39 protein-coding genes and 2 riboswitches (2 of these 41 running past the window's edge) are annotated in these 57,671 nt (G+C 67.9%); of the genes, 16 read left to right on the top strand and 23 right to left on the bottom strand.

Going from position 1 to position 57,671, the window contains the following annotated elements; all coding sequences use genetic code 11:
* Positions 1-681, bottom strand: the 5' portion of a protein-coding gene (locus BMY69_RS04105; RefSeq protein WP_255364449.1) for a membrane-bound PQQ-dependent dehydrogenase, glucose/quinate/shikimate family. It extends 1,707 nt beyond the left edge of the window; only the first 681 of its 2,388 coding nucleotides appear in the window; its start codon is at positions 679-681; the stop codon falls past the left edge of the window.
* Positions 682-929: 248 nt separating this feature from the next.
* The gene (locus BMY69_RS04100; RefSeq protein WP_177191065.1) at positions 930-2,210 is read right to left on the bottom strand and encodes a glycosyltransferase; all 1,281 of its coding nucleotides are present in this window, start codon (positions 2,208-2,210) and stop codon (positions 930-932) included.
* A gap of 84 nt (positions 2,211-2,294) precedes the next feature.
* Positions 2,295-2,513: riboswitch (cobalamin riboswitch) on the top strand.
* Positions 2,514-2,701: 188 nt separating this feature from the next.
* Here BMY69_RS04100 and metE point away from each other — a divergent pair.
* The 3 genes from metE to BMY69_RS04085 all read left to right on the top strand — a co-directional run bounded on the left by metE (position 2,702) and on the right by BMY69_RS04085 (position 7,109).
* Positions 2,702-4,993, top strand: coding sequence for a 5-methyltetrahydropteroyltriglutamate--homocysteine S-methyltransferase (gene metE, locus BMY69_RS04095; protein ID WP_090175616.1), 2,292 nt, complete (start codon positions 2,702-2,704; stop codon positions 4,991-4,993).
* A gap of 263 nt (positions 4,994-5,256) precedes the next feature.
* The gene (metK, locus tag BMY69_RS04090) at positions 5,257-6,477 is read left to right on the top strand and encodes a methionine adenosyltransferase (RefSeq protein ID WP_090175456.1); all 1,221 of its coding nucleotides are present in this window, start codon (positions 5,257-5,259) and stop codon (positions 6,475-6,477) included.
* Between the two features lie 119 nt (positions 6,478-6,596).
* Positions 6,597-7,109, top strand: coding sequence for a DUF4142 domain-containing protein (locus BMY69_RS04085; protein WP_090175455.1), 513 nt, complete (start codon positions 6,597-6,599; stop codon positions 7,107-7,109).
* Between the two features lie 119 nt (positions 7,110-7,228).
* Here the strand turns inward: BMY69_RS04085 and BMY69_RS04080 are convergent, their stop codons facing one another.
* The 5 genes from BMY69_RS04080 to xylA all read right to left on the bottom strand — a co-directional run bounded on the left by BMY69_RS04080 (position 7,229) and on the right by xylA (position 13,899).
* The gene (locus BMY69_RS04080; protein WP_217642658.1) at positions 7,229-8,374 is read right to left on the bottom strand and encodes a sugar ABC transporter permease; all 1,146 of its coding nucleotides are present in this window, start codon (positions 8,372-8,374) and stop codon (positions 7,229-7,231) included.
* A 28-nt stretch (positions 8,375-8,402) separates the two neighbouring features.
* Positions 8,403-9,950 carry a xylose ABC transporter ATP-binding protein gene (locus BMY69_RS04075; RefSeq protein WP_090175453.1) on the bottom strand — a complete coding sequence of 516 codons (1,548 nt, stop codon included), beginning with the start codon at positions 9,948-9,950 and terminating at the stop codon, positions 8,403-8,405.
* 65 nt (positions 9,951-10,015) lie between these two features.
* A complete protein-coding gene (xylF, locus tag BMY69_RS04070; RefSeq protein ID WP_218143116.1) occupies positions 10,016-11,032 on the bottom strand; it encodes a D-xylose ABC transporter substrate-binding protein in 1,017 nt (338 codons plus the stop codon).
* Positions 11,033-11,063: 31 nt separating this feature from the next.
* Entirely contained in the window at positions 11,064-12,569 is a 1,506-nt protein-coding gene (xylB, locus tag BMY69_RS04065) for a xylulokinase (RefSeq protein ID WP_343124089.1), read from the bottom strand.
* Between the two features lie 13 nt (positions 12,570-12,582).
* Complete coding sequence (gene xylA / locus BMY69_RS04060) at positions 12,583-13,899, bottom strand: xylose isomerase (RefSeq protein WP_090175450.1); 1,317 nt, start codon at positions 13,897-13,899, stop codon at positions 12,583-12,585.
* Between the two features lie 153 nt (positions 13,900-14,052).
* Between xylA and BMY69_RS04055 the strand changes: the two genes are divergently transcribed.
* The 3 genes from BMY69_RS04055 to BMY69_RS04045 all read left to right on the top strand — a co-directional run bounded on the left by BMY69_RS04055 (position 14,053) and on the right by BMY69_RS04045 (position 18,254).
* Complete coding sequence (locus BMY69_RS04055; RefSeq protein ID WP_090056453.1) at positions 14,053-15,231, top strand: XylR family transcriptional regulator; 1,179 nt, start codon at positions 14,053-14,055, stop codon at positions 15,229-15,231.
* A 20-nt stretch (positions 15,232-15,251) separates the two neighbouring features.
* On the top strand, positions 15,252-16,292 hold the full coding sequence (locus BMY69_RS04050) for an aldose epimerase family protein (protein WP_090175449.1): 1,041 nt from the start codon (positions 15,252-15,254) through the stop codon (positions 16,290-16,292).
* Positions 16,293-16,382: 90 nt separating this feature from the next.
* Positions 16,383-18,254, top strand: a complete 1,872-nt coding sequence (locus tag BMY69_RS04045; RefSeq protein WP_090175447.1) for an ATP-binding cassette domain-containing protein — start codon at positions 16,383-16,385, stop codon at positions 18,252-18,254.
* A 224-nt stretch (positions 18,255-18,478) separates the two neighbouring features.
* Here the strand turns inward: BMY69_RS04045 and BMY69_RS04040 are convergent, their stop codons facing one another.
* Together BMY69_RS04040 and ppc are read right to left on the bottom strand one after the other, a co-directional pair.
* The gene (locus BMY69_RS04040) at positions 18,479-20,458 is read right to left on the bottom strand and encodes a methyl-accepting chemotaxis protein (protein ID WP_090175446.1); all 1,980 of its coding nucleotides are present in this window, start codon (positions 20,456-20,458) and stop codon (positions 18,479-18,481) included.
* Between the two features lie 79 nt (positions 20,459-20,537).
* Complete coding sequence (gene ppc / locus BMY69_RS04035; protein WP_090175444.1) at positions 20,538-23,243, bottom strand: phosphoenolpyruvate carboxylase; 2,706 nt, start codon at positions 23,241-23,243, stop codon at positions 20,538-20,540.
* Positions 23,244-23,338: 95 nt separating this feature from the next.
* Positions 23,339-23,420: riboswitch (S-adenosyl-L-homocysteine riboswitch) on the top strand.
* Positions 23,421-23,438: 18 nt separating this feature from the next.
* Between ppc and ahcY the strand changes: the two genes are divergently transcribed.
* From ahcY to BMY69_RS04015, 4 genes are all read left to right on the top strand, one after another.
* Positions 23,439-24,872 (top strand): adenosylhomocysteinase, encoded by a 1,434-nt coding sequence (gene ahcY, locus BMY69_RS04030; protein WP_090175442.1) that lies wholly within the window; start codon positions 23,439-23,441, stop codon positions 24,870-24,872.
* Between the two features lie 202 nt (positions 24,873-25,074).
* Complete coding sequence (gene metF, locus BMY69_RS04025) at positions 25,075-25,905, top strand: methylenetetrahydrofolate reductase [NAD(P)H] (RefSeq protein WP_090175440.1); 831 nt, start codon at positions 25,075-25,077, stop codon at positions 25,903-25,905.
* 75 nt (positions 25,906-25,980) lie between these two features.
* The gene (locus BMY69_RS04020) at positions 25,981-26,475 is read left to right on the top strand and encodes a DUF4124 domain-containing protein (RefSeq protein WP_090175438.1); all 495 of its coding nucleotides are present in this window, start codon (positions 25,981-25,983) and stop codon (positions 26,473-26,475) included.
* Positions 26,476-26,572: 97 nt separating this feature from the next.
* On the top strand, positions 26,573-27,490 hold the full coding sequence (locus BMY69_RS04015; protein ID WP_090175436.1) for a branched-chain amino acid transaminase: 918 nt from the start codon (positions 26,573-26,575) through the stop codon (positions 27,488-27,490).
* 109 nt (positions 27,491-27,599) lie between these two features.
* Here the strand turns inward: BMY69_RS04015 and BMY69_RS04010 are convergent, their stop codons facing one another.
* The 10 genes from BMY69_RS04010 to BMY69_RS03965 form a co-directional block, all read right to left on the bottom strand.
* Positions 27,600-28,475: a hypothetical protein gene (locus BMY69_RS04010; RefSeq protein WP_139206104.1), complete on the bottom strand. Its 876-nt coding sequence runs from the start codon at positions 28,473-28,475 to the stop codon at positions 27,600-27,602.
* 12 nt (positions 28,476-28,487) lie between these two features.
* Positions 28,488-29,993, bottom strand: coding sequence for an esterase-like activity of phytase family protein (locus tag BMY69_RS04005; protein ID WP_090175434.1), 1,506 nt, complete (start codon positions 29,991-29,993; stop codon positions 28,488-28,490).
* Positions 29,993-32,293: a TonB-dependent receptor gene (locus BMY69_RS04000; protein WP_090175613.1), complete on the bottom strand. Its 2,301-nt coding sequence runs from the start codon at positions 32,291-32,293 to the stop codon at positions 29,993-29,995. The genes BMY69_RS04005 and BMY69_RS04000 overlap by 1 nt, the downstream gene beginning before the upstream one ends.
* 273 nt (positions 32,294-32,566) lie before the next feature.
* Positions 32,567-33,472, bottom strand: a complete 906-nt coding sequence (locus BMY69_RS19230; RefSeq protein WP_143070378.1) for a hypothetical protein — start codon at positions 33,470-33,472, stop codon at positions 32,567-32,569.
* A gap of 19 nt (positions 33,473-33,491) precedes the next feature.
* Positions 33,492-33,695, bottom strand: a complete 204-nt coding sequence (locus tag BMY69_RS03990; protein WP_090175426.1) for a hypothetical protein — start codon at positions 33,693-33,695, stop codon at positions 33,492-33,494.
* Between the two features lie 183 nt (positions 33,696-33,878).
* The gene (locus BMY69_RS03985; RefSeq protein ID WP_090175424.1) at positions 33,879-35,162 is read right to left on the bottom strand and encodes a sensor histidine kinase; all 1,284 of its coding nucleotides are present in this window, start codon (positions 35,160-35,162) and stop codon (positions 33,879-33,881) included.
* Positions 35,146-35,832, bottom strand: a complete 687-nt coding sequence (locus tag BMY69_RS03980; protein ID WP_072322110.1) for a response regulator transcription factor — start codon at positions 35,830-35,832, stop codon at positions 35,146-35,148. The genes BMY69_RS03985 and BMY69_RS03980 overlap by 17 nt, the downstream gene beginning before the upstream one ends.
* A gap of 213 nt (positions 35,833-36,045) precedes the next feature.
* Positions 36,046-36,981 (bottom strand): 30S ribosomal protein S6--L-glutamate ligase, encoded by a 936-nt coding sequence (gene rimK / locus BMY69_RS03975; RefSeq protein ID WP_090056416.1) that lies wholly within the window; start codon positions 36,979-36,981, stop codon positions 36,046-36,048.
* Positions 36,978-37,427, bottom strand: coding sequence for an ATP-dependent zinc protease family protein (locus BMY69_RS03970; protein WP_090175422.1), 450 nt, complete (start codon positions 37,425-37,427; stop codon positions 36,978-36,980). The genes rimK and BMY69_RS03970 overlap by 4 nt, the downstream gene beginning before the upstream one ends.
* A gap of 164 nt (positions 37,428-37,591) precedes the next feature.
* Positions 37,592-38,914: an MFS transporter gene (locus tag BMY69_RS03965; RefSeq protein ID WP_090175412.1), complete on the bottom strand. Its 1,323-nt coding sequence runs from the start codon at positions 38,912-38,914 to the stop codon at positions 37,592-37,594.
* Between the two features lie 240 nt (positions 38,915-39,154).
* On the opposite strand from BMY69_RS03965, the gene katG reads away from it, so the two are divergent.
* The gene (gene katG / locus BMY69_RS03960) at positions 39,155-41,395 is read left to right on the top strand and encodes a catalase/peroxidase HPI (protein WP_090175410.1); all 2,241 of its coding nucleotides are present in this window, start codon (positions 39,155-39,157) and stop codon (positions 41,393-41,395) included.
* 108 nt (positions 41,396-41,503) lie between these two features.
* Here katG and BMY69_RS19225 read toward each other — a convergent pair whose 3' ends face one another.
* From BMY69_RS19225 to BMY69_RS03875, 3 genes are all read right to left on the bottom strand, one after another.
* A complete protein-coding gene (locus BMY69_RS19225; RefSeq protein WP_177191064.1) occupies positions 41,504-50,803 on the bottom strand; it encodes an autotransporter-associated beta strand repeat-containing protein in 9,300 nt (3,099 codons plus the stop codon).
* A gap of 270 nt (positions 50,804-51,073) precedes the next feature.
* Complete coding sequence (locus BMY69_RS03880; RefSeq protein ID WP_090056407.1) at positions 51,074-51,280, bottom strand: hypothetical protein; 207 nt, start codon at positions 51,278-51,280, stop codon at positions 51,074-51,076.
* An 11-nt stretch (positions 51,281-51,291) separates the two neighbouring features.
* Positions 51,292-52,122 (bottom strand): MlaA family lipoprotein, encoded by an 831-nt coding sequence (locus BMY69_RS03875; protein WP_090175409.1) that lies wholly within the window; start codon positions 52,120-52,122, stop codon positions 51,292-51,294.
* A gap of 166 nt (positions 52,123-52,288) precedes the next feature.
* Here BMY69_RS03875 and BMY69_RS03870 point away from each other — a divergent pair, with 166 nt between their 5' ends.
* The 4 genes from BMY69_RS03870 (at position 52,289) to cydB (ending at position 56,844) form a co-directional block, all read left to right on the top strand.
* Complete coding sequence (locus BMY69_RS03870; RefSeq protein WP_090056403.1) at positions 52,289-52,993, top strand: response regulator; 705 nt, start codon at positions 52,289-52,291, stop codon at positions 52,991-52,993.
* The gene (locus BMY69_RS03865; RefSeq protein ID WP_090175407.1) at positions 52,993-54,327 is read left to right on the top strand and encodes an ATP-binding protein; all 1,335 of its coding nucleotides are present in this window, start codon (positions 52,993-52,995) and stop codon (positions 54,325-54,327) included. The genes BMY69_RS03870 and BMY69_RS03865 overlap by 1 nt, the downstream gene beginning before the upstream one ends.
* A 79-nt stretch (positions 54,328-54,406) precedes the next feature.
* Positions 54,407-55,825, top strand: coding sequence for a cytochrome ubiquinol oxidase subunit I (locus BMY69_RS03860; protein WP_090175405.1), 1,419 nt, complete (start codon positions 54,407-54,409; stop codon positions 55,823-55,825).
* Between the two features lie 5 nt (positions 55,826-55,830).
* Positions 55,831-56,844: a cytochrome d ubiquinol oxidase subunit II gene (gene cydB / locus BMY69_RS03855; protein ID WP_090175403.1), complete on the top strand. Its 1,014-nt coding sequence runs from the start codon at positions 55,831-55,833 to the stop codon at positions 56,842-56,844.
* A gap of 116 nt (positions 56,845-56,960) precedes the next feature.
* Here the strand turns inward: cydB and BMY69_RS03850 are convergent, their stop codons facing one another.
* A complete protein-coding gene (locus BMY69_RS03850) occupies positions 56,961-57,515 on the bottom strand; it encodes a DUF308 domain-containing protein (protein ID WP_177191063.1) in 555 nt (184 codons plus the stop codon).
* A 106-nt stretch (positions 57,516-57,621) separates the two neighbouring features.
* On the opposite strand from BMY69_RS03850, the gene BMY69_RS03845 reads away from it, so the two are divergent.
* A protein-coding gene (locus BMY69_RS03845) for a TetR/AcrR family transcriptional regulator (RefSeq protein WP_090056391.1) crosses the window boundary here: on the top strand, positions 57,622-57,671 show its 5' end (the start). 544 nt of this gene lie beyond the right edge of the window; 50 of the gene's 594 nt are visible here — the first part of the coding sequence; it begins with the start codon at positions 57,622-57,624; the stop codon falls past the right edge of the window.

Raw genomic sequence — 57,671 nt, 5'->3', positions numbered from 1 at the left:
GCCCACCTTGATGGGCGTGTTCTCGAAATTGAATTCATGACCCGCGTCGGTACCGCCCTGGTCTTCGCCCGGCCGCATCGTGTCGCCGGTGCGCGCCGTCCACGCCACCTTGAGGTCCTTCACGTTCTTCGTGTCGACCTGGTCCAGCGGCGAGAAGCGGTCGCCGCGCGGCGTGCGGCCGTAAAACCGCCAGTCGCCGTCGGCGACCGACGCGTCGTGCCCACCCGCGTCGTTGCGCAAGGTGGCCTCGCCCCGCGTGCCGACGGGCTGCATGAAGCCCGCCACGCCGACGCCGAACGCGAGCACGACCGCGACGACGACCGCCGCACCCGCGCCGCGCGACGGCACCAGTTTCCGTCGTACCCACGGCATCAGGAGGTAGATACCGAGCAGCACGGGGACGAGAAGTCGAGGCTCGAGTTGCCACCCGACGAAGCCGACTTCGCCGATGGCCCACACGGTGGTGCCGAGCAGCAGCAGCGCGTAGAGCCACAGCGCCGTCGACGATCCGCGTATCAGCAACACACCCGTCGCCGCGACAGCGAGGCCGGCGATCAGGTAGTAGAAGCTACCGCCGAGTGCGACGAGCCACGCGCCGCCGAACGCGAGCGCGAGTCCGATGACGGCGATCACGGCGCCCATGATGCGCGGCGGGCGGTGTGAACGAATGATGGGTGACATGGCATATCTCCGGTGCGCGACGCGGTCGTACGCGTCGCGCCCGATGCCGCGTGGTGAACGTCCAAAGATAAGCATGGCAGGTATATCCCGCGTGTACGCGTCGCGTTCGCAGGACGACGATCTTCGGGTGCACGATCTTGCGAGGACACGCGGGCACCCACCGCCGATGCGATCGGCTACCACCCTTCGGCAGGCAGCGTGTGGGAGCCGATCGTATCGGCGATCCCGCGGCAGCGGGCACGCCTTTCTCAGCGCTCTCGCATGGCGGCCTCGATCGCATCGGCCGCCACGCGCGCACCGTCCTCGCGCTGGATCACGCGCGCGGCGTCCGCGGCACGACGCGTCACCGCATCGTCGCCCAGCACTTCGCGCAGCAATGCCGCCGCGCGATCCGCCCGATAGCGCGACGCGCGCAGCACACGCCCGACGCCGAGCCGCTCGACGCGCGCCGCGTTGTCAGGCTGGTCGAAGCCGTGGGGCACGACGAGTTGCGGGCGTCCCGCACGAAGCGCTTCCTGCGTCGTGCCCACGCCACCGTGATGCACGACCGCCGCCGCGCGCGCGAACAGCGCGCCATGCGGCGCGTATTCCTGCATGAGGACACCTTGCGGCAACGCCGCCGGAAGACGCGCGCGCATCTCGGGCGATCCGGTCAACAACACCGCGCGCCGCCGCAGCGCGACGGAGGCCTCGATGCTTTCCCGCAGGAACGACGCCCCGGCGTGCACCGCGGCCGAGCCCAGCGTGTAGACGATCGGCGCGTCGCCCGCGTCGAGGAACGCGGCGAGTTCCGGCGCGAGCCGGTCGCCGCCGGGCGCGTAACGGCACTGCCCGGTGATACGCGTTCGCGCCGGCGCATCCGGCGGGGGCTCGCCGAGCAGCGGGGAGTACATCGCGAGGACGCCGTCGCGCGCGTGCTGTCCCTGATGGAACGGATCGCCCCACGGAGAAACCGGCGGCAGTCCCAACGACACCCTGAAATCGCGTACCGGGCGCGTCCATGGCGCCGTGACGGTGCGCGCGAGGCGGCCCAGCCATCCGCCGCGCCGTGGCGAACCGCGCAGGAACGTGTCGAGCCACGCGTAACCCGTCGCAGGCGGGTCCCATGCGGAAAGGAAGACGGCCGGCGACAGCACGGCCGAGAGCCATGCGAGCCGCCCCGTCTCGCCGATGATCTGCCCGGCGAACGCCAGCGTCGTCGTGACGATCGCATCGGCCTCCGCGCAGACGGGAGCGAGCGCGGCGTAACTCGCCGCGACGTCCGCCGCGGCTAGATCGCGCACGACGAAACGCGGTCCGCGCAGGGGATGGAACGCGCGGGCCGCGAAGGCCGCCTTGTCCTCGGGTTCCGCGATCCCGCTCGCAAGCAGGAAGGCGAGTCCCGCCGCCGCGACGGCCTCCCGGTGGATCGCATGCGCGGCGACCGTGACCCGGTGCCCGCGCGCGACCAGCTCGCGCCCGACGGCCAGGAACGGAAACAGGTCGCCCTGCGACCCGACCGTGGCCATCACGATGTGTCGTCCCGCCATGCCTCGCTCCTTTGCCGACCGGGGCATTCTCGCGGCTATCGCGTGCACGGCGCGCGCGCATTGACTTGCCGGCCGTCGACGACTACCTTGCCGGCTGCCAGCGGTCTTTATCTCGATATTCGAATAGAGAGATAAAGCTAAGAGGGAAGCCGGTGCGATTCCGGCGCTGCCCCGCAGCGGTATGTGGAGACGAACCCGTCACAGGCACTGGATCGATGGCGATCCGGGAAGCGACGGGCGAGGCGACGCCCCACGGCGTCACATCCACGAGCCCGAAGACCTGCCGCCGGCCGGAGCGCATGCGTCGTCATGGACGCGTCCGTTCCGTCCGACCTGGGTGCCGTCGAAGACGGGCGCCCGGTTCGCCCGCGGGGGCGAAGGTCGACGGCCATCCCTCATGACGCGGCCCACCGGCACGCATCGCGCGCGGGTGGACGGCGGTGCGTGGGCGGCCGCCCTTCCCTCCTCTTTTCCCCGAAGAGGATCCATGCATCCCACACGTCACCTACCCCGGATTTCCCCGCATCGGCCGACGCCGCGAATTGAAGCGCGCGCTCGAAGGCCACTGGAAGGGCGAAATTTCCGCCGATGAACTGCAATCCGTGGCGCGCGAACTGCGCCTGCGGCATTGGTCGCTCGCTCGCGAGGCGGGCGCCGATAGCGTGCCGGTGAACGACTTCTCGCTCTACGACCACGTGCTCGACGCCGCCGTGACGGTCGACGCCATTCCGCCGCGCTACCGGCGGTTGCAGGAGCAGGATCCGCTGGCGGGCTACTTCGCCATGGCGCGCGGACACCAGGACGATACGTTCGACCTGCATGCGCTCGAGATGACGAAGTGGTTCGACACCAACTACCACTACATCGTGCCGGAGCTGTCCGCGGAACAGACGTTCCGCGCCCGGCCGGCCAAGGCGGTCGCCGAATTCCGCGAGGCCATGGCCGCGGGGCACGTGGCGCGCCCGGTGCTGCTGGGACCGGTCACGTTCCTTCGTTTGTCCAAGACCGTGGACGGCAGCGATCCGCTCGCCCTCCTCGACGCGCTGCTGCCCGCGTGGATCGACGTGCTTCACGCGCTGGCCGACGCCGGGGCGGACTGGGTGCAGGTCGACGAGCCCGCGCTCGTCCTCGATATCGACGAACCGACGCGCGAGGCTTACCTCCACGCGTATGCGCGCATCGCGGAACGCTCGCGCGTTCGCATCCTCCTCGCCACGTATTTCGGCGACCTCGGCGACAACGTCGACCTCGCCGCCTCGCTGCCGGTCGCGGGCATCCATGTCGACCTCGTCCGCGGTGCCGCGTCGGTCGATGCGTTGATCGACGCGTTGCCCCGCGACACCGTGCTTTCCGCCGGCATCCTCGACGGACGCAACATCTGGCTCAGCGCGCCCGAGGCTGTCCTGCCCCGCGTCGTGGCACTGCGCGATCGCCTCGGCGACGAACGTCTCTGGCTCTCGACATCGTGCTCGCTGTTGCACGTTCCGATCGATGCGTCGGAAGAGAAGCGGCTGCCCGGCGACATCGGTGCGTGGCTGTCGTTCGCGCGGCAGAAGATCAGCGAGTTGCGTCGTTACGCCGACGCCGTCGCCGGATCGGCCGGCGCGCGCGACGTGCTACACCGGCAGCAGGCGATCGTGGCGCGGCGCCTCGCGTCGCCGGACGTCGTGCGCGCCGATGTGCGTGCGCGTGTCCGTGGCCTCACGCCTCAGTTCACGCAGCGACGTTCGGCCTATGCCTTCCGCGCCGCGGTCCAGCGGGAGCGATTCGCCCTGCCCGACCTGCCGACGACGACGATCGGCTCCTTTCCGCAGACCGCCGAATTGCGCAACGCCCGCGCCGCGCACCGCGCCGGCAGGCTCGACGACGCGTCGTACGCCGAGGTGCTGCGCGACGAAGTACGTCGCGCCGTGCGCTTCCAGGAAGAAGCCGGCATCGACGTGCTCGTGCATGGCGAGCCCGAGCGCAACGACATGGTCGAATACTTCGGCGAGCAGCTGGCGGGCTTCGCGTTCACGTCGCTGGGCTGGGTGCAGAGCTACGGCTCGCGCTGCGTGAAGCCGCCGGTCATCTACGGCGATGTCGCCCGTCCCGCGCCCATGACCGTGGCGTGGTCCGCGTACGCCCAGTCGCTCACCGACCGGCCGATGAAGGGGATGCTCACGGGCCCTGTGACGATGCTGCAGTGGTCGTTCGTGCGGGACGACCTGCCGCGCGACGAGGTCTGCCGACAGATCGCCCTCGCGCTGCGCGACGAGGTGCACGACCTGGAAAAGGCGGGCATCGGCATCGTGCAGATCGACGAGCCGGCGTTGCGCGAAGGCCTGCCGCTGCGACGCGCGGCGTGGTCGGCCTACCTCGCCTGGGCGGTGGACGCTTTCCGCATCACGGCGGGCGGCGTCAGCGACGGCACGCAGGTCCACACCCATATGTGCTACTCGGAGTTCAACGACATCATCGAGGCGGTCGCCGCGATGGACGCGGACGTGATCTCGATCGAGACGAGCCGCTCGCGGATGGAGCTGCTCGAGGCCTTCACGACCTTCCGCTACCCGAACGGGATCGGCCCCGGCGTCTACGACATCCACTCCCCGCGCGTCCCGGCGGAGGCCGAAATGGCCGACCTCGTTGCCAGGGCGCTCCAGGTCCTGCGCCCCGACCAGCTCTGGATCAACCCGGACTGCGGCCTGAAGACCCGCGGCTGGCCAGAGGTCGCCGAGGCGCTGAAAGGCATGGTGACGGTGGCCCGGGCGGCAAGGGAGCGCCTGGCGGCCACGATGTAGCTTCGTACCCCTGTAGGAGCGGACCTGGCCGCGACAGCCGTTCGCGTCAGTCCCGGAGTTCGCGCGCCAGCTCCAGGACCGCGGCGAAAGACTGTCGCGGCCAGGTCCGCTCCCACGGGTCCGCTCCCACGGCGGCGCGCCCTGAACATCCATGCAACCGTCACCCCGCGGGGGTACCCTTCCCCCTGCAATCCGGACCGGGGGCGTGTATCATGGCGCGCCCCATTTATCTCTTTATCCGTAAAGAAGGATATATCCCAGCGATGAGCAACTACCTCTTCACCTCCGAGTCGGTCTCCGAAGGCCATCCGGACAAGATCGCCGACCAGATCTCGGATGCGGTCCTCGACGCGATCCTTGCCCAGGACCCGCGCGCGCGCGTGGCGTGCGAGACGCTGGTGAAGACCGGCGTCGCCATCGTCGCGGGCGAGATCACCACCAGCGCGTGGATCGACCTCGAAGCGCTCACCCGCAAGGTCATCCTCGACATCGGCTACGACAGCTCGGAAGTCGGCTTCGACGGCGAGACCTGCGGCGTGCTGAACCTCATCGGCAAGCAGTCGCCGGACATCAACCAGGGCGTCGACCGCAAGAAGCCGGAAGAACAGGGCGCGGGCGACCAGGGCCTGATGTTCGGTTACGCGACGAACGAGACCAGCGAATACATGCCGGCCGCGATCCACTACGCGCACCGCCTCGTCGAGCAGCAGACCAAGGTCCGCAAGAAGAAGAACTCGCCGCTGCCGTGGCTGCGCCCGGACGCGAAGAGCCAGGTCACCCTGCGCTACGAGAACGGCGAGGCCGTCGCCATCGACGCCGTCGTGCTCTCCACGCAGCACGATCCGGACGTCAAGCAGAAGGACCTCATCGAAGGCGTGCGCGAGCTGATCCTGAAGCCCGTGCTGCCGGCGAAGCTCCTGCACAAGGGCACGAAGTTCCACATCAACCCGACCGGCAAGTTCGTCATCGGTGGCCCGGTGGGCGACTGCGGCCTGACCGGCCGCAAGATCATCGTCGACACCTACGGCGGCTGGGCCCGTCACGGTGGTGGCGCGTTCTCGGGCAAGGATCCGTCGAAGGTCGACCGTTCGGCCGCCTACGCCGCGCGTTACGTCGCCAAGAACATCGTCGCGGCCGGCCTCGCCGACCGTTGCGAGATCCAGGTCAGCTACGCCATCGGCGTCGCCGAGCCCACCTCGATCTCCGTGACCACGTTCGGCACCGGCAAGATCTCCGACGAGAAGATCGAGAAGCTGATCCGCAAGCACTTCGACCTGCGCCCGTACGGCATCATCAAGATGCTCGACCTGGTGCACCCGATGTACCAGCCGACCGCCTCGAACGGTCACTTCGGCCGCAAGCCCTACGAGATCACCGACAAGAACGGCAACACGTTCACGGCGTTCTCGTGGGAGAAGACCGACAAGGCCGAAATCCTGCGCGATGCCGCGGGCCTCGGCGCGACGGTCGCGCGCCGGAAGTAAGCGACGCTTCAAGCCGTACGAAAGGGCGCCTCCGGGCGCCCTTTTTTGGCCTGTGGGCCTCACGGCGGTTTCATGGGCGGGGTGCGACATAAGGGCCTTCGTCACCGGAGACCCAACCCATGATCCGCATCCTGTCCACCGCCCTCCTCGCCACCGCTCTGTCGTTCGCCGCGCAGGCCCAGGACAAGGATTCCCAGGGCGGGACGGCGACCGACGCCGGATTCTACAAGAACGCCTCCGCCGCGGGCGTGACCGAGGTGGCCGCGAGCGAGATCGCGCTCAAGCAGTCCACGTCGAAGGCGGTCAAGAGCTTCGCGCAGACCATGGTCACGGACCATACGAAGGCGAACGACGAGCTGAAGGAACTGAAGTCCGGCGACAAGGGCTACTCGATCGCGCACGAGCCGACCCCGGAGGGTTCGAAGATGATCGACGCCCTGTCGCGGCTGAACGGTGCCGACTTCGACCGCGAATACCGCAAGATGATGATCGCCGACCACGAGGAGGCGGTGGCCATGTTCGAGGTCGAGATCGAGAAGGGCTCGAGCCCCGAGCTGAAGGCGTTCGCTAAGAAGACCCTGCCGACCCTGAAGCACCACCTGCAGGAAGCGAAGGCGCTGCCGCAGAAGTGAAGCGATGAGGGGATCGTGCGCTGCGATCGCCGATGCGATCGGCTCCCACCCCTTCGGTCGGCGGCCTGCTACCGGAGGGTGGGAGCCGATCGTATCGGCGATTGAAGCTTGCGGAAGAATCAGGCGTTGCGATTCGACCCGGAGAGCACGTCGACCCACACGGCCAGCACCAGGATCACGCCCTTGATGATCAGCTGCCAGGAATTGTCGACGTCCATCAGCTGCATGCCGCTGTCGAGGCTGGCCATGACCAGCGCGCCGATGAGCGCGCCGTAGACCGTGCCCGAACCGCCGCGCATCGACGTGCCGCCGATGAAGCAGGCGGAGATCGCGTCGAGCTCGGCGCCCGTGCCGGCGGACGGCGAGCCCGAACCGGTGCGGGCCACGGTGATGATGCCCGCGAACGCGCACATCAGGCCCATGATCGCGAAGACCACGAGCTTCACGCGGGCGACGTTCACGCCGGACAGGCGCGTGGCTTCCATGTTGCCGCCCACGGCGTAGATGTGGCGGCCGAAGACGGTCTGCGTCGACACGTAAGTGAACACGGCCAGCAGCGCCAGCAGGATCATCACCGGGATGGGGATGCCGTTGGCGTCGTTGAGCACGCGTACGAAGCCGAAGATGAAGGCGCCGATCGCGACGAGCCGCGCGACGTCGATCCAGGTGGCGGCCTGCTGCAATCCCAGCGACGCACGGCGCATGCGACGGCGGACCGTCAGCGCGACCATGGCGAGGAAGATGAAGGCGCCGATCCACACCGACAGGACCGGCGGAACGAAGCCCTGACCGAGCGCGATGAGGTCGTCCGGCGCGGGAGCGATCGTGGAACTGCCGGTCAGATAGAGCACGAGGCCGCGGAACGCCAGCATGCCGCCCAGGCCGACGATGAACGACGGGACGCGCATCTTCGTCACGACGAAGCCGTTCAACGCGCCGATGACCAGGCCCAGCGCGAGCACAGCGGCGATGGACGGCCAGGTGCCCCAGCCCATGTTCACGGTGAGGATGGCGACGACGCCGCCGAGCAGCCCGAGCTGCGAGCCGATCGACAGGTCGATCTCGCCGGCGATGATGATGAACACCATGCCACAGGCGAGCATGCCCGTGATCGCCATCTGCCGGAACAGGTTGGACAGGTTGCCAGGCGTCACGAAGGCCTGGTCGGTCTTGATGTGGAAGAAGAGCCAGATCAGCGCGACCGCGATGAGCAGCGCGAGGATCTTGTAGCGGACGAACAGTTGCTGGACTTTCTGGGCCTGCATGGAAGGCTTCCTGGTAACGCGAATGGGGTCAGGCGGCGTGTGCCGGCCCTTCGGCGGCATGGGAGATGGCGGCGGCGAGCACCTGCTCGGAGGTCAGGCCGACGTTCGGGAAGTTGCCGCGAAGCTTGCCCTCGCCCACCACGAGCACGCGATCGCTCACGCCGAGCACCTCGGGCATCTCGGACGAGACCATGATGATCGCGACGCCGCGTGCGGCGAGTTCGAACATCAGCTTGTAGATGTCGTACTTGGAACCGACATCCACGCCGCGCGTGGGCTCGTCGAGGATCAGCACCTTGGGCTCGGGCAGCAGCATCTTGGTCAGGACGGCCTTCTGCTGGTTGCCGCCGGACAGGCCGACGATCGCCAGTTCGGGACTCGCCGTCTTCACACGCAGCCGTTTGATCTCGGCATCGACCACCTGCATTTCCGCCTGCCGGTCGATCTGGCCGGCACGGGCGAAATGCGACAGCGTGGCGAGGGTGATGTTGTCGCCCACCCCCAGCAGCGGGACGATGCCCTGGCGCTTGCGGTCCTCGGGAACGAGCGACAGGCCCGCCTTGATCGCCTGTTCGGGGCTGCGCACCTTGACCGGCTTGCCCTCGATGACGACCTCGGCCTCATAGCGGCCCGGATAGGCGCCGAAGATCGCGGAAACGAGTTCCGTGCGACCGGCACCGACCAGTCCGGCGATGCCGACGATCTCGCCGCGGCGCACCTCGAACGAGATGTCGTCGACGCGCTTGCGGTTCGGGTTGGCCACGTCCCAGCAGGTGACATGACGGGCCTCGAAGATCACCTCGCCGATGTCGTGCTCCACCTTCGGGAACAGGTTTTCGATGTCGCGGCCGACCATCGCCGTGATGATCGAGTGCGTGGTCATCTCGCTCATCGGCTTCGTCACGATGTGCTTGCCGTCGCGGATGACGGTGACCGTGTCGCAGACGCGCGCCACCTCGTCGAGCTTGTGCGAGATGTACACGCACGCGACGCCGTCGCGCTTGAGATCCTCGATGATCGACAGCAGCGTGTCGGTCTCGGCGGAGGTCAGCGACGACGAGGGCTCGTCGAGGATGAGCAGGCGCGCGTTCTTCGCGAGCGCCTTGGCGATCTCGAAGAGCTGCTGGTAGCCGCCGCCGTAGTTCATCACCGGGGCGGCCACGTTGACGTCCTTCAGCTTCAGCCGCGCGAGCAGCGCCTCGGCCTGAGCGTACATGGCGTCGTAATCCATGACGCCGCCGAACTTGCGGATCTCGTTGCCGAGGAAGATGTTCTCCGCCACCGACAACTGCGGCACCAGCATGAGTTCCTGGTGGATGATGACGATGCCGGCCTCTTCACTGTCGCGCACGGAGTACGCCTTGAGCGGCTTGCCGTCGAACAGGATCTCGCCTTCCCAGGTGCCGTACGGGTACACGCCGGAGAGCACTTTCATCAGGGTCGACTTGCCGGCGCCGTTCTCGCCGCACAGGCCGACGCATTCGCCCGGCCGTACGGCCAGGTCGATGCCATTGAGCGCGCGCACGCCGGAGAACTCCTTGACGATCTGGCGCATCTCGAACAGGTATTCGCTCACCGCGTTCTTCCTTCTTTCACGAGCGACGCCCCGCAAAATGCGGGGCGCCGCCGGTATCGCCTGACTTACGGGCCAACCTGCGCCTGGGTGTAGAAGCCGTCCTTCACCACGAGGTCGACGTTCGCCTTGGTCAGTTCGGTCGGGGTCAGGAGGATGGTATCGACATCCTTCTTGCCGTTGTTCATCTTCGAGGTGAACTTCGGCGTGCCGCCCTTGGCCAGGTCGACCGCGAGGTTCGCGGCGTCCGTCGCGATCGCCTTGATCGGCTTGTAGACGGTCATCGTCTGCGTGCCGGCCTTGATGCGCTTGATCGCGGCGAGGTCGGCATCCTGGCCCGACACGGCGACCTTGCCGGCGAGCTTCTGGCCGTTGAGCGCCGCGATCGCGCCGCCGGCGGTGCCGTCGTTCGAGGCGACGATGCCCTGGATGTTGTTCTTGTTGGCGGTCAGCGCGTTCTCGACGATGGTCTGCGCGTTCGTCGCGAGCCACTCGTTCGTCCACTGCTGGCCCACGATCTTCACCGCGCCGCTCTTGACCAGCGGATCGAGCACCTTCATCTGGCCCTCGCGGAGGATCTTGGCGTTGTTATCGGTGGGCGCGCCGCCGAGCAGGAAGTAGTTGCCCTTGCCGCCCGTCGCGTTGACGACGCCCTGCGCCTGCATCTGGCCGACCTTGTCGTTGTCGAACGAGATGTACGCGTCGACGTCGGCGTTGAGGATAAGGCGATCGTACGAGATCACCTTGATGCCGACCTTCTTCGCCTCGGCCACCACGGTGGTGAGCGTCTTGGCGTTGAACGGCACGATGACGATGACGTCCACCTTGCGCGAGATCAGGTTCTCGATCTGCTGGATCTGCTTCTGCTCGTTGGCGTCGGCGGACTGCACCGAGACCGTCGCGCCCTTCGCTTCGGCCGCGGCCTTGAAGTAGTCGCGATCGCGCGTCCAGCGTTCGACGCGCAGGTCGTCGATGGAGAAACCGATGACGGGCTTGTCCTTGCTCGCATGCGCCTGCGGCGTCGCGAATACGCCGGCGGCGATCATCGATACGGCAAGCACCGTGTGTAGGGCCTTCTGCTTCATGCTCGTCTCCATGGGTCTATGGAATCGCCCGTCAGTGCGGGCGGAAATCGTCGCCGGGAATGGCGTCGGCGTATAGCGGTTTCAGTCGTTCGTAGGATCGGCGGAACAAAGGGTGGCGCGTTTGCAGGAAATAAGCATGACGCGCTGCATCGGGCTCGCGCGCGGCGGTGATCGCGGGCATCGGGCACACGTCGTCGAGCGACGCGCCCGGTTCGACCGCCAGGCGCGCCAGCCGGGCGGCGCCGAGCGCCGGACCGACCTCTCCGCCGCTGCGCAGCACGAGGCGCTTGCCGAGGATGTCGGCCAGCATCTGCGTCCAGTAGGCGCTGCGCGAGCCACCGCCGATCACGGTGATCTCGTCGGCGACGAGGCCCGTCGACTCCACGGCCAGGAGGCCGTCGAGCAGGCCCAGCCCCACGCCTTCGAGCGTCGCGTTGGCGAGGTCCGCGCGATCGGTGTCGGGCCCCAGGTGCGTGAACGAACCACGGACGTGGGCGTCGTTGTGCGGCGTGCGTTCGCCCGTGAGGTAGGGCAGGAACAGCGGACCGTGTTTGGCGAGTCCCCGCGCTTCCGCCTCGGCGAGCAACGCTGGGACATCGGGCAACCCCGTGAGGCGCGCCGTGAAATCGAGGCAGGTCGCGGCGTTGAGCATCACCGACATCAGGTGCCAGGTGTCGGGCAGCGCATGGCAGAAACTGTGGACGGCCTGCTCGGGACTGGCCCGGAAGCCATCGGATACCGCGAAGTACACGCCCGACGTGCCGAGCGAAAGCATGGCCTGACCGTCGCGCACGATACCGACGCCCACCGCGCCCGCGGCGTTGTCGCCACCGCCGGCGGCGACGGGCACGGTATCCATGCCCCAGCGGTCCGCCAGTTCGCGACGCAGGCGGCCGGTCGGCTGGCTCCCTTCGAACACCTCGGGCATGTGCGAACGGTCGAGGCCCGTCGCCGCCAGCATGGCGTCGCTCCACTGCCGGCGCCGCACGTCGAGCCACAACGTGCCGGCCGCGTCGGAGGCGTCCGTCGCGTACTCGCCTGTGAGGCGAAGGCGCAGGTAATCCTTGGGCAGCAGCACTTTCGCCACGCGCGCGAAGACGTCGGGCTCGTGGCGGCGGACCCACGCGAGCTTCGGCGCGGTGAAGCCGGGCATCGCGAGGTTGCCGGTGATCTCGCGGAAACCCGGCACACGCTCGAGCTCGGCGCACTCGACGTCCGAGCGGCCGTCGTTCCAGAGAATCGCCGGGCGCAGGACGTTATCGGACGCGTCGAGCAGCGTCGCGCCGTGCATCTGCCCGGACAGGCCGATCGCCGCCACGCGGCGCGCATCGACGCCCTTGAGAACATCCGCAACGGCCGATTCGGTGGCCGCCCACCATGCCGCGGGATCCTGCTCGGACCAGCGCGGATGGGGGTGCGACACCTGCAACGGGCTGGAAGCGGTGGCGCGCACCGCTCCCGCCTCGTCCATGAGGACGGCTTTCACCGATGACGTGCCCAGGTCGATGCCGAGGTACATGCGTTCCTGCGCTTCCATGTCGGGTTCCATATCAACCGTAGATATAACGGTTCACGATGTTTTCGAGCAACTCCTGCTGCCCCGACACATGCTTCGGGTGGATGTCGCGCGCGACCGCATCGTCCGAAAGCGAAGCCAGCGTGAAACCGCCATCCAGGATCTTCTTGCCGAACGCATCGTCCCATCCGGCGTAACGCTTCGCCTTGAAGTCGGCCAGCGCGTCGCGCTCGATCATCTTCGCCGCGCGCTCCAGGCTCAGCGCCAGCGCGTCGATCGCGCCGATGTGGCCGTGGAAGAGATCTTCCGCCGCATGGCTCTGGCGGCGCACCTTCGTGTCGAAGTTGAAGCCACCGGTGGTGAAGCCGCCGGCCTTCAGGATCTCGTAGGTGACGAGCGTGAGTTCCTCGACGCTGTTCGGGAACTGGTCGGTGTCCCAGCCGTTCTGCGGATCGCCGCGGTTGGCGTCGATGGAGCCGAACACGCCGAGCGCGATCGACGTGGCGACCTCGTGGTGGAATGAGTGGCCGGCGAGCGTCGCGTGGTTCGCCTCGAGGTTCGTCTTCACCTCGTTCTCGAGGCCGAACTCCTTGAGGAAGCCGTACACGGTCGCCGTGTCGTAGTCGTACTGGTGCTTGGTCGGCTCCTGCGGCTTGGGTTCGATGAGGATCGTGCCCTTGAAGCCGATCTTGTGCTTGTGCTCGATCACCATCCGGAAGAAGCGGCCCATCTGCTCGCGCTCGCGCTTCAGGTCGGTGTTGAGCAGCGTGTCGTAGCCCTCGCGGCCGCCCCACAGCACGTAGTTGGCACCACCGAGGCGATGCGTCGCTTCCATGGCGTGGCGCACCTGCGTGGCCGCGTAAGCGAACACGTCGGGCTGCGGGCTGGTGGCGGCACCCGCGGCGTAGCGCGGATTGCTGAACAGGTTGGCGGTGCCCCAGAGCAGCTTCACGCCGGTCTCGGACTGCTTGCGCTCCAGCACGTCGACCATCGCCGCGAAGTTCTCGCGGTACTCGGCCAGGCCGTTACCTTCCGGCGCGACGTCGGTGTCGTGGAAGGTGTAGAACGGGGTGCCGAGACGGGTGAAGAAATCGAACGCGGCGTCGGCCTTCTCGCGCGCCTTCGCCATCGGCTCGCCGGCCTGCTGCCACGGGCGATCGAAGGTGCCGGCGCCGAACACGTCCGAGCCCGGCCACACGAAGGTGTGCCAGTAGCAGGTCGCGAGGCGCAGGTGGTCCGCCATGGTCTTGCCGAGCACGACCTTCTTCGGATCGTAGTGGCGGAAGGCGAGCGGGTTCTCGCTGCCGGTGCCCTCGTAACGGATCGGGGCGATGCTGGAAAAGTACGACATAACAATTCCTTGACGAACGTGGGGACGAATCCCGACGATCCTGACGATCCGGGGCCTGCGCGCGCAATTGCGATTTCCGCTGGGGCGAAAAGCATTTTCAATGCCGCGCTGCGTCATGGTCGGCGGCGCCGATCCCTGCTACTTTCACCGGTCATGAAACCGCACCGCATCGCCCTGCTGTTCAACGCCAACAAGGTCTACGACCGCCAGGTGATCGCCGGCATCGGCCATTACCTGAACAGCACGCGCGTGGAATGGGACCTCTTCATGGAAGAGGATTTCCGCACCCGCATGCGCGACATCCAGCAGTTCCGTGGCGACGGCATCATCGCGGACTTCGACGATCCGGAAGCCCCCGAAGCCCTGCGCGACCTGCACATTCCGGTCGTGGCGGTCGGCGGCTCCTACCACGACCCGTCCGCGTACCCGGTCGGCATTCCGTACATCGCCACCGACAACGCCCGGCTGGTGCGGCTCGCCTACGATCACCTCATCGAGCAGGGCCTGGGCCGTTTCGCCTTCTATGGCATTCCCCCGCATCCCGGCAGCCGCTGGGCGCAGGAGCGCGAGCACGCGTTCCGCGCGATCGTCGCGGAGGAAGCCGTCGACGCCGTGGTCTACGACGGCGCGTCCACGAGCGCCGGCGGCTGGGGCGAGGCGGTCGAGGCGCTGGTCGCGTGGCTCGACGCCCTGCCCAAGCCCATCGGCATCGTCGCGGCCACCGACGCGCGCGCCCGCCAGCTGCTGCAGGCCTGCGTGATCGGCGACTTCGCCGTGCCGGAACAGATCGCGATCGTGGGCATCGACAATGACCCCATGGCGCAGCTGCTGACGCGCATCCCGCTCACCTCGGTGATCCAGGGCGCGGAAGAGATGGGTCGCACCGCCGCGCACCTCCTGCACCAGATGCTGCGTGGCGTGGACTGCTCGACCACGCGCGTGCTCGTGCCGCCCGTCGGCATGAACGTGCAGGTCTCGAGCCGCTACCAGCCGATGCGCAGCCCTCACGTGATGCGCGCCAGCCACTACATCCGCCAGTACGGATGCCTCGGCATCAAGACCGAGCAGGTGGCGGACTACGTCGGCGTCTCGCGCACGGTGCTGGAAGAGCACTTCAAGCGGGAGCTGAAGCAGACCGTCCACCAGGTGATCCTCAAGCACAAGCTCGACACCGCCTGCGACCTCATCGCGAACACCGACACGCCGTTGGCCGACGTCGCGCTGCGCTGCGGCTTCACGTCGCTGCAATACATGTATGCGGTATTCCGGCGCGAGTACGATTGCACGCCGCGCCAGTACCTCGACCTCCATCGCAAGGCGGCGGCCACCTGACCGCCTCCACGGATCGTTCCATGCCCGTTTCCACCGCCACCGCCTGGGGCCAGCTTCCCGACGGCACACCCCTGCACCGCTGGACCCTGCGCAACGCGCGCGGCGGCCAGGTCGAGATAAGCGACCTCGGCGCCACGCTGCTCTCGTGGCAATCGCCCGATCGCCATGGCCGCCTGGGCGAGGTGGTGCTCGGGCATCCCACCGCGCAGCATTATCTGGATTCCAACGCGTACATGGGCGCCGTGGTCGGGCGCTGGGCCAACCGCATCCGCGGCGGCCGGTTCCGCCTGGACGGCATCGACTACAAGGTCGACCGCAACGACGGGGGCAATCACCTGCACGGTGGCCACGACGGGTTCCATCGCCATCGCTGGGACGCCGATACCAATGGCGACGATCTGGTCCTGCGGCTGGTGTCGCCCGAGGGCGACGGCGGGTTCCCGGGCGAGGTGCGCGTGGATCTGCGCGTCCGGCTCGAGGACGACGGGACGCTGGACCTGCGCTACGAGGCGACCAGCGACGCGCCGACGCCCCTTAGCCTGACCGCGCACCCGTACTTCAACCTCAACGACCGGCGCCCCGACATCCGCGATCACGTGATCCGCATCGACGCCGACGAGTTCCTCGCGATCGACGCCGGCGCCATCCCCGTCGGCCGGCAACACGTGGCCGGCACGGCGTTCGATTTCCGTGAGCCCGCGCCGATCGGCTCGCGGCTGCACTGGCCCGACCCGCAGCTGCGCCTCGTGGGCGGCTTCGACCATTGCTACGTCCCGCGCGGTCCGGCGGGCACGCTGCGCACCGTGGCGGTCGTCACCGAGCCCTCCAGCGGCCGCCGCCTGACCATCGACACCGACCGCCCGGGCCTGCAGTTCTACAGCGGGCAGAAGCTGACCGGCCAGACGAGCCGCCATGGCGACACCTACGGGCCGTTCGCCGGATTCGCGCTCGAAGCCCAGGCGTTCCCGGACCAGGTGAACGGGCCGGACGCGGACGGCGCGATCCTGCGGCCGGGCGTGGTCTGGCGCCAGCACACGCGGTACAGGGTCGATACGCCCTGATCGCCGATACGATCGGCTCCCACCCTCCGGTCGACACGTCCCCAGGCCGGGTGGGACGCCCGCCACAGCCTCAACGGGTAGAATGGGCGGATGTCATTAATCCAATTGCTCAACGTCGACTTCAGCGTCGGCGGCCCGCTCCTGCTCGAACAGGTCGATCTTTCCCTCGATACCGGTGAGCGCGTCTGCATCGTCGGCCGCAACGGCGCCGGCAAGTCCACGCTGCTGAAGCTCATCGCGGGCGAGCTGCATCCCGACGACGGCGAGATCCGCCTGCAGGGCGGCACGCGCATCGCGCGGCTCACGCAGGAAGTGCCGCAGGACACCACGGGCAGCGTCTTCGACGTGGTGGCGGACGGCCTCGGCGAGCTCGGCCACCTGCTCGCGCGCTACCACCACCTGATCGAGCAGGGCGACATGGACGCCCTCGGCGACGTCCAGGCGAAGATCGAGGCGCAGAACGCCTGGGATCTGGATTCCCGCATCGAGCAGGTCATCGAGCGGCTGGAGCTGCCCGCGCACAGCGACTTCTCCGAGCTGTCGGGCGGCATGAAGCGTCGCGTGCTGCTCGGCCAGGCGCTGGTGCGCGATCCGAACCTGCTCCTGCTCGACGAGCCGACGAACCATCTCGACATCGAAGCCATCGCCTGGCTCGAGGGCTTCCTCAAGAGCTTCGGCGGCAGCATCGTCTTCATCACCCATGACCGCAGCTTCCTGCGATCGCTCGCGACGCGCATCGTCGAGATCGATCGTGGCCAGGTCACCAGCTGGCCCGGCGACTACGACAACTACCTGCGCCGGCGCGAGGAACGCCTGCACGCCGAAGCCCAGGCCAACGCGCACTTCGACCGCAAGCTGGCGCAGGAAGAGGTCTGGATCCGCCAGGGCATCAAGGCACGCCGCACCCGCAACGAGGGTCGCGTCCGGGCGCTGAAGGCGCTGCGTCGCGAGCGCATGGAGCGCCGCGAGCAGGCGGGCAACGCGAAGATCACGCTGGCCACCGCGCAGGCGTCGGGCCGCAAGGTGATCGACGCGAAGCACGTGACCCAGGCCTATGGCGGCCGCACGCTGCTGCGCGACTTCTCGACCACCATCATGCGCGGCGACCGCGTCGGCATCATGGGTCCGAACGGCGCCGGCAAGTCCACGCTGCTGAAGATCCTGCTCGGCGAGCTGGTGCCGCAGGAAGGCGAGGTCACGTTGGGCACGGGCCTGCAGATCGCGTATTTCGATCAGCACCGTTCCATGCTCGACGACCGCATGAACGCGCTGGACAACGTGGCCGAAGGCCGCGAGTACATCGAGCTCAACGGACAGCGCAAGCACATCATCGGATACCTGCAGGATTTCCTGTTCTCGCCCGAGCGCGCCCGAGCGCCGATCACGCGCCTCTCGGGCGGCGAGCGCAACCGTCTCCTGCTCGCGAAGCTGTTCGCGCAGCCGTCCAACCTGCTGGTGATGGACGAACCGACCAACGATCTCGACGTCGAGACGCTGGAGTTGCTGGAAGAACTGCTCAACGACTACACCGGCACGCTGCTGCTCGTCTCGCACGACCGCGACTTCATCGACAACGTCGTGACGAGCACGCTGGTGCTGGAGGGCGACGGCGAGGTCGGCGAGTACATCGGCGGCTACAGCGACTGGCTGCGACAGAAGCCCGTGGTGGCGGCGGCCCGGCAGGCGGCGAAGGCCGCCGCGCCGGCGCCCGCTCCGGCTCCCGCGCCTGCCGTGGCCGCGGCGAAGAAGAAGCTTTCGTTCAAGGAACAGCGCGAGCTGGAGCTGCTGCCCGCGAAGCTCGAAGCGCTGGAATCGGAAATCGCCCGCCGGACCGAGGCGATGAACGATCCGAAATACTTCCAGCAGGACGCCGCGGCCATCACGCGCGGCAACGACGAGCTGGCGAAGCTGCAGGCCGAACTCGATGCGGCGTTCGCGCGCTGGGAAGAGCTCGAGGGCTGAGGCGGCAGGCTTTCGTAGGAGCGCGCCCTGCGCGCGACATGTTTCGAGGCCAGGAGCCGCAGGGCCTGATCCTCTTCGCGAAAAACTGTCGCGCGCAGGGCGCGCTCCTACGGCCGGCCGTGTCGCTGCCCTGTGCGCGACATGTTTCGAGGCCAGGAGCCGCAGGGCCTGATGCTCTTCGCGAAAGACTGTCGCGCGCAGGGCGCGCTCCTACGGGTTTCGCGCTACAGGCGGAACACCTCGACCACCCGCGAGAGCTCGGCCGCCTGGTCTTCCAGGCTCTTCGCCGCGGCGGCCGCTTCTTCCACGAGCGCGGAATTCTGCTGCGTGGAATCGTCCATGCGCGACACCGCGTGGTTGATCCGGCCGATCTGTTCGGACTGCTCGCCCGACGCGCGGCTGATGTTGCCCATCAGGTCCGCGACATCGCGGATGCGGCCGATCACGATCGCCATGTTCCGTCCGGCCTCCGTCACTAGGCCGTGCCCCGCGTCGACGCGGCCGACCGATTCGCCGATGAGCGAGGCGATCTCCTTCGACGCCGACGAACTGCGCTGCGCGAGGTTGCGCACCTCTTCCGCGACGACCGCGAAGCCCTTGCCCTGCTCGCCCGCGCGCGCGGCCTCCACCGCTGCGTTCAGCGCGAGGATGTTCGTCTGGAAGGCGATGCCGTTGATGATGTCGACGACGTCGGCGATCCGCTGCGACGACGCCTGGATGCCGTTCATCGCGTCGACCGCCTCCTGCATCGCACCGGCCTCCTGCTGCACCGCCACGCTCGCGTCGGTCGCCAGCGCGCTGGCTCGCGCCGAATGGCCGGCGTTGTCGCGCACCGTGCGCGTCAGCTGATCCAGGCTGGCCGCGGTGAGCTGCAGTTCGTGCGCCTGGGCCTCGGTGCGGGTCGACAGATCGGCGTTGCCCGCAGCGATTTCGGACGTGCTGCCCGCCATGCTCGCCGCCGCCTTGCGCACGGAACGCGCGATGTCGCCGAGCCCGTCGCCGATGCCGTCGATGGAACGCATGAGCTGGCCGATCTCGTCGCGCCGCGTGGAGTCGAGCCGTGCCGTGAGGTCGCCTTCCGCGAGCCGGCGCGCCGCTTCGACGGCCTGCGCGAGCGGCCGCGTGACCCGGCGGCGAATGGCGACGAAGACGAGCACCGCCAGCACGGCGACGAGCGCGATGCTGGTCGCGGCGGCGATACCGCGCATGCGACGCACCGGCGCGTACAGCTCGTCCATGTCGGCGATGCCGGCCACCAGCCAGTGCCACGCCGGATCGGTCGCGTAGACGGCCAGGCGCTCGACGCGCGTGCCGTCCACGTCGAGGCTGTAGCGCAGTTCGCCGGTACTCCCCGACAGCATCCGGCCGAAGACCGGCTGACCCTCGGCATCGAGCACCTTCAGCGCGGCGCCCGGCACCGCGGCGGCGCCCTTGAGCGAGGGGTCCACCACGAACGTGCCGTAGCGCTTGCCCGCCGCGGCGTCGACGACGGCGTAGTAACCGTTGCGGCCGATGCGGATCCCCGCGATCTCGTCCTGCAGCGCCTTCATCTCCTTACCGATCTCCACGCCGATGAAGAACGCGCCGAGCACGTGACCCGCCTGGTCCTTGATGGGCTCGTAGCGGGTGACGAAGGGACGATCGAACAGCACCGCCGGACCGCCGTACGACGCACCGGTGAGCAGCAGCGGGAAGGCGGGATGCGCATGGTCGATCGACGTGCCGACCGCGCGCGAGCCGTCCTCCTTCTTCAGCGACGTCGTCACGCGGATGAAGTCGTTGCCGTCGCGGACGAAGAGCGTCGCGACCACGTGCGCACGCGCCGAGAATTCGTCCGTCAGGGTGAAGTCGTTGTTCAGCGGTTTCCCGTCATGCAACAGCTGCGGCACCGTATGGCCGGCCATGGTCACGCGGTGCGTGTCGTCCACCGTGAAGCGGCCGGGATAGTAGCTCTTGTAGACGTCCAGGAAACGGTCGGACTCGGCCAGCAGCGCGCCGCCGAACGTGTTCACCAGGGCGATGATGGCCCGGTTGCCGCGCGCGAGGTCTTCGCGCGCCCGCGCCTCCAGTTCCCGCGACGCCATCGTCGTGGTCGCCACCGTCAGCAGCGCGATGCCCACGGCGACGATGCCCACCACCAGCAGGTTGAGTCGCGCGCCGACGCTCATGCCGCGCCGGAGGGCGCGATCACCGTTCTCGTTCATGGAAAGCCTTCAGACCACACGGGCACGCGACGGTGCCCCGAACCGGCTATTACGGCAGGTCCGGGCCGGTCTTTAGGCCTCAGCCCGTATTCTGAAGCCCCTGTGAGACGCCGTTCACACAGGCGACCAACGCCTTGAGCAGGGCCTCGTCCTTGCCGCCCGTGGCGCGCCAGCGCCGGAGCAGGTCGACCTGAAGCAGGCTCATCGGGTCGACGTACGGGTTGCGCAGGCGGATGGAGGTCGCCAGCCGGGGGTCGCCGGCCAGCAGTTCGTCGGCCCCCTTCAGCTTCAGCACCCAGCGCACGGTGCCCTCGAATTCCGCGCGGACCATCGGGAAGAAGCGCTCGTGGAGCGGCCCGGCCAGCACCGAGAACGCCTCGGCGATGTCGATGTCGGCCTTGGCGAGCACCATCTCGACGTCGTCGAGCATCGTGGAGAAGAACGGCCAGTCCCGCGCCATCTTCACCAGGGTGTCCTCGCCGCAGTCCTTGGCGACCGCGTCCAGGGCCGAGCCCAGCCCGTACCATCCGGTGAGTACCGCACGGCACTGCGTCCACGAGAACACCCAGGGGATGGCGCGCAGGTCCTCGACGCCCTTCATGCTGCGCCGGCGCGCGGGACGCGAGCCGAGGGTCATCCGCTCGATCACGTCGATCGGCGTGGCGCCGCGGAAGTAGTCGACGAAACCCTCGGTGTCCACGAAGGCACGGTAGGCCTTGCGGCTCTCGTCCGACAGGCGCGCCATCGTGTCCTTCCAGCCGGCCTCGCGCGCTTCCGCGTCGCGCGGACGCAGCGAGGCGCGCATCACGGCGCCGAGCGTCTGCTCGAGATTGCGCACCGCGAGCGCGCGGATGCCGTACTTGCGATGGATCACCTCGCCCTGCTCGGTCACGCGCAGCGTGCCGGCGACGGAGCCGCGCGGGGAGGCCATCAGCGCGGGCGTGATGCGCGAGCCGCCGCGGCTCGCCGAGCCGCCGCGCCCGTGGAAGAACGCGACGCGGATGCCCGCCTTCGCCGCCACCTCGAGCAGTTCCACCTGCGCGCGCTGCAGGCTCCACTTCGAGGCGACGGTACCGCCGTCCTTGCCGCTGTCGGAGTAGCCGAGCATCACCCACTGGCGATCGCCACGCGCTTTCAGGTGCGCGCGGTAGACGGGATCGTCGAGCAACGCCTGCAGGGTCTGCGCGCCGCCGCTGAGGTCGTCGATCGTCTCGAACAGCGGGGCCACGTCGAGCGGCACGCGGCCGTCTTCGAGCAGGCCGCCGCGGCGCGCGAGCGCGAGCACCGCGAGCACGTCGGCGGCGGTCTCCGCCATGCTGATGATGTAGAGGCCGGTCGCCTCGTGCCCGTAGCGCTTGCGCGAGTCGGCCAGCGTGGCGAACACGTCGCGGAGCATCCCCGCCGCCTCGTGTCCCTCGCCCGCCACGAAGCTGCGCTCGCCCGCCGCGAAGGGCCGCAGCGCCTTCACGCGCGCCGCCGTGTCGAGGTTCTGCCAGTCGGCGTCGTCGAGCAGTGCCGCGAGCGCCTCGTCGTGCACGCGGGCATCCTGGCGCACGTCGAGGCGCGCGAGGTGGAAACCGAACGTGCGGGCGCGCCAGAGCAGGCGACCGACGGCGTAGGCACCCGCGTGCCGGCCGCTGTGGTTGACCAGGCTCTTTTCGATCAGCGCGATGTCGTCGATGAATTCGGCGGCGGTGGCGTAGCCCTCCTCGCCTTCGTCGAGCGTGGCCGCGAGGCGCGCGGCGACGAACGTGAGGAACGCGCGGTACGGCATGTCGCCATGGCGCGGCCGGATGCGCGCGGCCGCTTCGGGGAGGCGCTCGCGGTAGTCCTCGATGCGGCGCTGCAGCCGGTCGTCGAGCGTCACGCGGTCCTGCGTCTGGCTGAGCAGGCGACCGAGCGCGACGACGTCCTCGACGTAGCGCTCCAGCACCAGCGTGCGCTGCGCGGCGAGCGTGGCCGAGATGGTTTCCGCGTTGACGTTCGGATTGCCGTCCATGTCGCCGCCCACCCAGGTGGCGAAGCGAAGGAGTCGCGGAACGACGACGTCCTCGCCATAGGTATCGGCGATCGCCTGCTGCATCGATTCGTAGAGGGCGGGCAGCACGCGGTAGATCGGACGGGAGATGTAGAAACCGACGTGGTCGAACTCGTCCTGCACGCTCGGCCGCACCGGCGACGCCTCGGCGGTCTGCCATCCGGCGGACAGCGCCATGAGGATGCGGGCGTCGTCGTCGCGGAGCTCCTGCGGCGTGCGCGTCGGGTCGAACTCGTCGACCAGCGCGCGCACGATCTCCTGTTCCTTCTCCAGCAGCGAGCGGCGCACCGCCTCGGTCGGATGGGCGGTGAACACGGGTTCGACGTCCAGGCGGTCGAGCAGGCGCGATAGCTCCTCCTTCGTGACGCCGTCCTTCTTCAGCAGGGCGAGCACGGCGGCGAGCGATTCGGGCTGGGGTGCCCCGCCCTCGCGCTGGTAGTCGCGACGGCGGCGGATGCGGTGCACGCGCTCGGCCGTGTTCACCGCCTGGAAATACGTGGCGAAGGCGCGGGCCAGCGATTCGGCGTCGGCGGCGTCCAGCCCGGTCAGCGAGTCCGCCAGGGCATCCACGGCGGCGCCGCTGCGCCGGCGGTGGATGGCGGCGGTCCGGACGTGCTCCACCCGCTCGAAGAACGACTGGCCGCCCTGCTCCGCGAGCATCTGGCCGACCAGGGCGCCGAGGCGGCGTACGTCCTCGCGCAGGGGACCGTCGTGGGGCAGGAACTCGGGATCGCGTGCGGCTTCCATCGGTGTCTCACGTGGCATCGAAACCCCGAGAGTACCGAAAAAGATGTGTTCATCCCTGCATCCGGATTCCGCGATACAATCGCCGGACCGTTTTGCCCGCCGAGGGGCGCTGCGACCGTGGGTTCGACCCATAGGCCAGGCTCGGCGCGGCGTCCCACCAAACGGCGCCCCCGTGAATCTCCGGAGCTACGCCAGATGAACGCCGTCACCAAAGACACCGCCTTCCAGGATTACAAGGTCCGCGACATGTCGCTGGCCGACCTCGGCCGCCGCCGCATCCGCATGGCGGAAGAGGAAATGCCGGGCCTGATGCAGATCCGCGCCCGCTACGCCGGCGAGAAGCCGCTCAAGGGCGTCCGCCTCTCGGGCTCGCTGCACGTCACCAAGGAAACCGCCGTGCTCGCCGAGACGCTGCGCGAGCTGGGCGCCTCGGTCCGCTGGGCTTCCTGCAACATCTTCTCGACGCAGGACGACGTCGCCGCCGCGCTCGCCGCGGGCGAACTGCCGGTCTTCGCGTGGAAGGGCGAGACGCTCGAAGAGTACTGGGAGTGCACGCTCGACATGCTCACCCATCCGGGCGAGCTCGGCCCGCAGCTGATCGTCGACGACGGTGGCGACGCCACCCTCTTCATCCACAAGGGTGTCGAACTCGAGGACGGCAGCGACTGGGTCAACACCCCGAGCGGCAATCACGAAGAGCAGGTCATCAAGGACCTCGTCAAGAAGACCGCCGCCGCGCGTCCGGGCTGGTTCAAGAAGATCGCCGCCGAGTGGAAGGGCGTGTCGGAAGAGACCACCACCGGCGTGCATCGCCTGTACCAGCTCGCCGAGGCCGGCAAGCTGCTCGTGCCCGCGATCAACGTCAACGACTCGGTCACCAAGAGCAAGTTCGACAACCTCTACGGTTGCCGTGAGTCGCTCGCCGACGGCATCAAGCGCGCGACCGATCTCATGATCGCCGGCAAGACCGCCGTCGTCTGCGGCTACGGCGACGTGGGCAAGGGCTGCGCGCATTCGCTCAAGGGCTTCGGCGCCCGCGTGATCGTGACCGAGATCGATCCGATCAACGCCCTGCAGGCCGCGATGGAAGGCTTCCAGGTCACCACCGTCGAAGACACCCTCGGCATCGGCGACATCTATGTCACCACCACGGGCAACAAGGACATCATCACGCTGGAACACATGGCGAAGATGAAGAACAACGCCCTGGTCTGCAACATCGGCCACTTCGACAACGAGATCCAGATCGACCGCCTGAACAACGCGAAGGACGTCAGCCGCGAGACGATCAAGCCGCAGGTCGACCGCTACACCTTCGGCGCCACGGGCAACAGCATCTACATGCTGGCGGAAGGCCGCCTGGTGAACCTCGGCTGCGCCCACGGCCACCCGAGCTTCGTCATGTCGAACAGCTTCTCGAACCAGACGCTGGCGCAGATCGATCTGTGGAAGAACAAGGACGCCTACGAGAAGACGGTCTACCGCCTCCCGAAGAAGCTCGACGAGGAAGTCGCCCGCCTGCACCTCGAGCAGATCGGCGTTAAGCTGACGGTGCTGACGCAGGACCAGGCCGACTACATCGGCGTGCCGGTGGAAGGCCCGTACAAGGCCGACCACTACCGCTACTGATCGAGGGGATTTCCCCGGATCGACAAGGGCGCCCTCGGGGCGCCCTTTTTTTTGCCGCATGTTTTTGAGGCCAGGAGCCACAGGGCCTGATGCGCTTCGCGAAACGCTGTCGCGCGCAGGGCGCGCTCCTACGGAGACGGTTAGCCATCTTTCCATCTGGATGGAAAGATATATACTTCGACCATCCCTCCGAGGTCGCGCCATGCCCGCCATCAGCTTCGAGTTCTTCCCGCCCAAGACCGACGAGCAGCGCCAGCAGCTCGACAGCGCCGTGGGGCGCCTCAAGGGCCATGCTCCCGACTATGTCTCGGTGACCTTCGGCGCCGGTGGCTCGACGCTCAGCTACACGGACGAAACGGTGCGCCGGCTGCGCTCGGAACACGCGCTTTCCGTCGCGCCGCATCTCTCGTGCATGGGCGGCACCCGCGCGGAGATCGGCGCCCTGCTCGATACGTACAAGGCGTCTGGCTGCCGGCGCATCGTCGCGCTGCGCGGCGACCTGCCCTCCGGCATGGCCACCCCCGGCGATTTCCGCTACGCCGCGGAACTCGTCGCCTTCATCCGCCAGCACAGCGGCGATCATTTCCACATCGAGGTCGCGGCCTACCCGGAAATGCACCCGCAGGCCGAGAACGCCCTCGCCGACCTGCGCCACTTCAAGGCCAAGGTGGATGCCGGCGCCGATGGCGCGATCACGCAGTATTTCTTCAACGCGGATGCCTATTTCCGCTTCGTCGACGACGTGACGAAGCTCGGCGTGAACATCCCCATCGTGCCGGGCATCATGCCCATCGCGAACTTCAGCCAGCTGCGCCGCTTCTCCGATCAGTGCGGCGCCGAGATCCCGCGCTGGATCGTCAAGCGCATGCAGGCCCACGGCGACGACGCGGGGGCGGTGCGCGAACTGGGGGCCGATGTCGTGGCCGAACTGTGCCAGCGGCTGCTCGACGGCGGGGCGCCCGGCCTGCACTTCTACACGATCAACCGCGCGCGGGCGACGACGTCGGTCCTGGAGCGCCTCGCCGCGCGTTGAGAACGTGCGCGCCGTCACCCTCCGCGCATGCGCGGAACGGGATGATGGCGCACCGTTCGCCACCGCGCCGCCCCCGTGATCCGCGCCATCGCCCTGCTGCTCCTGCTCTGCCTCGCCCTGCCCGCCGCCGCGCAAACGGCGATCCATCGATGCGTCGGCCAGGACGGGCGGCCGGTGTTCAGCGACCAGCCGTGCAGCGCGGTGGGCGCGGCGTCCCTCCTGCCCACGCCCTCGTCCGCCGCGAGCACGCCGGGCGTCCCGACCGCGGGCCTCCTCTGCGCCAAGGACATCGGCGAGCTGCGCGAGGGCATGGCCCAGGCGTTCGCCGCCCGCAGCGCCAACCGCATCGGCGGCCTGGTGCTCTGGGACGGCTACGGCAGCGCGGGCACCGTCGAGAACCTGCGCGCCATGGAGTCGCTGGTGAGGCAATCGCTCGTGGCCCTGGAAGGCGGCGAGGACTCCGGCATCGACGCCGTGACGGCCCCTCCCGGCGCGCAAGGCCCCACCCGCCGCGCGCATTTCGCGGTGGTCCGCGATGCCGGCTGCCTCTGGCTGCGCCCTCCGGGCTGAGCGCTCGTCGCAGCCATGCGCCGCCGCACTGACGCGACGCGCCATGTGGCTCGCGGGCGTACCCGGTATCATGGGCGGTCCCCTACGGAGCGTACCCATGTCGCAGAACTACCCCGAATGGATCTGGCAGAACGGGCAGATCAAGCCCTGGCGCGATGCCACCGTCCACGTGATGGCGCACGCGCTGCATTACGGCTCGTCGGTGTTCGAAGGCATCCGCAGCTATGAAACGCCGGACGGCGCGGCCATCTTCCGCCTGACCGACCACCTCAAGCGCCTGTATCTCTCGGCGAAGATCTACGACATCGAGATCCCCTACTCGATGGACGAACTGGCGGAAGCCTGCCGCGAGGTGATCCGCAGGAACGAGCTCAAGGCCGCCTACCTGCGCCCGGTCGCGTTCCGCGGTCTCGGCGGGTTCGGCCTCTCGGCCGACTGTCCCACCGACGTCGCCGTAGCCACCTGGCCCATGGGCCCGTACCTCGGACCCGAGGCGCTGCAGAACGGCATCGACGCCTGCGTGTCGAGCTGGCAGCGCTTCGCTCCGAACACGATCCCGGCGGGCGCGAAGGCCGGCGGCAATTACCTCTCCGGCCAGCTGATCGCGCGCGAAGCGCGCCGCCTCGGCTTCGGCGAAGGCATCGCGCTCGCGAACACGGGCCTCCTCAGCGAAGGCGCGGGCGAGAACCTGTTCCTCGTGTTCGACGGCGCGCTGCACACGACGCCGGCCAGCGCCTCGATCCTCACGGGCATCACGCGCCACACGCTGATGACGCTCGCCCGCGAGGAAGGCATCGACGTGATCGAACGCGACCTCCCGCGCGAATACCTCTACCTCGCCGACGAGATCCTGATGTGCGGCACGGCGGCGGAAGTCACGCCGATCCGTTCGGTGGACGGCAAGAAGATCGGCAGCGGCCAGGCCGGTCCGATCACCCGCCGCCTGCAGGAACTGTTCTTCGGCCTGTTCAACGGCAAGACCGCCGACCGCTGGGGCTGGCTCGAACCGCTGTAACCGCAGGCAGCACGTGGGAGCGGCCCTGGCCGCGACGCCGTTGCGAAAGAGGGGCAGGAACTGTCGCTCTTCGCGAAAAGCCGTCGCGGCCAGGTCCGCTCCAACGACCTTAGTTGCAGAACCCGTTCGGGTACGACGACGAGCGATAGGCGTACAGCCAGCTCGTCTTGCCGCCGTCGTTGGCGATGTTCCAGCCGTTGCCGATCGAGCCGATCGCGGTGTTCAGCGTCTGCGAGCGCGTGAGCACCGGCGTCGTGAAGTAGTCGTCGGCGTCGGCGTCGACGCGGAACGACAGCTCCGCCACCGACGGCGTCGACGCGTTGTTGATGTACCACAACGTCAGGGTGAACTCGGCGACCGACTGACCGATATCCGCCTCGGGACCGTCGTATTCCTGCTGCGTGACGGTCACGCCGGCCACCGGCGAGAGCGTGGCGGTCGAGATGTCCGATAGGGCCGACGCGCCGGGAAACTGCTTGATCAGCGCCGACACCGTCGTCGGCGTCGTGGTCGCATCCTGCTTGGTCGAGTGCGCGAGCACGAGGCTGCCCGGCGTCACGTCGGTCTCGAGCTTGGTGGACTTGTTCTTGCCGGCACCCGACACGTCGGTCCAGTACGAGAGCTCCTCGTCGGGATGACGGAACTTGAACTGGATGTCCGAATGATCGCCCGCACGGGTACGCACCGTGTAACCGCGGCCGTAGAGCGAGCAGCTGTGCGCGGTGTCGTAGTAAGCCAGCGTGTCGCGATCGCCCGCGCTGAAATTGCCCGAGATCGTCTTGTCGAACTTCAGCGCCGTCAGGCGCGTCGACACGTCCTTGAGCAGCTGCGCCGCGGCGGTCGACGGATTGGACGCGAAACGCGACGCGTCGAGGAGCACCTTGTACTCCTTGCTGTCGACATAGGCCGGAGTGTTCGCGTGGCTGGTGGCCGCGCCGAGAAGCAGGGTGGCGGACAGCAGGGAGAGAACCGTACGTTTCATCATGCGCATGACCCTTCAGTGGTGGTGGGAGGCGGCGGTGGAACGCATGCCCGGCAAGGTGAGCCGGTACACGAGGATGCGGTTGTCGTTGTCGATGGCCGAGTCGCAGCGCTGGCCATCCATGACGCAGTGCTTCGCGACGAAGTCGTTGTCGTTGCCGACGATGAGGAACCCGTCGTCCGGACGCGCGGGATCGAGCGTGGACACGAGGTCCATCGCTTCCCACTTCTCGGACAGAAGCGCCTTGCCCGGTGACGCGGCGTCGATCGCGAGCCCGAAGCGCGCGAGGTCCGTGGGATCGAGCAGATCGACCAGCGGCGTGGAGCTGGCGGGACGGATGTCCGGACGCAGCTCGCCACCGGCGACGCGCACCGACGTCGTCGCCGTCTCGTACGCGGTGCCGGCGAGGTTCGTCGCGCCCGAGGTATCGACAAGCAGCACGCTCTTGAACACGATCGGACGATCGCCGTCGGCACCCCACCCCGCCCCGTCGCGAGCCAGCATCAGGAAGCGATGGTCGTCGAGCACCCGGATCTCGCTTTGCGCGGCGGTCCGGTTCGGCGTGCCGCCGGCGCCCTTGTCGTCGTACACCGGGAGGCGGACGACATAGTGCGCCACCGGCCGCGACGGCACGGCGTTCCGGCTCGTGTCGTAGACGAGCACGCGCGTCAGCGCGCGCCCCGATGCATCGCCCGGAGCGCTGTCCTGCACGAGCGCGCTCTGCAGCACGACGAACAGACGCGTGCCGTCGGGCGACATCGCCATGCCTTCGACGCCCTGGTTGTTGCGACGACCCGAGGCGGGCGGACGCAACGACGTGAAGTCGGGCTTCCCGCTCGCATCGAGCGGCTGGACGGCGCGAGGCGGAACGATCACGCCGTCGAGCCGGCCGTCGGCATCGAAGCGGTACACGTTGGCGGCGTACTCGTCGCCGACATAGAAGCCGCCGTCGCGCGTGAACTGCAGCGATTCCGCGTCGAGCGACACCTTGCCGGCGCCGGTGCCACTGGCCGGCGCGGGAAGAAGGACGCCATGTTCGCGGAGGGTACCGCCTCGCGGCTCGGCACCGGTGAACGGATTCCCGTTGAAATCGCGCAACACCCTGCCACCATCCGGCACGAGGTCGAAACGCCCCTTGCCGTCGCCCGCGAGCGACAGGCGTACGCGGAAACGATGCATGCGTCCGCGGTAATCGAAGAAGACGTCGTGCTCGGGATCGTTGCGGCCGCGATCGGGAAGCGTCCAGAGCACGCCGGTATAGGTGTCGCCCTCACGCTTCCACGTGCCCGGCTCGATGCTCAGCGACGAGAACGAGCCCAGCGTGTCGCCGAGGAAATCCACCGTGCCGGCCGGCAGCGAGCCCGAGGCGACGAGACCGCGATCCACGTAGACCGTGCCGCCCGCCTCGACGGACCGCGGCAGCGGCGTCGAGGCGATATCCGGCCGGCGGACCTCGATGGCCTGCGCAGAGGCGCTGCCGATCACGACGATGGCGGCGAGCCCGGCAAGGACGCGCCGCATCAGAAGCGCACGTCCAGCGTGGCGAAGTACTGGCGCGGTGCCGACGCATGGAACACGTAGATCGTACCGGTCGGGTCCGTTGGCGCGAACACGCTGGAGTCGAGATTGCTCGCGTAGCGCTTGTCGCCGAGGTTGGTGACGTTGAGCGAAAGGCGGACGCTCTTCGCGAACGAGATCGCGCCGAAGTCGTAGCCACCCGAGAGATCCCACACGGTGAAACCACCGAAACCCCGGTCGTTGGTGTACGTGTAGAAACGCTCGCCGGTGTACTTGCCGCGCAGCGACGCGAACCACGCGCCCTGGGTCCAGTCGATCTGCGTCGCGAAGAGCTTCTTCGGCGTGTCCGTCTGGATCTTGCCCTTCGTAGGCTGGACGACGCCGGCCTGCGTGTAGTCGCTCGCATAGGTCGAGCGGTTGAGCGAGGCGGAGTTGTACCAGCGCAGGTGATCCGTCGGCGTCCAGACGAACGTCAGCTCCACGCCGTGGCTGTCCACGCCGCCGACGTTGTAGAAGCGGTTGCCGCAACGCGGACCGACCGGCTGGCGGGAGTCGCACGGGTTGTACTGGAGGAGGCGGTTGTCGAAACGCACCTTGTACGCCGCGAGCGACGCCGCCACCGGGCCGCTCTCGATGCGATAGCCCGCTTCGAGGCTGCGCGACTTCTCGGGCTTCAGGTCGCCCTGCGCGTTCCAGATCGCCTGGCTCACGGCCTGCGGACCGAGCTTGAAGCCACCCTGGAACATGGCGATGTTCTTGGCGAAGCTCGCGAACACTTCCTGGCCTTCGGCGAGCTTGTAGCGCGCGCCGAACTGCGGAAGAAGCGCCTTGCTCGCGCTGAGCTTGCCGCTGGCGAACTGGTTGTTCGACGTGGGGCTGATCGGGGTCAGTGCCACGCCGGGCAGCGCGGTCGCCTGAGACGTGACGTGGGGACTCTTCACGCCGACGTCGACGGTGAGCGCGTCGTCGAGGAAGCGGATCGTGTCCTGCAGGAACGCCTGGCGGGTGTTCCATACGGTGCGCTGGTCGAACACGCCGATGTTCGGCGTCTCGTCGATACGGCCGCTGAGGTCGCGCGGACCGGTCACGTAGCTGCTGTAGCGCGACGCGCTGGAGACGTTGTGCTCGTACCAGACGCCGCCTTCGATGTGCTGGTTGGCGAAGTCCCACGCGGCCGACAGGATCGCACCCGAGCGGTTGATCGTGTACAGCGTGTTGCGGAAGATGATGGGCAGCTGGCGCGCGGTGCCCGGGTACGAATACGTGCCGCTGTTCCAGTTATGGCCCTCGCCCGCGTCCTCGTGGTGGTAGACCTGGGCGTGGATGGTGACCGCGTCGCTGGGAAAGAAATCGCCGGCGAGGTAGTAGAGATCGTCGTCGCGGAGGATCTGGCCCGCGGTGAACGCGCCGTCCGCATCGGTGTCCGGACCGCTGCGATCGCACAGGCGCGCATTGAACGTGCCGCTGTTGCAGTATGCCTTGCCAACCGCCCGCTGCCAGTTGGGCGCGTAGCCGCCCCAGTCCCAGCCGAGGCCGCGCGCGAGCTCGCTCTTCGACAGATAGAAGTAGTCCGCCTGCGTGGTGCGCGAGGTGTCCGCGAAGCCGGTCAGGCGCGCCCAGTCGAAGTCCCAGACGGCCTTGCCGTTGAACTGCTTCGTGGTGGACTGGTTGTAGGCGCTCTGGTGATTGAACAGATCCGACTCGGTGCGCGCGCCGGACAGGTACAGCGAGAAGCCGTTGTATTCGCCGCTGTCGAAGCGCGCGTACGTACGGCGGTTATGGTCGCTGCCGAACGTCTGCGCGACACGGCCGCCCATCGTCTTCGACGGATCGTTCGACGTGTACGCGATGGTGCCGCCGAGGTTGCTGGTGGACGGCGTGCCGAGGTTGCCGATGCCTTCCGAGAGCTCCGCGCCGCCAAAGTTCTCGGAGATGAGCGCGCGGCTGATCGAGAGGCCGTTGTAGTTGTTGTACGCGCTGTCGCCGAGCGGCATGCCGTCGAGCGTGTAGCCGAGACGCGTGCCACTGAAGCCGCGCAGGCTCAGGGTCAACGACTGCTCGTTCGTGCCCAGGGCATCGACCGACTGCGCGTTCACGCCCGGCAGCGTGTTGAGCACCTTCTGCAGGCTCGTGCCGGGCGGCAGCACCTTCTGCTCCGCGGGACGCAGGCGCTGCACCTGGCGGGTTTCGCCGGTGCCGATCACGGAGACCGCGTCGAGCTCCTGCGCCTTGTCCCGCTTGGCCATCGAGGCGTCGGCGGTGGTATCGGTGTCCGTCGCGAACGCGCCGGAAGCGAAGGCCATGCCGAGAGCGGCGGCCAGGATGGTGGGCTTGAACAAGAGCGACGTCCCTTCTCACGCTGGCGCGCTGCGGCGTCGCTCCCCTGAGCCTGCCCGACACGCGCCGTGAAGCGGTGCATGGTCGGACGTCCAAATGAAATCCTGATGACAGCCGGTATGACGGTTCGCCGTCGCTGGCCAAAATCGATCGCGGCCACCTCAGGCGGCGGGGAGGAGGGCGACGCCGAGCGCCCGGTGCTCTATTCAGGGATCTATACATCCGTCCCGTTCACTGACCTACATGACGCTCCAGTCAGGAGTCTCGTGGGCATTATTCTGCACACCACCGGGTTCGTTATCATCCGGCGGACTGAACGCAACGAATGCGTCATCGTCGTATAGATTCACTGTCTCAACGTCGTCGATACATAGTGCCTTCAGGAACTTGCCGAGATCGAGCGCGTCTCCGCCCGCCGCCGCGTTGACAATGTAGTCATAGGTTTCTTCGTAATCGGTAGTCGGGATCACCGCCAAAGTGTCCTTGTCCCGATAGCCACTCCAAGCTGGAAGCAGCGTAATAAACGTCTTGACTTCAGCGCGCATAGGAAGCGCGAACTCAATAAAACCCACGTAGACCTTACGATTCTTCATGCAGATCATCACGGGCTGAGGCGAGACATGCTCACTTTCGACCAAGTAAGCAGATGGCACTCGTACGAATGGAAACCGTGACAGTAGCCCCTGAATTCTATGCCATCCAATAAGACCTAGCGCGAGATGTCGCCAAGGATGGCGCCTTACCGCGTGGCTCGGCTTGACCGGATAGGCGCTCCTAAAGAGAACCTCCTCGAGCTTGTTGAATTGGCCAGCCGCGTACAGCCAGAGCGGTGCTCGCGACTTCGTCCACGCCTTGTTAAACCAATGCCGAAGGACGAAGCCAAGGATGAACGCCAGTACCGCAGTACCGATACCAGGAAAGGGCACGACGCTATGGAGTTTAGCCCAGCATGCCTGGCCAAACTTGGTGAGGGCGAGCAGGAAGGCGATTGTCCTTGCTATGACAAGCAGTACCGCACCCGCTACAGCGGACAAGAACACCATGTGTTCTTTCGGATGGCGCGAAGCCCAGTAACACGTCAGATAGGTATGATTTACAAATATGTATCCGCCGAGGAGCGGAAGGATCAGCTGGTTGAATGGCACGCGTCCTTGCCTCGCCGCACTACTTCTTTGCCTTAGACACAGGAGTCTTGGCCTTCGAGCCAAATGCCGACTTCGTTAATTCTCTGAACCGGCGTCGGCCGTCTTCCGTGCGCAGAAAGCTCTCCACATCTACGGACATGCCAGACCCGTCGAATCTCGCATACGAGTTCTTTGTGGCCGCGAAGTAACCGCTGCGTTTGGTGTCCTTCTTGATCGCCGCCATGACGGCACTCCTTGATGCAGGAACAAATACACAGATGACTTGAGCGCAGAGAGCGCTCAGGGCGAAATGGTACTACCAGCCCAAGCCCCATGCTGTCAGACAAGCCCTCACCCACTGCCAGCGCCCGATGGAAGGATGCAGGCAATGAAGAAAAGTCAATCAATACAGACAATTAATTGCAGATTAGCGGAAATCGATCGTCGAGATGGCACCGGCCATCTCGGGGCGGGGGCGCAGGGAGACGTCCCAGCCGTACAGCTCGCACAGACGACGGACGATCGCGAGGCCGAGGCCGGCACCGCCGCCCGTGGCGCTTTCGCCGCGGATGCCGCGCTGGAACAGCTTCTCGGCGTCCTCCGGCTTGATGCCCGGTCCGGTGTCGATGACGTCGATGCGGCCGTCCATGACGCGCACGGTCACCATGCCTTCCATCGTGTACTTGATCGCGTTGCCGATCAGGTTCGTCAGCGCCACGGAGAGCACCGACGCGGGCGCGTTGACCGTGACCGAGCCATCGGCGATGAGTTCGATCTCGATCGGCTTGCCGCCCATCTGCGGCCGCTGGCTCTCGATCACGTCCGTGGCCACCTTCGCCACGTCCGTGGTCTCACCGCGCGTCGGGCCGCGGCGCTCGGCGCGCGAAAGCAGCAGCAGCGCCTCGATCAGCTCGGTCGCCTGCCGCGACGCGCGCTCGATGCGCTTCAGGCGCTCGCGCAGCTTGTCCGTGAGGTCGGGCGAACCCTGCAGGAGCTCGGTCGTGCTCGCGATGACCGCGAGCGGCGTGCGCAGCTCGTGGCTCACGTCGGAATTGAATTCGCGGTCGCGTTCGACCACCGACGTCAGGCGCATCGCGTACTCGTCGAGCGCCACCGCCAGCTCGCCGACCTCGTCGTCGGCGAAATGCGGCGCGAGCGCCTCGGCCTTGCCGACGCGGCGGAAATCGCGCAGGCGCTTCGCCAGATCGGTGACGGGACGCAGCACGCGCGACGACAGCCAGACACCGATCACCAGCGAGAGCAGGCCGAAGAGGAACACCGCCGCGATGACGCTGGTGAGGAGCTGGCGCTTGCCGAGTTCGTCGCGCGACACGTCGAACTGCAGGAAGCTGATGATGCCGCCCTCGCGCCGCACCGCCACCTTGTAGTGATGGCTCTTGCCGTCGCTACCGGTCTCGTGCAGGTCGTGCACGCCCGTCTCCAGCGACTGCCAGTTGAGCGGCGCCTTGTAGATCGTGCGATCGCTGAACGTCGCGCCCTTGACGATCTCGAAAGGCGGCCGCTCGTTCGGGTTCGCGCGCACCTTCGCGTTGAGCGAATCGACCTCGTCCTGCAGCGCGGAGTTGATCAGCTGTTCCTCGACGCGCTCGCGGATGTTGAGCGCCGCGTACGCGAAGAGCGCGCTCAGCCCGAAGCCGAACAGCGTGAACGTGACGATCAGGCGGAAACGGAGCTTACGTCTGGACCGCATCCGGATCGACCATGCGATATCCGATACCGTGACGCGTGTGGATCAGCGGTTTCTCGAAGGGTTTGTCGATGGCCGCGCGCAGGCCGTGGATATGGACGCGCAGCGAGTCGGAATCCGGAAGCTCCTCTCCCCAGACCCGTTGCTCGAGGTCCTGGCGCGTGACGACCGACGGGCTGGCCTCCATCAGCGCCTGCAGGAGCTTCAGGCCGATGGGGTTCAGCTGGATCGACTTGCCCTCGCGGGTGACGGTGAGGGTGTCGAGGTTATAGGTGAGTCCGCCGACCTTCAGCACACGGCTCTGCGGGCCCTTGCCGCGACGCGCCAGCACTTCCAGGCGCGCGGCCAGTTCCTGCAGGGCGAACGGCTTGGTCATGTAATCGTCGGCGCCGGACTCGAAACCCGTGAGCTTGTGCTCCAGGGAGTCGCGGGCCGTGAGCATCAGCACGGGGGTCTGCTTGTGGGCCTCGTGGCGGAGCTTCTTCGCGACGTCGAGGCCATCCATGCCCGGCAGGGTGAGGTCCAGGACGATCACGTCGAAGTCATGGACGACGGCCAGGTGCAGCCCGGTGACGCCATCGCCGGCGAAATCGACGACGTGGCCGCGATCCTCGAGGTAATCCCCGATGTTGGTCGCGATGTCGGTGTTGTCTTCGATGACCAGAACGCGCATGCGGGGCACTCCGATTGTGCGGTCGCTTTGAGTCTTATGAGTATTGCGACTGCAAGCTTAACGGGGAATGCGTGAAGCGGACAGCACCGGGCGGGGCGGCGCCTAAAAGAGAGGCCCGGGCGAGGAACCCCGCCCGGGCCGAAAGAACTACTGCCCCGATACCGTCACCCCGCGTCGCGGAATCACAGTGGCACCTTTATAGGGGACCGCCCTTTAAATCGCCGTTAACCCCTTCACGGCCCGGGCACGGCGGGGCTTCGGCACGACCGGCCGGTCGGCCAGGCGCGCCTCGCAATGGGCGACGATGGCGCCGGCCACGTCCACGCCGGTGCTGCCCTCGATGCCTTCGAGGCCCGGGGAGGCGTTCACTTCCAGCAGCAAGGGCCCGCGCGACGACCTGAGCAGGTCCACGCCGGCGACCTCCAGCCCGAGCGCCGAGGCGGCCCGGATGGCGACGCTGCGCTCCTCGTCGGTGAGCTCGACCGCGGCCGCGGTGCCGCCACGATGGATGTTGGCGCGAAACTCGCCCGGGGCCGAGGAGCGCTGCATCGACGCGACCACCTGGTCGCCGACGACGAAGCAGCGCAGGTCCTGGCCGTTGGCTTCCTTGATGAACTCCTGGACGAGGAAGTTCGCGTAGAGGCCGCGGAAGGCCTCGATGACGCTCTTGGACGCCGAGCGCTTCTCGGCGAGCACGACGCCGGTGCCCTGCGTGCCCTCGTTGAGCTTGATGACGTGCGGCGGCTCGCCGAGCATCGCGAGCAGGTCGGAGGTGTCGTCGGGGTTGTCGCCGAACGCGGTCACGGGCATGTCGATCCCCTGCACCGCCAGGATCTGCAGGCAGCGCAGCTTGTCCCGCGCGCGCAGCACGGCGTCGGACGGATTCGGCGTGAAGACGCCCATCAGTTCCAGCTGGCGCAGCACGGCCGTGCCGTAGAACGTGCTCGACGCGCCGATGCGCGGAATCACGCAGTCGACGGGGCCCAGCGGCTTGCCCTTGAAGTGGATGGCGAACGACGCCGGCGCGATGCTCATGTAGCAACGCAGCGGGTCGATCACCCGGACGGTGTGCTTGCGCCGGCGCGCGGCCTCGACGAGGCGCTGGGTGGAATAGAGCCGCGCGTTGCGCGACAGGATGGCGATCTTCATGAAGGGTCCCGGACGGCCCGGCGCGGCGTCTGCGAGTAGGAAAGCGAAGGGTCGACCAGGAAGCGCCCGTCGAGCGCCGTCCGGCCAAGCAGGAGGGGAAACAACATGTGCCGCCGATCGGTCAGGTTCACTTCCGCGAGGAAACGGCGGCCGGCGAGTTCGACCTCGGCCTCGATGAACCAGCGCACCGACTTGTGCCCACCGGAGTCCGTCACCGTCCTGCGGCCGGTCGCCCTCGCCTCGCACGGCGCGGAAAGGCCACCGCGGCGCGTCGTGCGCACCTGGAAACGCAGCCAGGTGCCCGACGCGCGCTCGTCCACTTCCAGCCATTCGACATGAAGCGCCGACGAGCGCGCGCCCGTGTCGAGCTTCGCCTTGAGGACGGAGACGCCGAGCGACGGAAGTGCGAGCCGTTCGCGCCAGCCGAGGGTGATGACATCAGTCATGGGTCTGGAGCGACGGTGTGGGGGGACGACGATGGGACGCGGGGAACGACCCGTAGTTCGCGGCGGCTCGCCACGATGGGAAAAGGATGCCGAAGGTACCGGGCGCGTGCAACTGCCGCGACGGCCGATGCCGCCCCGGCGTCGTCACGCCGATGAAATATCCGTCAACGCGTCGCGGCGGATCGGCCCGCGCGGCGCTCCCTGGCCATCATGTATAGCGCGCTGCCCACGCCGACCAAAGCGACGAGGCCGACGTAGTGCGCGGGACCCAGGCCACCCGCCGACTTCGCGAGATAACCCACGAGCACCGGCGTGGCCGCGCCGCAGATCGCATAGGCGACGTTGTACGACAGCGAGATGCCCGAGAAGCGGATGGCGGGCGGGAACGCGGCGATCATCACGGCCGGAACGATGCCCGCGACACCGGCGAACAGACCCGCGATGGGATACAGCACGTAGAGATGGCCGCCGCCCGTGCTCAGGTCGGCGTAGAGGGCATAGGTCGCCAACGCCAGGCCGATGGACGCGACGAGCATGGCGCGCGCCTTGCCCTGCCAGTCCACCAGCAGCCCACCGAGCACGCAACCGATGCAGAGCGTGAGCGCGGCGAGGCTGCCGGCGGTGAACGCGCGCGACGCGTCGATCCGGAACGCCGTCTGCATCAGCGTCGGCGTCATCAGGATGACCACGACGATCGCCGCCGTGAGCACCCATGTGACCACCATCGACAGCGCGACACCGGGCAGGTGATCGCGCACGACGACCCACGCCGGGAGCTCGGTCGACAGTTCCTTGCGTTCGCGCATCTGCGCGAACACCGGCGTCTCGCTCAGCCAGCGGCGCAGGTACACCGCGAGGAACCCGAAGATCCCGCCCAGGAGGAACGCGATGCGCCAGCCGTGGTCGAGCATCGCCTCGGGCGACATGCGCGCGTTCATGCCGGCGGCCACCAGCGAGCCGATCAGGATGCCGACGGTGAGGCCCGAGCTGAGGCTCGCGCAGGCGAGTCCGACGCGGCGCGGCGGCACGTGCTCGGCGACGAACACCCACGCGCCCGGCACTTCGCCGCCGATCGCGATGCCCTGCACCACGCGCATCAGCGTGAGCAGGATCGGCGCGAGGACGCCGATCGTCGCGTAGGTCGGAAGCACGCCGATGATCAGCGTGGGCACAGCCATGAGGAACACGCTGAGCGTGAACATGCGCTTGCGCCCGACGCGGTCGCCGAAGTGCGCCATCACCAGCCCGCCGAGCGGGCGAGCGAGGTAACCCACCGCGAAGATGCTGAAGGCCTGCAACTGCGCGACCCAGTCCGAGGTACCCGGCGGGAAGAACAGATGCCCGAGGGTCTTGGCGAAGTACGCGAAGATGACGAAATCGTAGAACTCGAGGGCACCACCGAGGGCGGAAAGGATCAGGGTCTTCGCGTCGCTCCGGCCGAGCGTGCGGCGGTTGGCGATATCGGTGTCTGCGGTCGTCGTGCTCATGCGTTCGTTCTTGGGGGAGGACGGAGGTGCCATCGGCTATTTAGCTGGCACGGAGCCGGAAGGGTCAAGCGACCGCGACGCTTGCATGCGAATACCGGGACGATAGATCGAGCCTCTGGACTTCATAGGATCAATCGATTGCCGCTATCCGGCGCCGATGTCTATGATTCGTGGAAGAAGCGTCGATGTCCCAGTCGCTGGTCCCATACCGGGCCCCGGCAAGCCAGAGGAGTAGCACGCATGTCGAACGAAGCGAAGTGCCCCTTCAAACACACCGCGGGAGGCGGCACGACCAACAGCGACTGGTGGCCCCACCGCTTGCGGGTGGATCTGCTCAGCCAGCATTCGTCGAAGTCCAATCCGCTCGATCCCGACTTCGACTATGCCGAAGCGTTCGGCAAGCTCGACTACAAGGCGCTGAAGGAAGACCTCCGCGCGCTGATGACCGACTCCCAGGAATGGTGGCCGGCCGACTTCGGTCACTACGGTCCCCTCTTCATCCGCATGGCATGGCACAGCGCCGGCACCTACCGCATCGGCGACGGGCGCGGCGGTGGCGGGCGTGGCCAGCAGCGCTTCGCGCCGCTGAACAGCTGGCCGGACAACGTCAGCCTCGACAAGGCGCGTCGCCTCCTCTGGCCCATCAAGCAGAAGTACGGCAAGAGCATCTCGTGGGCCGACCTGCTCATCCTCACCGGCAACGTCGCGCTGGAGTCGATGGGGTTCAAGACGTTCGGTTTCGCCGGCGGTCGCGAGGACACCTGGGAACCCGATAACGACGTGTACTGGGGCAACGAAAAAGAGTGGCTCGGCGGCGACCATCGCTACAAGGGCGACGGCACGCTCGTGGCCGATCCGCACCTGCACGGCGAAGAGCAGGATCGCACCGAAGGCGGCCGCCATCTGGAAAATCCGCTGGCCGCCGTGCAGATGGGCCTCATCTACGTCAACCCCGAAGGCCCCGAAGGCAAACCCGATCCGATCGCGGCGGCGCACGACATCCGCGAGACCTTCGCGCGCATGGCGATGAACGACGAAGAGACCGTCGCCCTGATCGCCGGCGGTCACACCTTCGGCAAGACGCACGGCGCGGCCGACGCCAAGAACGTCGACCTCGAACCCGAAGCGGCGGAGCTCGAACAGATGGGCCTGGGCTGGCGCAACGCGCACGGTTCCGGCGTCGGTGCCGATACGATCACCAGCGGCCTCGAGGTCACGTGGACCCGGACCCCCGCGAAGTGGAGCCACGATTTCTTCCGCATCCTCTTCGACAACGAGTGGGAACTCACGAAGAGCCCGGCGGGTGCGAATCAGTGGACGGCCATCGGGGCCGAGGCGACCATTCCCGATCCGTTCGGCGACGGCAAGCGCAAGCCGACGATGCTGACCACCGACCTCTCGCTGAAGCTCGATCCGGCGTATGAAAAGATCTCGCGTCGATTCCTCGAGAACCCGGATCAGTTCGCCGACGCGTTCGCCCGCGCGTGGTACAAGCTCACGCACCGTGACATGGGGCCGCGCTCGCGCTACCTCGGTCCCGAGGTCCCCGCCGAGGAACTCCTCTGGCAGGACCCGCTGCCGAAGGCCGATCATCCGCTCGTGGACGATGCGGACATCGGCGCGCTGAAGGCGAAGATCCTCGCGTCGGGACTCACGGTGTCCGAGCTCGTCTCGACCGCCTGGGCGTCGGCGTCGACGTTCCGCGGCGGCGACAAGCGCGGCGGCGCGAACGGCGCGCGCATTCGTCTCGAACCGCAGAAGGGCTGGAAGTCGAACCAGCCGGAGCAACTCGAGCGGGTGCTGGCGAAGCTGGAAGCGATCCGGGACGAGTACAACGGCTCCGCGGCGGGCGGCAAGAAGATCTCGCTGGCCGACCTGATCGTGCTCGCGGGAAGCGCCGCCGTCGAAAAGGCCGCGCGTGACGCCGGACACGACGTCACCGTGCCCTTCGCCCCCGGCCGCACCGATGCGACCCAGGAACAGACGGACGTCGAATCGTTCGACGCGCTCGAACCCAAGGCCGACGGCTTCCGCAATTACCTGAAGGCACGTTACAGCGTGCCCGCGGAGCACCTGCTGATCGACCGGGCCCAGCTGCTGACGCTCACCGCGCCGGAAATGACGGCGCTCGTCGGCGGCATGCGTGTCCTCGGAACGAACGTCGACGGTACGCGACAAGGCGTCTTCACCGATCGTCCCGGACAGCTGACGAACGATTTCTTCCGGAACCTGCTCGACATGGGCACGGTCTGGAAGCCGGCATCGCCGGCGCGGGAATCGTTCGAAGGCAGCGACCGCAAGACGGGTGCGCTTAAGTGGACGGCGAGCCGCGTCGACCTGATCTTCGGCTCGAACTCCATCCTGCGCGCGCTGGCGGAGGTCTACGCCGAAGCCGGATCCGAAGCGAAGTTCGTGAAGGATTTCGTCGCGGCATGGGTCAAGGTGATGAACCTCGACCGCTTCGACCTGAAGTCACGGTAAAACCTCCAAGGTAGGAGCGCGCCCTGCGCGCGACAGCGTCTCGCGATGAGCTACAGGTCTTGTAGCTCATCGCTTCAACACATGTCGCGCGCAGGGCGCGCTCCTACCTCAGAACGTCCAGCGCACGCCGAGGTTCACCGAGTCGCTCTTCGTGTGCTCGGCACGATCCGCGTTGTAGTACACGAACGTGCTGGCCTTCGGCGTGATGTCGAAGCTCACGCCGACGCCGGCCTGCCAGTGGTTCCGCATCGGGCGCGAGCCCTGCACCGTGAACGGTGTCGCGGGCGCACCGGCGAACGCGTTGTTCACCGAGATATCCTCGTCCTTCGTGTTGTGCAGGTAGCGAACCATCACGATGGGATGGAGTTTTGTGCCCTGCACGCCGAGATCGACGTCACCCACCAGCCGCGCGCCGATCCCGTACTGCATGCTGCGCGCCTCGGCCTGGCCCACGCGAAGATCCGCGTCGCCCGCCCCCTTCTCCGTGAACCCGTCGTACTTCACCTTCGTGTAGTACGCGCCGATGAACGGCTCGAGATGCATCGTGTCGCTCAGCTGGAAGCGGTAGCCGCCCTCGATCGACGCGTTGATGGCCTTGCCATCGTAGCGACCCGTCGCCTGTGGCGTGAACGTGCCCACGCTGATCCGGCGCGAGCTGTCCGCGTCGAGATGCCCGTACGAGGCCAGGCCCTCGACCCAGAACCGCTGCTGGTTGAAGTAGAGCGCGTGCAGACCGATGCCGTACTGGTCGACGTCGGTGTAGTCGCCACGCTGGTCGACTTCCGTGCGCGAATTCGCGAAGTTGGCATGGACACCGACACGCAGGTCCGGCGTCAGCGCGGCGTCGGTACCGACCACGACGCCGTGGATCCGGTAGTCGGCGCGGGCGACGTTCGCGTTGCGATCCAGGTCGCTGCTCGACGTGTACGGCACCGCCCATACCGCCGTGCCCTGCTCGCCCGTATCGCGCTGCAGCTTGAGCCGGTAGAAAACCGTGTCCTGGTACTGGCTCTGCCCCGTCAGTTCCGCGGTCGCCGCCGAGGCGTAGGTCTCGCCGGTCAGCGAATCGAACGCCCGCACGACCTGGTCCGCATGCAGTCCGCGCACCGTGCCGAGGAGCGTGGGCAGCGGGTCGCCGCCCGACGTGGCAATGGTCTGCAGCGCCGTCGCCATGTTGGCCTGATTGCCGCTGAGGCCCGGGAACTGGTCGAAGCGGATACCGCCCGTCCCCAGACCGCTACCGGCCTGCGACAGCGTGAGGATCAGCTGGTTGCCCGACTGAACGACACCCGTGTCGAGGAACGGGAACAGGCCCTGCGTGACGTTTCCGTAGGTGCCGGTGATGCCACCGCTGGCGTTGAGGATCGTGTACCGGTTCACCGCGGCGAACGTGCTGCCGGTGGGCAGGACGACCAGGCTGCCGCCCACCGTCGCCGGACCGTTCGCCGTGATGCTGTCGCCGGCGCCGGTGCCGTTCACCCGGATCTGTGTGACCGAGTCGCCGCTCAGCGTCAGCCCACCGGTCGTGAGCGTGGTGCCGGCCGTGCCGGTTCCGCCCGCCGGGCCCGTCGCGCCGTCGATGCCGCTGGGTGCGATCGTGCCGCCGTCGACGGTGACCGGACCGTCGATCGTGCCGCCACCGACGACACCGCCGCCTGGATTCACCGTCACCGGACCGCCCAACGTACCGTTGACCACGAGGTTGCCGCCGATCGTGCTGCCGCCCGCGAACGTCACGGACGTGCCCGCGTTCACGGATAACGTACCCGCCGCCGTCGTCAGGTTGTCGATGCCGTTGAAGACGCCGTTCGCGAGCGTGCCTTCGCCGTCGCCCGTGATGTTGAGCGTCGTACCCGGCCCGGTCCCGGTCACCGTGCCGGTCACGTCGGGCAGCTCGTCGTAATCCACATCGAGGCTGCTGCCGCCACCGATGTTGAGCGTACCGGCGATGGGCCCGATCAGATTCAGGAGATTGCCCGTGCCGTCGAGGTTGGCGGTCGCGTTCGCGCCGATCGAGATGCCGCCGGTGTACGGATTGCTCGCGTTGAGGATGCCGCCGTTGACGTTGATGCCACCGGTGAATCCAGCCAGCGTGCCACCGAGGGTAAGGCTGCCCGTGTCGTTCTTGTCGAGCAGGCCGGTGCCGGAAAGATTGCCGTTGAGCGTGAGATCCTCCGCACCTTGCACGGTGACACCGTTGGGCCCGACCGCGACGTCGTTCGCCAGCGTCACCGTGGTGCCGGCCTCGAGCGCCGCGTCGTCGATCGCCAGGCCGCCGGTGCCGAGCGCCGTGTCGCTGCCGACCACGAGCGTGCCACCGTTGACCGTCGTCCCACCGGCGTAGCTGTTGTCGCCGTTGAGGGTCAGCATCGCGTCGCCGCCCTTGGTCAGCCCACCCGCGCCGGAGATGTCGCCATCGAGCGTGAGGTCGTTACCCCCGGGCAGCGCGAGCGACGCGTTGAGCACGATGTTGTTCGCGAGCGTCAGCGCCCCGGTCGTGTCGAGCGACGCCGCGCCGCCGACGGTGAGGTCGCCGGTTCCCAGCGCGGCGTCGTTGCCAAGGAGCAGGCCGCCCGCGTTGAGCGTCACGCCACCGCTGAATGTGTTCGCGCCGCCGAGTCCCAACGTGCCCGCACCGTTCTTCACCAGTCCGCCGGTGCCGTCGATGACGCCGTCGAAGTTGGAATCCGCATCGCCGCCGAGCGTGAGCGTGTTGGCACCGAGCGTCACGTTGCTGCCCACCACGCCACCGAGCGAGCCGATCGTCTGGTTGCCGCCCGCGGAGATGTCGAAGGTCGAGGCACCGGTGAGGTTCAACGCCCCGCCCGCCGCGAGGCTTCCACCCGCGCCGATCGCGAGCGTGCCGCCGTTGATCGTCGTGCCGCCGGTGTACGTGTTCGTGCCCGTCAGGGTCAATGTCGCGGCGCCGTCCTTCGTCAGGCTTCCCGCCCCGGTGATCGCGCCGCCCAGCGTCATGTCGTTGCTGCCGAGGATCGTCAGGCCGGCGTCGAGCGCGATGGCGTTCGCCAGCGTCACCGGCGTGCTCGCGTCGAGCGTGCCGTTGCCGGCGACGGTGAGCGTGCCCGTCCCCAGTGCCGCGTCGTTGCCGACGAGCAGGCCACCCTGGTTGAGAACGACGCCGCCGCTGAACGTGTTCGCGCCGCCCAGGCCCTGCGTGCCCGGACCGTTCTTGATCAGGCCGCCGGTGCCGGAGATGACGCCGTCGTAGTTGGTGTTGCCGATGCCGTTGAGCGTGAGCGTGTTGGCGCCCAGGGTGACGTCGCTTCCCGCGACGCCCGCGAGCGAGCCGATCGCCTGGTTGCCGCCGCCGGAGATGTCGAACGTCGTTCCCGCGTTCGCCAGCGTCACCGCCCCCACCGGCGACAGGCTCCCGCCCGGGCCGATCGCGAGCGTTCCCGCGTTGATCGTCGTGCCACCGGTGAACGTGTTCGTGCCCGTGAGCGTCTCGGTCCCCGTGCCTTCCTTGATCAGACCACCCGTGCCACCGATCGATCCGCCGAACGTGCCGTCGGTCGGCCCACCGATGGTGAGCGTGTTGCCGCCGAGGTTCACGGTGCCGTTGCCGATCAGCGTGCCGAACACCTGCGTGCCGGCTCCCGCCGAGAGGTCGAACGTCGCGTTCGTCGCGAGGTTGACGGTGCCCTGCGCATAGAGGCTCGCGCCCGCGCCGAGCGCCAGCGTGCCGGCGTTGATGAAGGTGCCGCCGGTATAGGTATTGGTGCCGTTCAAGGTCAGCGTGGCGAGGCCCTCCTTGGTCAGGCTACCCGTGCCCGAGAGGTCGCCGTTGAACGTCATGTCGTTCGTGCCGAGGACGGTGAGCCCGGCGTTCAGCGTCATGTCGTTGGCCAGCGTCACGGCGGTCAGCGCGTCGAGGGTGGACGCGCCGGCGACGGTCAGCGCGCCCGTACCCAGCGAGGCGTCGTCGCCGACGACGAGGCCGCCCGCGTTCAACGTGACGCCGCCACTGAACGTGTTGGCACCCGTCAGCGTCTGCACGCCCGCGCCGTCCTTCACGATGCCGCCGCTGCCGCCGATCGTTCCGGCGAACGTCGCATCGCCCGCGCCGCCCAGCGTGAGCGTGTTGGCACCGAGCGCCACGGTGCTTCCGGCGACGCCGGCCAGCGAACCGATCGTCTGCGCACCGCCCGCCGAGATGTCGAACGAACCCGGGCCGGCGAGGTTGAGCGCGCCCGTCGATGCGAGGCTGCCGCCCGCGCCGATGGCGAGCGTGCCGGCGTTGATCGTCGTGCCGCCCGTGTACGTGTTGGTGTTGGTGAGCGTGAGGACCGAGCCGCCGTTCTTGATCAGACCGCCGGCGCCGGTGATCGCGCCACCGAGCGTGAGCGCGTTGGAACCGAGGATATCGAGGTTCGCGCCGCCCGCGAGATCGATGTCGTTGGTCACGTTGAACGCGCCAGTGGTGTCGAGCGACGCGTTGCCGCCGACGGTGAGCGCACCGCTACCGAGCGCACCCGCGTTGCCGAGCACCAGCCCGCCCGCGTTGAGCGTGACGCCGCCGACGAACGTGTTGGCGCCGCCCAGCTCCTGGATGCCCGCGCCGTTCTTCACGAGGCCGCCCGTACCGGCGATCAGTCCGTCGTACGCGCCATTGGCGATGCCCGAAAGCGTGAGCGTGTTGCCGCCGAGCGTCACCGTGCTCCCGGCGACACCGTTGAGCAGGCCGATGGTCTGGTCGCCACCCGCCGAGATGTCGAAGCCCGTGCCCGGTGCAGCGAGCGTGACCGCGCCAACGGGCGAAAGGCTGCCACCCGCCCCGATGGCGAGCGTGCCGGCGTTGATGAGCGTACCGCCGGTATAAGTGTTCGTGCCGGTAAGTGTCTCCGTGCCCGCACCGACCTTGACGAGTCCGCCGGTACCGGCGATGGAACCGCTGAAGATACCGTCGGTCGCATCGCCCACGGTGATGGAATTCGCACCGAGGTTCACGGTGCCCGATCCCGTGAGCGTGCCGACGGTCTGCGTCCCATTGCCTGCCGAAAGGTCGAGCGTGGTACCCGCGCCGAGGTTCACGATGCCGGCCGCCGAAAGGCTCGCACCGGCACCGAGCGCGAGGGTGCCACCGACGACGTCGGTACCGCCCGTGTAGCTGTTGATGCCATTGAGCGTGAGCGTGGCGGCGCCGTCCTTCGTCAGCCCGCCCGCGCCCGTCAACTGGCCGTTGAGCGTCAGCGCGTTGCTGCCCAGCACGGTGAGTCCGGCGTTGAGCAGGATATCGTTCGCGAGTGTGACGGGGCCGGTCGAATCCAGCGTGGCGGCGCCGCTGACGGTCAGCCCGCCCGTGCCCAGCGCCGCGTCGTTGCCGACGACGAGACCGCCGCCGACCAGGTTCACGCCGCCGCCGAAGGTATTGGCGCCACCCAGCGTCTGGACGCCGGTGCCCACCTTCACCAGTCCGCCGCCACCGCTGATGGCGCCGTCGAAGGTCTGATTGGACGCATCGCCGAAGGTCAGGGTGCTGCCGCCGAGCACGAGGCCGCTTCCCGCGACACCCGACAAGGCACCGATGGTCTGATCGGTCGCGGCGGAAAGGTCGAGGATGCCGGGGCCGGCGAGATTGACGGCACCGGTCGCGGCGAGGCTGCCGCCCGCGCCCAGCGCGAGCGTTCCGGCGTTGATCGTCGTGCCGCCCGTATAGGTGTTCGCGGCGCCGAGCGTCACCGTGGCGGCCCCGTTCTTGACCAGGCCGCCCGTGCCGCCGATCGCGCCGCCGAGCGTCAGCGCGTTGCTGCCGCCCAGCGCGAGGTTGGCACCGGCCGCGATACCGATCGTGTTCGTGATCGCGACCGGCGCGTTCGCATCGAGCGTCGCGTTGCCGCCGACGTTCAGCGCACCGGTACCGAGCGCGCTTCCGTTGCCGAGCACGAGCGTGCCGGCGTTGAGGTTCACGCCACCGCTGAAGGTGTTCGCGTTGCCGAGGGTCAACACGGACGCGCCGTTCTTCGTCAGGCTTCCGGTGCCGGAGACGACGCCGCCGAGCGTCAGGTCCTGGCTGCCGAGCAGGTTGAGCGAACCCCCGGCACCGAGCGCGATGCCGTTGGCGAGGTTGAGCGCGGTGGAGCCATCCAGCGTCACCGCGCCGCCGACGTTGAGCGCGCCGGTGCCGAGTGCGCCGCTGTTGCCGAGCACCAGGCCGCCGGCATTCACCGTCGTTCCGCCGGCGTACGTATTCGCGCCATCGAGTGTGAGCGTGGCGCTGCCGTTCTTCACGAGGTTGCCCGCGCCGGACACGATGCCGCCGAGCGTCACGTTTTGTCCGCCGAGCACGTTGAGCGACGCACCGGTGCCGAGCGCCACGGCGTTGCCGAGGTTGAGCGCCGTCGAGCCGTCGAGCGTCACGGCGCCACCGACGTTCAGCGCGCCGGTACCGAGCGCCCCGCTGTTGCCGAGCAGCAGCCCACCCGCGTTGACCGTGGTGCCGCCGCTGTAACTGTTCGCTCCATTGAGCGTCAGCAGCGTGCCGCCATTCTTGATCAGGCTGCCGCTACCGGTGATCGTGCCGCCGAGGGTGACGTTCTGGCTGCCCAAGAGGTTCAGGGTGCCGCCGGCGAGATCGACGTTGTTCGCCAGATTGAGTGCCGCGGTGCTGTCGAGCGTGCCGGCACCGGTGACGCTCAGCGTGCCCGATCCGATGGTACCGCTGTTGCCGAGGACGAGGCCGCCCGCGGCGAGGTTCACGCCGCCGGTGAACGTGTTCGCACCCGTCAGGGTCTGCACGCCCGTGCCCGTCTTCACCAGGCTGCCGGTGCCGCCGATCGTGCCGGCGAAGGTCTGGTTCGTCCCGTCGCCGAAGGTGAGCGTGTTGGCACCAAGGGAGACCGTCGTTCCCCCGACGCCGGCCAGCGAGCCGATGGTCTGCGCGGCGGTCGCACCCGCGATGTCGAACACCGCCCCGGCACCGGAGAGGTTGACGGCACCGGTCGACGCGAGGCTTCCGCCCGCCCCGATGGCCAGCGTACCGGCGGCGACGTTGAGGCCACCGGTGAACGTGTTCGCACCGGTCAGCGTCAGCGTCCCGGTGCCGGACTTGATCAGGCCGCCCTGCCCGGCGAGCACGCCACTGAACGTCGACGGCTGTGCCGTGAGATACGTGAGATTCGCGCCGCTGGCGATGTTCATGGCGTTCGCGAGGTTCAGCCCGACGCTTCCAGTCAGCGTCGTGCTCTGATTGACGCTGAAGAGTCCCGTGCCAAGCGCGTTGCTGTTGCCGAGGCTCACGGTTCCGCCGTTGACCGCGACGCCGCCGGTGAACGTGTTCACGCCGTTGAGCGTCAGCGCCGTGGTGCCGCTCTTGACGATGCCGCCGTCGCCGGTGATCGGACCGGCGAGCGTGATGTCCTGCGTGCCCGGCAGGATCAGTGACGCGCCCGTGCCGATGTTGATCGTGTTGCCGAGCGACAGCGCCGCCGTCGTGCCGTCGAGCGACGCGGCACCGCCCACGTTGAGCAGGCCGCCGCCGATCGCCGCGCCGCTGCCCAGACGAAGCCCGCCGGCGTTGAGCGTCACGCCACCCGTGAACGTGTTGGTGCCCGTGAGCGTCTGGGTACCGGTCCCGTTCTTCACCAGCGCACCGGATCCCGTGATGGTCCCGGCATACGCGGTGTCGCCAAGCCCTCCGAGCGTGAGCGTGCGGCCACCGAGCGACACGGTGCCTCCCGCGCCCGCGAGGGAACCGATCGACTGGTTCGCCGTGGCGCCGGAGATGTCGAGCGCCGATCCGGCCGCGAGCGATATCGCCGCCGTGGGCGAAAGGCTGCCCGCGGCGCCGAGCGCCACCGATCCTCCGGTGATCGAGAACGCGCCGGTGAGCGTGCTCGCGCCGCCGAGGGTGAGCGTCGATGCACCGCCCTTGGTCAGGTTGCCCGCGCCAGAGAGGCCGCCATTGAGCGTCAGCGCCTGCGCGCCGGGCAACGTCAGCGTGTTGCCCGCGTTGACGCTGATCGCGTTGTTCAGCGTGAGCGGCGCGCTGGTCGCGAGCGTCGCGTTGGCGCCCACCGTCAGGGCGCCGGTGCCCAACGCGTTCGCGTTGGTCAACGTGAGGCTCGTCGCGTTGAGGTTCACGCCTCCGGCGAAGGTATTGTTTCCGGAGAGCGTGACGCCGGGATTCGTCACGGTGAGGCCGCCCGTTCCGGAGAGCACGCCCGTCATCGAGAACGCGTTGCCGCCCGCGAGCGTGAGCTTGCCGTTGCCGCCCAGCGTGATGTCCTTGGCGAGCGTGAGCCCCGCGGTGGAAGCGGCCAGCGCGCCGCCGTTCGCGGTGAACAGCCCCGTGCCGAAATTCGCGCCGCTGCTGAAGTTGATCTGCCCGTCGTTCAACGTGGTGCTGAGCGCGCCCGAGCCGCTACCGACGGTGTTGACCAGGTTCCAGGTGCCGCTGTTGACGATCAGGTTCTGGAAGTTGAAGAAACGCGCACCATCGATCGTGGTGACGGTGCCGCTCGCGCCCGACCCGGTACCGGTGGCGGCGTTCTGCAGCACGAGGCGGTTGGTCAGGCTACCCGTGCCGCCGTTGACGGTACCCGCGCCGGCGAGACTGATGCCGATGTCGACGAGCGCCGTGTCGACACCGATACCCGTGTTGAGCACGCTCGACCCCGAGACGGCGGTGTAGACGTTGGCGCCGGCCGAGTTGCCCATGTACAGGCTGCCGTCGAGGATGCCCGCGTTCACGAACGTGTTGCCCGCGGCGGATCCACCGAAGCCGATGCGTCCGCGGATCTTGCCGGTGTTGTTCAGAGGATCGGAGAGATCGCCCGTGCGCAGGTTGACGACGTTGGTCTGCGCTCCGCCGTAGCTGATGATCGCCGGCGTGTCCGACACCGTGAGGATCCCCGTGCCGAGGATCGACATGTCGAACTGGCCTTCGTTGCGGATGTTGGTCACACCACCCACGCCGTTCTGCACGAGTAGCGCCTGGCCACCGACGCCGAGCAGCGAACCGACGTTGAACAGTCCGGCGATCCGTCCGCCCACCTGGTTGTTGACGTTGATCGTGTTCGCCGCACCCGACGCGTTGCCGAGATAGGCACCGGCGGCCGCGAGGCTGAGGCCACCCGTGATCAACGGATCGATGGTCCCCGCGTTGTTAAGCGTGATGCCGTTGCCGGAAAGGCGCATCGCCGTCCCGCCAGCGAGCAGGGGGACGCTCACGAGCGCGTTGCTCTCCACGTTCACGGTGACGCCGTTCGTGGCATCCGGAAGATTCGTGGTGGAAGAGCCGGTCGGGCAGGTAATGATCACGCCCGTTTGCGAGCAGGCGGCCTCGGCGGGCGTTGTAAGAAGTGGTGTCGCAAGCACCGACGTCAGTGCGAGATAGATGCCACGGGTAAGGGTGTTGCGACGAACCGACTCCACACGACGCTTGCTCATTATCATCCCCAGAAGCCGCAGGTGGTGTTCCTTCGCCGCCACGGCGGATCGCGTCCGGAAAACGCGGGCCGCACTTCGCTGGTCCGGCGTTTTGCCAGACGACGTTTCGGGAACGGTGTTTTAACCGCGGCCTGAGACTAAGCGAGCGCCTCAAGGGATCGATGCACAAACTAGGCAAGTTGCGAGCCAACCCGTGATCGCGCGTGAAAAAGCGTGCACGGTTGTGAACCGGTTGAGAACGATGGGTCGCATCGACCCATCACGCGGCGATTATCGCCACTCTTTTTCGGCACGGCGGATATCGCGGATCATCTCGATGAGTCGGCGGGTTTCGCCGGCGGCCACTACTTCGGCGGCGGTCCGCTCGCCGAAGCATCGGATCGGCACGTGCGCGTACCATTCGAGACGCCGGCCGGCATCGGGCTCGATGTCGCTCGCCGCCGCGAGCACACGCGCTTTCTCCTGCGACTGCGTCATTGCGATGTTCCTCAGGGATTCATGGGAAGGCCGGTCGCGGCGCGGCTTTCGGCGGGTGACTCTTCGGCATGGACGTCGCCGCGCCGCCCCTCCTCCACCAGCTGCGCCCGCCGCGCCGCGGCGTTGTCGCGCAACGCGGCGTAATAGTCCGGCGAGGTTTCGAGGCGGTCGGTCAGCGGAAGCGCCTGGGCGCGACCGTCGACGATGCCACCCACGGTGCGCACCGTCTCCAGCGTCTGCACCGTGTCGGAGTTGTCGCCCAGCTTGTACAGCCCGGCGGTCAGCACGCGGCCCACCGTGTCGCGCACGTTCGACGAGCCGAACAGCGGCAGCTCCACCGTGTGGCCCGGGCCGATACCCCAGACACCGAACGTCTGGCCGAGGTCGGCGCCGTGATGAGGCATGCCCCACTTCCCTGCCACATCGAAGATGCCGGCGACGCCGACGGTGGAATTCACGATGAAGCGCCCGGCGGTGTTGAGCGAACGCAGAAAATTCGCCTGGAGCAGATCGTTGGCGAACACGATCGGCTCCTGCAGGTTCCAGACGAAATGACGCACGCCCCGGCGCACGCCCGACGGCAGATGCGAGTAACCGCGCGCCACGGGCTTAAGGACCACCTTGTCCACGTCGCGATTGAAGGCGAAGACCTTGCGGTTGATCGGCTCGTCGTTCGCCGGGGCGACGACCGCTCCGGCGTCGCCGGAAGGCTTCGCCTGCTGAGCGCATCCCGTGACGACGAGCGCGCCCAGGATGAGGCCGGCGCGGCCGGCCTGGACGAGCAACGTGCCCGCGACGGACTCGCGCGGCGGAAACGGGGGAACGGCGCGGACTGCTGGCATGACGGGGACTCCGGGTGGGGATGCCGGCAGAGGCTGCGGGATCATTGCGTGCTGCGTTTGTCCGCTTCGTAACGGCCCGGCAACGACATTTCAGCCTGGAAACAATTGACACTTCCCCGCCGCGACCGTCTATAACGGGCTGCCCTGGACTCTGGTTCGCACCACCATGCAGCGCATCCTCATAGTCGACGACGACGACGAAATCCGTGCGCTCCTGCGTCGGTTCCTGATGAACCACGGATTCGGGGCGGAGACGGCGGCGTCCGGTACGGAGATGGACGCACGGCTCGCGACCACGACGTTCGACCTAATCATCCTCGACGTCATGCTCCCCGACGAGGACGGCTTCAGCCTGTGCCGGCGACTGCGCGCGAACCACAAGGTGCCGATCATCATGCTCACGGGCGCGACGGAGACCACCGATCGCATCGTGGGCCTGGAGCTCGGAGCGGACGACTACGTCACCAAGCCCTTCGACGCGAGGGAGCTGCTCGCGCGCATCCGCGCGGTGTTCCGTCGCAGCGCCGGCACCGGCAAGGCCGAGAACGCGAACCTTGCGCTGACGTTCAGCGGCTGGCGGCTCGACATCATCCGGCGCGAGCTGCGCTCGTCCGACCACACGCTGACCCCGCTCTCCGGCGGCGAGTTCGCCCTGCTCGTGACGTTCGCGCAGCATCCGCAGCGCGTGCTCACGCGCGAGCAGCTGATCGATCTCTCGCGCGGCCGCGGCTACGAGGCGTTCGACCGCAGCATCGACGTCCAGGTGAGCCGCCTCCGCCGCAAGATCGAGGAGGACCCCAGTGACCCCGAGCTCATCCGCACCGTGCGCAACGTGGGTTACATCTTCGCCGCGAAGGTGGAGGCCGCCTGATGCGATGGCGGCATTTCGGACGCGACACGATCGGCCGCTGGATCGCGATCAACATCGTCGTGGCCGTCGTCGTCGCGGCCGCCATGAACGCGGCGTTCGTGCAGTTCGCCGGTGTGTGGGCGAAGCCGGGACTCTTCGACATCGGTATCGTGGATCAGGCGGCGGCCGTGGTGCGCGTCATCCAGGGTGCGCCGCCGTCGCTGCGCTCGCGGCTCGCCGAAGCAGGCAGCAACCCTGGCTTCATCGTGCAGTGGCATGCCGACGACAAGGCGCTGCCGATACCGATCGAAGGTGGCACGTTCCACGCCGGCCGCAAGAAGGTCCGCGAGCTGCTCGGCCGGCCGGATGCGCGCGTGCTGGCCTACGAGGCGGGCGAGCCGGGGATCGGTGGCCGGCCGATCCCCTTCTACGTGCTCGCGATCGATCTCCCCGATCGCTCGTGGGTGCAGTTCATCGCACCGCAGCGCAGCTGGGGTCTTTCGGCCGGCGCGCGCTTCGCCCTGATCGCCGCGTTCGTCATCATCTGCAGCCTCGTCGTCGCGGCGCTGGCCAGCCGACGCCTGGCCCGGCCGATGGAACGCTTCGCCCGGCAGGCGCAGCGCTTCGGTCGCGACGTGGACGCGCCGCAGATGGACCTGTCCGGCCCCCTCGAATTCCGCGTCGCGGCGCAGGCGTTCAACGAGATGCAGGAGCGCGTGCAGCGCTACGTCACCGCGCGCACGGAGATGCTCGCCGCGATTTCGCACGACCTGCGCGCGCCCCTCACACGCATGCGCCTCCGGGGCGAGTTCATCACCGATGCCGAGCAGCAGCGCAAGCTCTTCCGCGACGTGGACGAGATGCAGGCCATGGTCGACGCCTCGCTACGCTTTTTCCGTGACGACAGCGACCGCGAGCCCACGACGCGCTTCAAGCTCTCGGAGCTCGTGAGCACCGTGGTCGACGACCTGCGCGACGAGGGGCACGACGTGGTCTTCGAGGAGCGTCCCGGGATCACCTATACCGGCCGGCCGCTCGCCCTGCGCCGGGCGCTGAGCAACGTGGTGGAGAACGCGCTCAAGTACGGTGGCCGCGCGACCGTCACCCTGCGCACCACGCCGGCGTCGGTGGAGATCGAGGTGGAGGACGAGGGGCCCGGCATCGCACCCGAGTTGCGCGAGGCGGTGTTCCGCCCGTTCTATCGCATCGAGTCGTCGCGCAACCGGGCCACCGGTGGCGTCGGCCTCGGCCTCGCGGCGGCCCGATCGGCGCTCCGCGCCCACGGCGGCGACGTGGTGCTGGACGCGGCCCCCGGCGGCGGCCTGCGGGCCCGGTTGATCCTGCCATCGTCCTGAGGGGCTGGCGCGTTTCGCCAAGCCACGGCACGTTCCGCCATGCCACGCTCGTACCGTGTCATTGGCGAAGGGGCTGGGTGTGACCACGACGGAACAAGCGCTACTCCTCGCGCGGTGGCAATTCGCTTTCACCGTGTCGTTCCACATCATCTTCCCGGCCATCAGCATCGGCCTGGCGAGCTACCTCGCCGTGCTGGAAGGCCTGTGGCTGAAGACGCGCAAAGCGGTCTACAAGGAACTGTTCTTCTTCTGGTCGAAGATCTTCGCCGTCGGCTTCGGCATGGGCGTGGTCTCCGGCGTGGTGATGAGCTACGAGTTCGGCACCAACTGGGCGGGATTCTCGTCCGTGGCCGGCGCGGTGACCGGGCCGCTGCTGGCTTTCGAGGTCATGACCGCCTTCTTCCTCGAGGCCGGCTTCCTCGGCGTGATGCTGTTCGGCTGGACGAAGGTCGGCCCACGCGCCCACTTCTTCGCCACCTGCATGGTCGCCACCGGCACGCTGATCTCCACCTTCTGGATCCTTTCGTCCAACAGCTGGATGCAGACGCCGCAGGGCCACGCGATCGTCGACGGCCGCGTGGTGCCGGTGGACTGGCTGAAGATCGTCTTCAACCCGTCGTTCCCCTACCGCCTCGTGCACATGGCGCTCGCCGCGTTCATCGTCGCCGCCGCCATCGTGGGCGCCTGCGCGGCGTGGCACCTGCTGCGCGGACGTAGGGACGAAGCCGTGAAGAAGTCCTTCTCCATGGCGCTGTGGATGCTGCTCGTCGTCGTGCCCATCCAGATCGAAGCGGGCGACGCACATGGCCTCAACACCCGCGAGCACCAGCCCGCGAAGATCGCGGCGATCGAAGGCCTGTGGGAAACGGAAAAAGGCGGCACGTCGCTCAACCTCGTCGGCTGGCCCGACATGCAGGCGGAAGAAACGAAGTACGCCGTGAAGATTCCGCACCTCGGCAGCCTCATCCTCACGCATTCGTGGGATGGCGAGATCCAGGGCCTCAAATCGTTCCCCGCCGAGGACCGACCCAACTCGACGATCGTGTTCTGGAGTTTCCGCACGATGGTGGGCATGGGCATGCTCCTGCTGCTCATGGCCTTGCTCGGGCTCGCGCTGCGGCGCGGCGGGCGGCTCTACGAGGCACGCTGGTTCCAGCGCTTCGTGCTGTTCATGGGTCCGTCCGGCCTGATCGCTCTGCTCGCGGGCTGGGTCACCACGGAGGCGGGGCGCCAGCCGTGGGTGGTCTACGGCGTGCTGCGCACGCGCGACGCGGTGTCGCCGCTGACGGTGGACCAGGTGGGCACGTCGCTGATGATCTTCGTGATCGTGTACTTCCTCGTCTTCGGCACGGGCATCTACTACATGCTCAAGCTGATGGCGAAGGGTCCGAACCTGCCGCGCGACGTCGCGGAAGGCGAGGCTGCCGACACGGGTATCGGGCGCGATCGCTTCGATCACCGCCCCCTTTCCCGTCCCACCGACGCCATCGACGAGTAACGGCCATGGTCATCGATCTTCCGGTCATCTGGGCGGCACTCATCGGCTTCGTGGTGTTCCTCTACGTCGCACTCGACGGCTTCGATCTCGGCATCGGGCTGGTCTTCCCCATGCTCAACGAACCCGGCGACCGCGAGGTGATGCTCAATACCGTCGCCCCCGTGTGGGACGGCAACGAGACATGGATGGTGCTCGGCGGCGCGTCGCTCTACGCGGCGTTCCCGGTGGCGTATTCGGTGCTGCTGCCTGCGGCGTACCTGCCGATCATCGCGATGCTGTGCGGCCTGATCTTCCGCGGCGTGGCGTTCGAGATCCGCGCGAAGGCGCGACGCACCCAGCACCTCTGGGACCTCGCGTTCATGGGGGGCTCGGCCGTGGCGACGTTCGCGCAGGGCGTGATCCTCGGCACGCTGCTCCAGGGCATTCCGGTCACCAACGGCGAATACGCCGGCGGCGCCTTCGACTGGTTCACGCCGTTCAATCTGTTCTGCGGCCTCGGCCTGCTCGTCACCTATGCGGCGCTCGGCTGCGGCTGGCTGCTGATCAAGACGGAGGGCGACCTGCATCGCCGCGTGCGCCTGCTGATGTGGCCGCTGGCCGTGCTGCTGGGGCTCACCATCGGCGTCGTCAGCCTGTGGACGACGCTCGGCGAGCCGGCGATCGCGCAGCGCTGGTTCTCCCTGCCCAACCTCTTCTTCTTCCTGCCGGTGCCCGTGCTGGTGGTCGCCGCGCTCGTCGGCATCTTCCTCAGCCTGCGCCGCGACGAGGCGCGCGATCACACGCCGTTCCTGCTGACGCTGGCGATCCTGTTCCTCGGCTACACCGGCTTCATCATCAGTATCTTCCCGCACATCATCCCGCCGTCGGTCGATATCTGGGAGGCGTCGTCGCCGCGCAGCAGCCAGCTGTTCACGCTGGTGGGCGCGGTGATCATCATTCCGATCATCCTGACCTACAACTCGATGGCGTATTGGGTGTTCCGCGGCAAGGTGCGCCAGGGCGACGAGGGCTACCACTGATGCGCGCGCGGCGGGCGATGTGGTTCGTCGCGCTGTACCTCGGGGGCGTCGCCGCGGTCACGCTGGTCGCGGGCCTGCTGAAGCTGCTGGTCCCGCGATAGCGCGTCCGCGCACCTTTAGCGGGCGAGACGACCGGCCTTCAGCGCCGGCTCGCGACGGAAGGTAAGGCGCAGCGCCGCGAGCAGGAAGTAGAAACCACCAAACGCGGCATACGGCGCCAGCTTGTCGATCGTCGGCGCGTCGCCGAATGCCTGCATCGCCATGAAGACGCCGGCGAGCACCGACTGGCCACCGCTGATCATCATGAAGACCTGGCCGCCCAGCTTCCGGCGCTGGATGCCGACGAACAGCTGCAGCGCACCCGAAAGCAGCGCCCACACGCCGAACACGAGCAGGCCGCCCGCGTTGCCATTGCTCGCCAGCGCGATGGCGAGCGCCACGACCGTCACGAGGCTGACGATCAGGTTCAGGCGCTGGCCCGGGTTCTTCGACAGACCGCCGTTGCGGCCGGCGTCGATCAGATTGGCGAGCGCGTCCCATGCCGGATACAGAAGCAGAAGGGCGTAACCGACCACCGAAGGCGCGCCGAGGTTGGACACCAGCACCACGAGCGCCACCCAGGCGAAGGCGACGACGGCGCGCATGTAGTAGAACTGACGGAGGGAATTCATGGGCTGGATCCTCGATAAGTGCTGCCAGCCTACTAGTAGGTAGAACATCCCGTCAAGGGATGCGGTCGTTATTGTTCAGCTACCTACCTAATGGTAGGCTGATCGCATGAGCACCCAACAGAAACTGATCGATTCGGCTCGCTACCTGATCCAGAC

This window comes from Luteibacter sp. UNC138MFCol5.1, assembly GCF_900110505.1.
In the GTDB taxonomy this organism is placed as follows: domain Bacteria; phylum Pseudomonadota; class Gammaproteobacteria; order Xanthomonadales; family Rhodanobacteraceae; genus Luteibacter.
The sequence above is the reverse complement of the archived record's forward strand: the minus strand, read 5'-3'. Positions and strand labels throughout refer to the sequence as shown.

Bases quoted from the DNA above. Each gene is read 5' to 3' on its own strand.
- cydB (WP_090175403.1), top strand. From the start codon at position 55,831: ATGGTCATCGATCTTCCGGTCATCTGGGCGGCACTCATCGGCTTCGTG.
- xylA (WP_090175450.1), bottom strand. From the start codon at position 13,899: ATGTCGTACTTTTCCAGCATCGCCCCGATCCGTTACGAGGGCACCGGC.
- BMY69_RS04080 (WP_217642658.1), bottom strand. From the start codon at position 8,374: ATGCAGGCCCAGAAAGTCCAGCAACTGTTCGTCCGCTACAAGATCCTC.
- BMY69_RS04055 (WP_090056453.1), top strand. From the start codon at position 14,053: ATGAAACCGCACCGCATCGCCCTGCTGTTCAACGCCAACAAGGTCTAC.
- BMY69_RS04015 (WP_090175436.1), top strand. From the start codon at position 26,573: ATGTCGCAGAACTACCCCGAATGGATCTGGCAGAACGGGCAGATCAAG.
- BMY69_RS04005 (WP_090175434.1), bottom strand. From the start codon at position 29,993: ATGCGGCGCGTCCTTGCCGGGCTCGCCGCCATCGTCGTGATCGGCAGC.
- BMY69_RS03870 (WP_090056403.1), top strand. From the start codon at position 52,289: ATGCAGCGCATCCTCATAGTCGACGACGACGACGAAATCCGTGCGCTC.
- metK (WP_090175456.1), top strand. From the start codon at position 5,257: ATGAGCAACTACCTCTTCACCTCCGAGTCGGTCTCCGAAGGCCATCCG.
- BMY69_RS03875 (WP_090175409.1), bottom strand. From the start codon at position 52,122: ATGCCAGCAGTCCGCGCCGTTCCCCCGTTTCCGCCGCGCGAGTCCGTC.
- BMY69_RS03985 (WP_090175424.1), bottom strand. From the start codon at position 35,162: ATGCGGTCCAGACGTAAGCTCCGTTTCCGCCTGATCGTCACGTTCACG.
- xylF (WP_218143116.1), bottom strand. From the start codon at position 11,032: ATGAAGCAGAAGGCCCTACACACGGTGCTTGCCGTATCGATGATCGCC.
- BMY69_RS03965 (WP_090175412.1), bottom strand. From the start codon at position 38,914: ATGAGCACGACGACCGCAGACACCGATATCGCCAACCGCCGCACGCTC.
- BMY69_RS04010 (WP_139206104.1), bottom strand. From the start codon at position 28,475: ATGATGAAACGTACGGTTCTCTCCCTGCTGTCCGCCACCCTGCTTCTC.
- metF (WP_090175440.1), top strand. From the start codon at position 25,075: ATGCCCGCCATCAGCTTCGAGTTCTTCCCGCCCAAGACCGACGAGCAG.
- xylB (WP_343124089.1), bottom strand. From the start codon at position 12,569: ATGGAAGCGCAGGAACGCATGTACCTCGGCATCGACCTGGGCACGTCA.
- BMY69_RS04050 (WP_090175449.1), top strand. From the start codon at position 15,252: ATGCCCGTTTCCACCGCCACCGCCTGGGGCCAGCTTCCCGACGGCACA.
- BMY69_RS03980 (WP_072322110.1), bottom strand. From the start codon at position 35,832: ATGCGCGTTCTGGTCATCGAAGACAACACCGACATCGCGACCAACATC.
- BMY69_RS03970 (WP_090175422.1), bottom strand. From the start codon at position 37,427: ATGACTGATGTCATCACCCTCGGCTGGCGCGAACGGCTCGCACTTCCG.
- ahcY (WP_090175442.1), top strand. From the start codon at position 23,439: ATGAACGCCGTCACCAAAGACACCGCCTTCCAGGATTACAAGGTCCGC.
- BMY69_RS04040 (WP_090175446.1), bottom strand. From the start codon at position 20,458: ATGAACGAGAACGGTGATCGCGCCCTCCGGCGCGGCATGAGCGTCGGC.
- rimK (WP_090056416.1), bottom strand. From the start codon at position 36,981: ATGAAGATCGCCATCCTGTCGCGCAACGCGCGGCTCTATTCCACCCAG.
- BMY69_RS03880 (WP_090056407.1), bottom strand. From the start codon at position 51,280: ATGACGCAGTCGCAGGAGAAAGCGCGTGTGCTCGCGGCGGCGAGCGAC.
- katG (WP_090175410.1), top strand. From the start codon at position 39,155: ATGTCGAACGAAGCGAAGTGCCCCTTCAAACACACCGCGGGAGGCGGC.
- BMY69_RS19225 (WP_177191064.1), bottom strand. From the start codon at position 50,803: ATGAGCAAGCGTCGTGTGGAGTCGGTTCGTCGCAACACCCTTACCCGT.
- BMY69_RS04045 (WP_090175447.1), top strand. From the start codon at position 16,383: ATGTCATTAATCCAATTGCTCAACGTCGACTTCAGCGTCGGCGGCCCG.
- BMY69_RS03990 (WP_090175426.1), bottom strand. From the start codon at position 33,695: ATGGCGGCGATCAAGAAGGACACCAAACGCAGCGGTTACTTCGCGGCC.
- ppc (WP_090175444.1), bottom strand. From the start codon at position 23,243: ATGGAAGCCGCACGCGATCCCGAGTTCCTGCCCCACGACGGTCCCCTG.
- BMY69_RS03865 (WP_090175407.1), top strand. From the start codon at position 52,993: ATGCGATGGCGGCATTTCGGACGCGACACGATCGGCCGCTGGATCGCG.
- BMY69_RS03850 (WP_177191063.1), bottom strand. From the start codon at position 57,515: ATGAATTCCCTCCGTCAGTTCTACTACATGCGCGCCGTCGTCGCCTTC.
- BMY69_RS04000 (WP_090175613.1), bottom strand. From the start codon at position 32,293: ATGGCCTTCGCTTCCGGCGCGTTCGCGACGGACACCGATACCACCGCC.
- BMY69_RS04085 (WP_090175455.1), top strand. From the start codon at position 6,597: ATGATCCGCATCCTGTCCACCGCCCTCCTCGCCACCGCTCTGTCGTTC.
- BMY69_RS04100 (WP_177191065.1), bottom strand. From the start codon at position 2,210: ATGGCGGGACGACACATCGTGATGGCCACGGTCGGGTCGCAGGGCGAC.